The organism is Candidatus Chlorobium masyuteum (assembly GCF_011601315.1).
Taxonomy (GTDB): domain Bacteria; phylum Bacteroidota; class Chlorobiia; order Chlorobiales; family Chlorobiaceae; genus Chlorobium; species Chlorobium masyuteum.
In genome coordinates this window covers 115,344-173,014 of record NZ_JAAORA010000002.1, presented here as the reverse complement: position 1 = coordinate 173,014, position 57,671 = coordinate 115,344, and the positions used below count along the sequence as shown (strand labels likewise).

50 protein-coding genes, 5 tRNA genes, 1 pseudogene and 1 riboswitch (2 of these 57 cut by a window edge) are annotated in these 57,671 nt (G+C 50.7%); of the genes and pseudogenes, 13 read left to right on the top strand and 43 right to left on the bottom strand.

The genetic code is table 11. The features are described 5' to 3' along the window. Positions 1-498, bottom strand: partial view of an alanine--tRNA ligase gene (gene alaS / locus G9409_RS04390; protein WP_166807609.1) — the 5' end (the start) only. The gene continues 2,166 nt to the left of window position 1, outside the view; 498 of the gene's 2,664 nt are visible here — the first part of the coding sequence; it begins with the start codon at positions 496-498; its stop codon lies off the left edge, out of view. A 462-nt stretch (positions 499-960) separates the two neighbouring features. Here alaS and G9409_RS04385 point away from each other — a divergent pair, with 462 nt between their 5' ends. The 3 genes from G9409_RS04385 (at position 961) to G9409_RS04375 (ending at position 4,340) form a co-directional block, all read left to right on the top strand. Then, the gene (locus G9409_RS04385; protein WP_166807608.1) at positions 961-1,221 is read left to right on the top strand and encodes a hypothetical protein; all 261 of its coding nucleotides are present in this window, start codon (positions 961-963) and stop codon (positions 1,219-1,221) included. A gap of 201 nt (positions 1,222-1,422) precedes the next feature. After that, a complete protein-coding gene (locus G9409_RS04380) occupies positions 1,423-3,303 on the top strand; it encodes a 2-oxoacid:acceptor oxidoreductase subunit alpha (protein ID WP_166807607.1) in 1,881 nt (626 codons plus the stop codon). A gap of 2 nt (positions 3,304-3,305) precedes the next feature. Beyond that, positions 3,306-4,340: a 2-oxoacid:ferredoxin oxidoreductase subunit beta gene (locus tag G9409_RS04375; RefSeq protein WP_166807606.1), complete on the top strand. Its 1,035-nt coding sequence runs from the start codon at positions 3,306-3,308 to the stop codon at positions 4,338-4,340. Between the two features lie 118 nt (positions 4,341-4,458). On the opposite strand, the gene G9409_RS04370 is transcribed toward G9409_RS04375, so the two are convergent. Further along, positions 4,459-5,463 (bottom strand): acetyl-CoA carboxylase carboxyltransferase subunit alpha, encoded by a 1,005-nt coding sequence (locus G9409_RS04370; protein WP_166807605.1) that lies wholly within the window; start codon positions 5,461-5,463, stop codon positions 4,459-4,461. Positions 5,464-5,550: 87 nt separating this feature from the next. Then, positions 5,551-5,826, bottom strand: coding sequence for an HU family DNA-binding protein (locus G9409_RS04365; RefSeq protein ID WP_166807604.1), 276 nt, complete (start codon positions 5,824-5,826; stop codon positions 5,551-5,553). A 212-nt stretch (positions 5,827-6,038) separates the two neighbouring features. Here G9409_RS04365 and efp point away from each other — a divergent pair, with 212 nt between their 5' ends. The 3 genes from efp to accC are packed head-to-tail and all read left to right on the top strand — an operon-like array spanning position 6,039 to position 8,492. Continuing rightward, the gene (gene efp, locus G9409_RS04360; RefSeq protein WP_006366133.1) at positions 6,039-6,605 is read left to right on the top strand and encodes an elongation factor P; all 567 of its coding nucleotides are present in this window, start codon (positions 6,039-6,041) and stop codon (positions 6,603-6,605) included. Positions 6,606-6,658: 53 nt separating this feature from the next. Then, positions 6,659-7,129 carry an acetyl-CoA carboxylase biotin carboxyl carrier protein gene (gene accB / locus G9409_RS04355; protein ID WP_166807603.1) on the top strand — a complete coding sequence of 157 codons (471 nt, stop codon included), beginning with the start codon at positions 6,659-6,661 and terminating at the stop codon, positions 7,127-7,129. A 19-nt stretch (positions 7,130-7,148) separates the two neighbouring features. Then, positions 7,149-8,492 (top strand): acetyl-CoA carboxylase biotin carboxylase subunit, encoded by a 1,344-nt coding sequence (accC, locus tag G9409_RS04350; RefSeq protein WP_166807602.1) that lies wholly within the window; start codon positions 7,149-7,151, stop codon positions 8,490-8,492. Between the two features lie 81 nt (positions 8,493-8,573). Here the strand turns inward: accC and rpoC are convergent, their stop codons facing one another. From rpoC to eno, 16 genes are all read right to left on the bottom strand, one after another. Beyond that, entirely contained in the window at positions 8,574-13,061 is a 4,488-nt protein-coding gene (gene rpoC / locus G9409_RS04345; protein WP_166807601.1) for a DNA-directed RNA polymerase subunit beta', read from the bottom strand. Positions 13,062-13,131: 70 nt separating this feature from the next. Next, positions 13,132-17,034, bottom strand: coding sequence for a DNA-directed RNA polymerase subunit beta (gene rpoB / locus G9409_RS04340; protein ID WP_166808026.1), 3,903 nt, complete (start codon positions 17,032-17,034; stop codon positions 13,132-13,134). 213 nt (positions 17,035-17,247) lie between these two features. Beyond that, on the bottom strand, positions 17,248-17,622 hold the full coding sequence (rplL, locus tag G9409_RS04335) for a 50S ribosomal protein L7/L12 (RefSeq protein ID WP_006366138.1): 375 nt from the start codon (positions 17,620-17,622) through the stop codon (positions 17,248-17,250). 67 nt (positions 17,623-17,689) lie between these two features. Further along, positions 17,690-18,208, bottom strand: a complete 519-nt coding sequence (gene rplJ, locus G9409_RS04330) for a 50S ribosomal protein L10 (protein WP_166807600.1) — start codon at positions 18,206-18,208, stop codon at positions 17,690-17,692. Between the two features lie 18 nt (positions 18,209-18,226). After that, on the bottom strand, positions 18,227-18,916 hold the full coding sequence (gene rplA / locus G9409_RS04325; RefSeq protein ID WP_166807599.1) for a 50S ribosomal protein L1: 690 nt from the start codon (positions 18,914-18,916) through the stop codon (positions 18,227-18,229). A gap of 71 nt (positions 18,917-18,987) precedes the next feature. Then, positions 18,988-19,413, bottom strand: coding sequence for a 50S ribosomal protein L11 (gene rplK, locus G9409_RS04320; protein ID WP_166807598.1), 426 nt, complete (start codon positions 19,411-19,413; stop codon positions 18,988-18,990). Positions 19,414-19,453: 40 nt separating this feature from the next. Beyond that, the gene (gene nusG, locus G9409_RS04315) at positions 19,454-20,029 is read right to left on the bottom strand and encodes a transcription termination/antitermination protein NusG (RefSeq protein WP_166807597.1); all 576 of its coding nucleotides are present in this window, start codon (positions 20,027-20,029) and stop codon (positions 19,454-19,456) included. Between the two features lie 22 nt (positions 20,030-20,051). Continuing rightward, positions 20,052-20,243: a preprotein translocase subunit SecE gene (gene secE, locus G9409_RS04310; protein ID WP_006367345.1), complete on the bottom strand. Its 192-nt coding sequence runs from the start codon at positions 20,241-20,243 to the stop codon at positions 20,052-20,054. Between the two features lie 45 nt (positions 20,244-20,288). Continuing rightward, a tRNA-Trp gene (locus tag G9409_RS04305) sits at positions 20,289-20,361 on the bottom strand. 24 nt (positions 20,362-20,385) lie between these two features. After that, a tRNA-Thr gene (locus G9409_RS04300) sits at positions 20,386-20,458 on the bottom strand. 21 nt (positions 20,459-20,479) lie between these two features. Continuing rightward, positions 20,480-20,561, bottom strand: a tRNA-Tyr gene (locus tag G9409_RS04295). A gap of 10 nt (positions 20,562-20,571) precedes the next feature. Next, positions 20,572-20,644, bottom strand: a tRNA-Thr gene (locus tag G9409_RS04290). Positions 20,645-20,713: 69 nt separating this feature from the next. Then, entirely contained in the window at positions 20,714-21,535 is an 822-nt protein-coding gene (locus tag G9409_RS04285; RefSeq protein WP_166807596.1) for an SDR family NAD(P)-dependent oxidoreductase, read from the bottom strand. Positions 21,536-21,544: 9 nt separating this feature from the next. Beyond that, a complete protein-coding gene (gene ispG, locus G9409_RS04280; protein ID WP_166807595.1) occupies positions 21,545-23,584 on the bottom strand; it encodes a (E)-4-hydroxy-3-methylbut-2-enyl-diphosphate synthase in 2,040 nt (679 codons plus the stop codon). 27 nt (positions 23,585-23,611) lie between these two features. Continuing rightward, the gene (locus G9409_RS04275) at positions 23,612-23,920 is read right to left on the bottom strand and encodes an FtsB family cell division protein (protein ID WP_235923233.1); all 309 of its coding nucleotides are present in this window, start codon (positions 23,918-23,920) and stop codon (positions 23,612-23,614) included. Between the two features lie 102 nt (positions 23,921-24,022). Beyond that, positions 24,023-25,336: a phosphopyruvate hydratase gene (gene eno, locus G9409_RS04270; RefSeq protein ID WP_166807594.1), complete on the bottom strand. Its 1,314-nt coding sequence runs from the start codon at positions 25,334-25,336 to the stop codon at positions 24,023-24,025. Positions 25,337-25,583: 247 nt separating this feature from the next. Here eno and G9409_RS04265 point away from each other — a divergent pair, with 247 nt between their 5' ends. Continuing rightward, positions 25,584-27,656: an elongation factor G gene (locus G9409_RS04265; protein WP_166807593.1), complete on the top strand. Its 2,073-nt coding sequence runs from the start codon at positions 25,584-25,586 to the stop codon at positions 27,654-27,656. A 214-nt stretch (positions 27,657-27,870) separates the two neighbouring features. On the opposite strand, the gene G9409_RS04260 is transcribed toward G9409_RS04265, so the two are convergent. From G9409_RS04260 to G9409_RS04250, 3 genes are all read right to left on the bottom strand, one after another. After that, positions 27,871-28,659, bottom strand: a complete 789-nt coding sequence (locus G9409_RS04260; protein WP_166807592.1) for a polyprenol monophosphomannose synthase — start codon at positions 28,657-28,659, stop codon at positions 27,871-27,873. 93 nt (positions 28,660-28,752) lie between these two features. Beyond that, on the bottom strand, positions 28,753-29,505 hold the full coding sequence (locus tag G9409_RS04255) for an indolepyruvate ferredoxin oxidoreductase subunit alpha (RefSeq protein WP_166807591.1): 753 nt from the start codon (positions 29,503-29,505) through the stop codon (positions 28,753-28,755). A gap of 89 nt (positions 29,506-29,594) precedes the next feature. Further along, a complete protein-coding gene (locus G9409_RS04250; RefSeq protein WP_166807590.1) occupies positions 29,595-31,790 on the bottom strand; it encodes a photosystem I reaction center subunit IX in 2,196 nt (731 codons plus the stop codon). A 395-nt stretch (positions 31,791-32,185) separates the two neighbouring features. On the opposite strand from G9409_RS04250, the gene dapF reads away from it, so the two are divergent. Continuing rightward, entirely contained in the window at positions 32,186-32,986 is an 801-nt protein-coding gene (gene dapF, locus G9409_RS04245) for a diaminopimelate epimerase (protein WP_166807589.1), read from the top strand. Position 32,987: 1 nt separating this feature from the next. Further along, entirely contained in the window at positions 32,988-34,247 is a 1,260-nt protein-coding gene (locus tag G9409_RS04240; protein WP_235923232.1) for a Glu/Leu/Phe/Val family dehydrogenase, read from the top strand. Positions 34,248-34,419: 172 nt separating this feature from the next. On the opposite strand, the gene G9409_RS04235 is transcribed toward G9409_RS04240, so the two are convergent. The 7 genes and pseudogenes from G9409_RS04235 to ribB all read right to left on the bottom strand — a co-directional run bounded on the left by G9409_RS04235 (position 34,420) and on the right by ribB (position 37,368). After that, entirely contained in the window at positions 34,420-34,725 is a 306-nt protein-coding gene (locus G9409_RS04235) for an addiction module antidote protein (RefSeq protein ID WP_166807588.1), read from the bottom strand. Between the two features lie 9 nt (positions 34,726-34,734). Then, positions 34,735-35,004: pseudogene (locus tag G9409_RS12185) on the bottom strand (type II toxin-antitoxin system RelE/ParE family toxin). 371 nt (positions 35,005-35,375) lie between these two features. Further along, complete coding sequence (locus tag G9409_RS04225; protein ID WP_166807587.1) at positions 35,376-35,615, bottom strand: CopG family transcriptional regulator; 240 nt, start codon at positions 35,613-35,615, stop codon at positions 35,376-35,378. A 42-nt stretch (positions 35,616-35,657) separates the two neighbouring features. Continuing rightward, positions 35,658-36,053 (bottom strand): hypothetical protein, encoded by a 396-nt coding sequence (locus G9409_RS04220; RefSeq protein WP_166807586.1) that lies wholly within the window; start codon positions 36,051-36,053, stop codon positions 35,658-35,660. Positions 36,054-36,076: 23 nt separating this feature from the next. Further along, positions 36,077-36,373, bottom strand: coding sequence for a type II toxin-antitoxin system RelE/ParE family toxin (locus tag G9409_RS04215; RefSeq protein ID WP_166807585.1), 297 nt, complete (start codon positions 36,371-36,373; stop codon positions 36,077-36,079). Then, positions 36,370-36,600, bottom strand: coding sequence for an addiction module protein (locus G9409_RS04210; protein ID WP_166807584.1), 231 nt, complete (start codon positions 36,598-36,600; stop codon positions 36,370-36,372). Before G9409_RS04210 ends, G9409_RS04215 begins: the two co-directional genes overlap by 4 nt. Before the next feature lie 108 nt (positions 36,601-36,708). Further along, positions 36,709-37,368: a 3,4-dihydroxy-2-butanone-4-phosphate synthase gene (ribB, locus tag G9409_RS04205; RefSeq protein ID WP_166807583.1), complete on the bottom strand. Its 660-nt coding sequence runs from the start codon at positions 37,366-37,368 to the stop codon at positions 36,709-36,711. A gap of 180 nt (positions 37,369-37,548) precedes the next feature. After that, a riboswitch (FMN riboswitch) is annotated at positions 37,549-37,700 on the bottom strand. Positions 37,701-37,986: 286 nt separating this feature from the next. Here ribB and rd point away from each other — a divergent pair. Beyond that, complete coding sequence (gene rd / locus G9409_RS04200) at positions 37,987-38,163, top strand: rubredoxin (RefSeq protein ID WP_166807582.1); 177 nt, start codon at positions 37,987-37,989, stop codon at positions 38,161-38,163. Positions 38,164-38,250: 87 nt separating this feature from the next. On the opposite strand, the gene mtgA is transcribed toward rd, so the two are convergent. The 7 genes from mtgA to atpA all read right to left on the bottom strand — a co-directional run bounded on the left by mtgA (position 38,251) and on the right by atpA (position 47,985). Further along, positions 38,251-39,147 carry a monofunctional biosynthetic peptidoglycan transglycosylase gene (gene mtgA / locus G9409_RS04195; RefSeq protein WP_166807581.1) on the bottom strand — a complete coding sequence of 299 codons (897 nt, stop codon included), beginning with the start codon at positions 39,145-39,147 and terminating at the stop codon, positions 38,251-38,253. A gap of 221 nt (positions 39,148-39,368) precedes the next feature. Next, a tRNA-Arg gene (locus tag G9409_RS04190) sits at positions 39,369-39,441 on the bottom strand. Positions 39,442-39,487: 46 nt separating this feature from the next. Next, entirely contained in the window at positions 39,488-41,368 is a 1,881-nt protein-coding gene (gene mutL, locus G9409_RS04185; protein ID WP_166807580.1) for a DNA mismatch repair endonuclease MutL, read from the bottom strand. 208 nt (positions 41,369-41,576) lie between these two features. Continuing rightward, positions 41,577-42,833 (bottom strand): CinA family nicotinamide mononucleotide deamidase-related protein, encoded by a 1,257-nt coding sequence (locus tag G9409_RS04180; RefSeq protein WP_166807579.1) that lies wholly within the window; start codon positions 42,831-42,833, stop codon positions 41,577-41,579. A gap of 11 nt (positions 42,834-42,844) precedes the next feature. Continuing rightward, positions 42,845-45,307, bottom strand: coding sequence for a bifunctional aspartate kinase/homoserine dehydrogenase I (thrA, locus tag G9409_RS04175; RefSeq protein ID WP_166808023.1), 2,463 nt, complete (start codon positions 45,305-45,307; stop codon positions 42,845-42,847). Positions 45,308-45,481: 174 nt separating this feature from the next. After that, positions 45,482-46,357, bottom strand: coding sequence for a F0F1 ATP synthase subunit gamma (locus G9409_RS04170; RefSeq protein ID WP_166807578.1), 876 nt, complete (start codon positions 46,355-46,357; stop codon positions 45,482-45,484). 47 nt (positions 46,358-46,404) lie between these two features. Next, complete coding sequence (gene atpA / locus G9409_RS04165) at positions 46,405-47,985, bottom strand: F0F1 ATP synthase subunit alpha (protein ID WP_166807577.1); 1,581 nt, start codon at positions 47,983-47,985, stop codon at positions 46,405-46,407. A 219-nt stretch (positions 47,986-48,204) separates the two neighbouring features. Here atpA and G9409_RS04160 point away from each other — a divergent pair, with 219 nt between their 5' ends. The 3 genes from G9409_RS04160 to G9409_RS04150 are packed head-to-tail and all read left to right on the top strand — an operon-like array spanning position 48,205 to position 51,240. After that, positions 48,205-49,167, top strand: coding sequence for a homoserine kinase (locus tag G9409_RS04160; protein ID WP_166807576.1), 963 nt, complete (start codon positions 48,205-48,207; stop codon positions 49,165-49,167). 27 nt (positions 49,168-49,194) lie between these two features. Beyond that, positions 49,195-50,511, top strand: a complete 1,317-nt coding sequence (thrC, locus tag G9409_RS04155) for a threonine synthase (RefSeq protein ID WP_166807575.1) — start codon at positions 49,195-49,197, stop codon at positions 50,509-50,511. Positions 50,512-50,529: 18 nt separating this feature from the next. Next, positions 50,530-51,240 carry a lysophospholipid acyltransferase family protein gene (locus tag G9409_RS04150; RefSeq protein WP_166807574.1) on the top strand — a complete coding sequence of 237 codons (711 nt, stop codon included), beginning with the start codon at positions 50,530-50,532 and terminating at the stop codon, positions 51,238-51,240. A 123-nt stretch (positions 51,241-51,363) separates the two neighbouring features. Here the strand turns inward: G9409_RS04150 and ribH are convergent, their stop codons facing one another. The 7 genes from ribH to G9409_RS04115 all read right to left on the bottom strand — a co-directional run. Beyond that, the gene (ribH, locus tag G9409_RS04145; protein ID WP_166807573.1) at positions 51,364-51,831 is read right to left on the bottom strand and encodes a 6,7-dimethyl-8-ribityllumazine synthase; all 468 of its coding nucleotides are present in this window, start codon (positions 51,829-51,831) and stop codon (positions 51,364-51,366) included. A 31-nt stretch (positions 51,832-51,862) separates the two neighbouring features. Beyond that, a complete protein-coding gene (locus G9409_RS04140) occupies positions 51,863-52,498 on the bottom strand; it encodes a D-sedoheptulose-7-phosphate isomerase (protein WP_166807572.1) in 636 nt (211 codons plus the stop codon). A gap of 150 nt (positions 52,499-52,648) precedes the next feature. After that, positions 52,649-53,701 carry a uroporphyrinogen decarboxylase gene (gene hemE, locus G9409_RS04135; RefSeq protein WP_166807571.1) on the bottom strand — a complete coding sequence of 351 codons (1,053 nt, stop codon included), beginning with the start codon at positions 53,699-53,701 and terminating at the stop codon, positions 52,649-52,651. Positions 53,702-53,879: 178 nt separating this feature from the next. Beyond that, positions 53,880-54,728: a CoB--CoM heterodisulfide reductase iron-sulfur subunit B family protein gene (locus G9409_RS04130; RefSeq protein ID WP_166807570.1), complete on the bottom strand. Its 849-nt coding sequence runs from the start codon at positions 54,726-54,728 to the stop codon at positions 53,880-53,882. 16 nt (positions 54,729-54,744) lie between these two features. After that, positions 54,745-55,779: a succinate dehydrogenase/fumarate reductase iron-sulfur subunit gene (locus G9409_RS04125; RefSeq protein WP_166807569.1), complete on the bottom strand. Its 1,035-nt coding sequence runs from the start codon at positions 55,777-55,779 to the stop codon at positions 54,745-54,747. 11 nt (positions 55,780-55,790) lie between these two features. Then, positions 55,791-57,494 (bottom strand): FAD-dependent oxidoreductase, encoded by a 1,704-nt coding sequence (locus G9409_RS04120; protein ID WP_166807568.1) that lies wholly within the window; start codon positions 57,492-57,494, stop codon positions 55,791-55,793. 136 nt (positions 57,495-57,630) lie between these two features. Further along, positions 57,631-57,671: the 3' end of a CBS domain-containing protein gene (locus G9409_RS04115; protein WP_166807567.1), read on the bottom strand. 406 nt of this gene lie beyond the right edge of the window; the window shows 41 of its 447 coding nt (coding positions 407-447); its start codon lies beyond the right edge, outside the window; the stop codon is at positions 57,631-57,633.

Below are 57,671 nucleotides of genomic sequence, written 5' to 3'. Positions count from 1 at the left end.
ACCGGTTTCACCCATCTCCCAGAAGTTATCCTTGTCGCCGAAGCGGAGAATATGTTCAGGGGAGATGGAGGTATGCTCCTTCCAGATCTGGAAGCTCTCGTCGTCATCCTGATAGACCGTAGCATAGAGTCGGTCAGCCGGAAGTTTCCACACGCCGGTCATCAGCTCCCATGCCCAGGTTATAGCCTCTTTCTTGTAATAGTCACCAAACGACCAGTTGCCGAGCATCTCGAAAAAGGTGTGGTGGTAGGTGTCGCGACCGACATCCTCAAGATCGTTGTGCTTGCCGGAAGCCCTGATACACTTCTGGGTATCGGCGGCCCGGTTGTAGGGGCGGGTTCCTTTATCGAGAAAGACATCCTTGAACTGGTTCATACCTGCATTGGTAAAAAGCAGTGTCGGATCATCTGCCGGAATAACCGGTGCTGAACGAACGATAGTATGACCTTTTTGAGCAAAAAAATCCAAAAAAGATTGCCTGATTTCCCTGGAATTCATAGAAAATTTAATCTTGTTGCAATACCTGCCGTCCTGCTCCGGATGCAGAACGGTTGCCGCTTACGGCCCCAAAGTTACTCTTTTTTGGGGCTTGATGCCAACATATTTTAGGGGACCTCTATAAATTTGTTACGAACCATCTTTGTCATCCCGAACTGAAAGGAGGGATCTCTCTTTCTCGTTAACCAGATCCCTCACGTGCGTTCGGGATGACATCGGGGAAAGCGGTCGGGATGACACGGGATCGGTCTACCAATGTCACGCCCCTCCGGGGCTTAAAGAAAAATTATTCTGCCTGTCATCCCGAACTGACAAGAGGGAGAGCAGTGCGTGGCTCAAAAATCACCCTCTTCAGCCGGACGAACAATCGCTCTTCTTTTCAAAAAAGATTTATATTAAACCATTGTTAATTTCGGGAATCAACAGCCCGGTAATTCCTGCCAGTAACAACAAGGAGTGCTTATGAGTTGGGGAGTTGAAAACGAACAGAAGCGCAAGGATATCAAGGAGCTCCTGGATGTTTCGGAGAGGATAATGCGGGCCAATCCGAACCATGTCAATGAGGTCGCCAAAAGTGACAGTGGTTGCTGGATGGAGCAGATCTACGGCATGCAGCGCCATGATTTCTGTGATCTGGCACCCGATTGTCCGATCCGCCGGGAGCAGGAGTGGCAGAACTATCTGAAAGAGAATAACATCGTGATAGAAAAAAAACCTGATTAAAACACCCGAACTCTTGTTTTAACCCGCCCTGTCACGTATATTTTTTATTGCAGAAGACTGTAGTGGGAATTTTTTGTCTTCTTTTTACCCTCCGGGATACATTTCACCAAAGATAACAACTCAATGAGCTCCCTCTCGCGATGCTCATTGGTGCGGGTTTTTTTGCTATTTACCAACTTCGAAAAGTAATTAACAGGGCCCATGACTGATTCAAAAACTACAACAAAAACGGTCAATGTGACCTCCAAAGCAAGTGTTTCCGTGCTTTTTGCAGGAGACTCCGGCGACGGAATGCAGTTGACCGGTACCCAGTTCGCCAACACAGTGGCTGTTCGCGGGTCGGAATTGAACACCTTTCCGAACTTCCCCTCCGAAATCAGGGCCCCTGCCGGCACCATCTCCGGCGTATCAGGCTTCCAGCTCCAGTTCGGCAGCAAGCCTGTCTATACTCCGGGTGCGCTTTTTGACGTCATGATTGCCATGAACTCGGCTGCTCTGAAAGCAAACCTGAAAAACCTTCACCAGGGAGGTATTATCATTGCAGGCACTGACGGTTTTGATGAAAAAAACCTGAAGCTTGCCGGCTATCCGGAAGGAGTAAACCCTCTTGAGGATGGCTCCCTCTCCAACTACACCGTTTTTCCTGTTCCCGTTCAGCAGCTTACCCGTGAAGCCCTGAAAGATAGCGGCCTCTCCAGCAGGGAGGTTGATCGCTGTAAAAACATGTTTATTCTCGGTCTGCTCTACTGGCTCTACAATCTCCCCTACGAAGGAACGGTTGAGATGCTGCAGAGCAAGTTCAGCAAAAAGCCGTTGATTGCCGATGCCAACATCAAGGCGGTCAAGGCAGGCTACTACTTCGGTGATGAGACCGAAATCTTTGCAAACATCGGCCGCTTCGATATTCCCCCGGAAAAAGAGCATGGCACCTACCGCCGTGTAACCGGCAATGAAGCCGCAGCCATCGCCCTTGCTGCAGCCGCCAAAAAGTCCGGACTTGAGCTCTTCCTCGGCTCATACCCGATCACACCGGCAACGGAGATTCTGCAGAACCTTGCCAAAATGAAAAAGTGGGGAGCAAAAACCTTCCAGGCAGAGGATGAAATTGCCGGCATCTGCAGCAGCATCGGTGCCGCTTTCGGTGGTGCGCTTGCCGCAACCAACACCTCTGGTCCCGGTCTTGCATTGAAAACCGAAGCCCTCGGACTTGCCGTCATCATGGAGATTCCGCTTGTTGTCATCAACGTACAGCGCGGAGGCCCGTCAACCGGTCTTCCGACCAAGCCGGAACAGTCCGACCTCTTCATGGCCATGTACGGCCGTCACGGTGAGGCTCCGCTGCCGGTTGTTGCAGCCTCTTCGCCGGTTGACTGCTTCTATACCACCTATGAAGCCGCAAGACTTGCCGTTGAGCATATGACTCCGGTGATCTGCCTTACCGACGGCTATCTTGCCCTGAGCTCGGAGCCATGGGCAGTTGAGTCCCCCGATAATCTCGCCGAGATCAAACCACGCATCCACGCGGCAAGAAAACCTGAAGATCCTCCCTACCTGCCCTACAAGCGTGATGAGAATCTGGTACGTTCATGGGCAATCCCCGGCACAAAGGGACTTGAGCACCGCATCGGCGGTCTTGAAAAACAGAATGAGACCGGCAACGTCTCTCATGACCCGGACAACCATGAGCTGATGACCAAACTCCGTGCCGAGAAGATAGCCCGTATTGCCGACACCATTCCCCTTCAGACGCTCGACAACGGAGCTGAAAAAGGAGACCTGCTTGTGCTTGGATGGGGTTCATCCTACGGAGCTATCAAAACTGCGGTCGATCAGGCAATCGAGAAGGGATACAGCGTTGCTCATGCTCACCTTCGCTATATCAATCCGTTCCCGAAAAACCTCAGGCAGATCCTCGGCAACTACAAACAGGTGCTGATACCAGAGAACAACAACGGACAGCTGGTCCACATTATCCGTGACACCTTCCTGATTGAGCCTGTCGGCTTCAGCAAAGTGAAGGGACTGCCGTTCAATGAGATGGAAATTCTGGCTAAAATCACCGATCTTATAAAGGAGCTTTAATAATGACCGATATCAATCCAACAACAGCGCTTACAGCAAAGGATTTCGCATCGAACCAGGAACCGAAGTGGTGTCCAGGTTGCGGTGATCATGCGGTGCTTCAGCAGATCAAGAGTGTGCTGCCTGAACTGGGTGTTGCATCTGAAAACATCGCCTTTGTCTCGGGTATCGGATGCTCATCCCGTCTGCCCTACTATATGGCAACCTACGGTATCCATGGTATTCACGGAAGGGCCCTGCCGATGGCAACCGGCCTGAAGGCTGCCCGACCCGACCTGAGTGTCTGGGTGGCAACCGGGGATGGTGATGCTCTCTCGATCGGCGGCAACCACTTCATCCATACCCTGAGAAGAAATCCCGACCTGAACATCGTCCTCTTCAACAACGAGATCTACGGTCTGACGAAAGGACAGTACTCTCCGACGTCAAAACTCGGGCTGAGAACCGTCACCTCCCCGGCAGGCGTGATTGATCACCCCTTCAACCCGGCGTCCCTTGCCATCGGTTCCGGCGGAACCTTCTTTGCCAGAGCGTTTGACAAGGACGGGAAATTCCTCCGCTCGATTCTGTTACGTGCAGCACAGCACAGGGGCACGTCACTGGTGGAGATCTACCAGAACTGTCCGATTTTCAACAATGCCGCCTGGGATGCCTTTGCCAATGCCGACATCAAGGCTGAGAACACCATCTACCTTGAGCAGCAGAAACCGCTGCTTTTCGGCAAGGACCAGAAGAAGGGTATCCGTCTTGACGGCTTTAAGCCGATTGTGGTTGATCTGGAAAAGAGTGGAGTTTCAACCGCCGACCTCTGGATTCACGACGAAACGGATATCAACAAGGCATCCATTCTTGCCCGCTTTGCTGATACCGATCCGGATTCAGAAGGTGCTCTTCCACGGCCAATCGGTGTACTCTATGCCGAGGATCGCGTAACCTATGAAGATGCTCTCACCGAGCAGGTGCGTGACGCCCAGAAAAACGGAGCAGGCACACTTGCAGAACTGCTCAAGGGTGATAACTCCTACGTTATCAAGTAACCCTTTCGACAACACAACAACAGAAAAGCCGGCAACCGCCGGCTTTTCTCATTTCCCCCGACTTCATCGGGGGCTACCAATATTGCGCCCCTCCGGGGCTCAAGCATGAATCTCGTCCTCACTCTTCATTCCATTCACCCATAGCACCAAATTTGTCTATACGGTCGTTGACAAGTTCTGCTGGCTCCTTCTTCAATAGGAGTGTCAGCTCCTCAATCAGCATCCCCTTAAGGGTTGCGGCCATCGCTTCCGGATCGGTATGGGCGCCTCCTACCGGTTCGGGAATAATGCGGTCGATGATTCCCTGTGCCAGAAGATCGGGTGCGGTAAGCTGCAGCGCTTCAGCCGCCTGCTCCTTGTAGTTCCAGCTTCTCCAGAGAATGGAGGAGCAGCTTTCGGGTGAGATTACCGAGTACCAGCTGTTCTCAGCCATGAGAATCCGGTTGCCTACACCAAGGCCTATTGCGCCTCCGCTGGCTCCTTCACCGATAATAACGCAGATAACCGGTACGGTCAGCTTCGCCATTTCAAACAGGTTGCGGGCAATTGCCTCAGCCTGCCCCCGCTCCTCGGCCTCGATGCCGGGAAAGGCGCCGGGTGTATCGATAAGGGTAATGACCGGTTTGCGGAACTTCTCGGCAAGCTTCATGAGCCGGAGTGCCTTTCGGTACCCTTCAGGCTGGGCCATACCGAAATTCCTGTAGACGTTGCTCTTGGTATCACGACCTTTCTGATGGCCGATAATCATGACCGGCTGGGAAAAACCTGTTGAAGGCTCTTCAATACGGGCAAAACCGCCGACGATTGCCTTGTCATCACTGAAATGACGATCCCCCGCCAACTCTACAAACCCATTGGTCATCATGTAGATATAGTCGAGCGTGTAGGGCCTTTCCGGATGGCGGGCAAGCTGCACCTTCTGCCAGCGTGTCAGATTTTTATAGATGGAACGGCGAAGCGCTTCAACTTTCAGTTCAAGAGCCTCAATCTCATGAGTGAGTACTCCGGTTTCTGACGGCGCCTGCTCCCTCGCACTGCTTCTGAGACACTCACGCATTTCGTTGAGTTTGGTTTCAAGCTCAACGACAGGTTTTTCAAAATCAAGGACAACTTTAGTAGCCATGGGGCAGTGTAATAGTGATAAAAAAAGCCCATCAAGCAGAGGCTCATGATGGGCTTTAAAAGATAGCAGAAATCAAAACCTTCAGAATCAACCGCCGACCTCTTCCTTCAAAGCTTTACCCGGCTTGAATTTTACAACTTTTTTTGCGGCAATGGTAATGGCTGCACCTGTCTGGGGATTGCGGCCCTGACGTTCAGCCCGGTCACCGGTTGTGAATGTTCCGAACCCGACAAGAGTGACATCATCACCCTGCTTCAAGGATCCTGTTACAACATTGATAAAAGCATTGACGGCACGCTCGGCATCGACTTTGGTCAGATTGGCCTGCTCGGCAATTTTCTCGACTAACTCAGCTTTTGACATAGGAGATATTTATTATTGTTAGGGTAATAATCAGCTTTTTTATCAACGTTACCAATTACGTGAATTTAAACAGTACCTTACAAACTTGCAATGGCTTTTTAGCTTTATCAGCCATTGCTTTGCAGGCGGTTTGTATTCGTCACGCGCTGTGTTATATTTAAGCTCTTTTGATTAAAAAAACCTAACCAAGCAAGACCTATTTTATCCGTCTTATGATTTCAATCAGTAACGTATCAAAAGGCTCCATAATCCGTTTCAAGGGTGAACCGCACAGCATAGAGAGTCTTGTCCACCGTACACCGGGAAACCTGCGTGCGTTTTACCAGGCAAACATGCGAAACCTGAAAACAGGACGCAACGTTGAATTCCGCTTCAGTGCAAGTGAATCCGTAGATGTGATCGTAACTGAACGCAAACAGTATCAGTACCTCTATCAGGATGGCACTGATTATGTCATGATGGACAACAACACCTTTGACCAGATCAATGTTCCGGAGCTCACCATCGGCTCCGGATCCCGTTTTTTGAAAGATGGCATCACGGTAACGATTGTGTTTTCCGATGATGGCGCGATTCTGAGTGTGGAACTTCCCACATTTGTTGAAGTGGAGGTGACGGAAACCAGCCCCGCATCAAAAGATGACCGGGCCACAAGCGGAACCAAACCGGCAATTGTGGAGACAGGAGCAGAGGTCAACGTGCCCATGTTCATCCAGATCGGCAGCGTGATTCGCGTCGACACCCGCACCGGCGAGTATATTGAAAGAGTAAAAAAATAACGGACTTTAATCGATTTAACAGGAAAAGCGTTTAATCCTTAAGTAGCATCATCATGAACCTTAACGAAATCAGGCAGCTTATTGAGATCGTCAATAGCTCGGATCTTCAGGAAACCATTATTGAGGAGGGGGATTTTAAAGTTACCCTCAGACGTTTTTCCTCAGCAGTAGTGCAACCCTCTGCTCCGGCAGTCGCAGCACCCTCAGCACCGGCTCCGTCAACCGCGGCTCCTCTTCAGACGGCAGCTCCGGCACCGGCAGCAGTGACAACTGAACCGATCTCCGGCCTTGTCGATGTCTGCTCACCGATAGTCGGCACCTACTATAAATCTCCTTCTCCCGATTCACCGGCATTTATTGCGGTTAACGACACTATTAAAAAAGGAGATGTTCTCTGCATTATTGAAGCCATGAAGCTGATGAACGAAATTGAGGCGGAAGTTTCCGGCACCATTGTTGAAATTCTTGTTGAAAACGGACAGGCTGTAGAGTACAACCAGCCCCTGTTCCGGGTTAAACCATAATCTTTGATCAAAAACAGCCTTGTTCAAGAAAATACTTGTAGCAAATCGCGGCGAAATTGCATTGCGTATTATGCAGACCTGTCGCGAAATGGGGATCAGTACGGTTGCTGTTTACTCAACAGTTGATGCTGAATCAATCCATGTCAAATACGCTGATGAAGCGGTCTGTATCGGACCGGCACTCTCCAGGGAGAGCTATCTGAACATACCCCGGATCATTGCAGCGGCTGAGGTGACCAATGCCGATGCCATTCATCCCGGTTACGGCTTCCTTGCTGAAAATGCTGATTTTGCCGAGGTGTGTGCTTCTGCAAACATCAAGTTTATCGGCCCGACGGCCAAAATGATCAACCAGATGGGTGACAAAAATACGGCCAAATCAACCATGATTGCCGCCGGAGTCCCCGTTGTTCCCGGAAGCCCCGGTCTGGTCACCGATCTGAAACAGGCAATAGAGACCGCTAAAAAAACCGGCTATCCGGTCATTATCAAGCCTACTGCCGGTGGCGGCGGAAAGGGCATGAGGGTTGTGACCGAGGAGAGCCAGCTTGAAAAAGCGCTCAACACCGCACGCAGTGAAGCCGAGCAGGCGTTCGGTAACAGCGGTGTCTATATCGAGAAGTATCTTGAAAATCCCCGCCACGTCGAGATCCAGATTCTCTCCGACCAACACGGCCACACCATCCATCTCGGTGAGCGCGACTGTACCGTTCAGCGCCGTCACCAGAAGCTTATTGAGGAGACCCCTTCACCGGCGGTTGACGATGCACTGAGAAAAAAAATGGGTGATGCCGCTGTAGCTGCAGCAAGGGCAATCAACTATGAGGGTGCCGGTACCATCGAGTTTCTGCTCGACAAACACCGCGACTTCTACTTCATGGAGATGAACACCCGTATCCAGGTCGAGCATCCGGTTACCGAAGAGCGCTACGATGTCGATATTGTCCGCGAGCAGATCGAAATTGCTGCCGGAGAGTCGATCGAGAACAGAAAATTCACTCCGAAAGGTCACTCCATTGAGTGCCGCATCAATGCCGAGGATCCGGAGCACATGTTCCGTCCATCTCCCGGTCAGCTTCAGGTCTTTCATACTCCCGGAGGACACGGCGTACGGGTCGATTCACACGCCTATGCAAGCTATGTTGTCCCCTCCAACTACGACTCCATGATCGCCAAGCTGATCGTGACCGCTCACACCCGTGATGAAGCCATCGCAAGGATGTCCCGAGCGCTTGACGAATTTATTGTTGTCGGAGTGAAAACCACCATACCGTTCCACAAGCAGGTAATGCACTCTCCGGTCTTCCAGAGCGGTGACTTTGATACCAGCTTTCTGGACACCTTCCGCTTCGAAAAAAAGTAGGAGAGCACGAAAAATGGACAATAAAAAAGGGAGACTCGCATCTCCCTTTTTTATTACTCATCTTTTGGCAACGCTTCCGAACTACACGTCAGAAGGCTCCGTTACCGCTTCACCCTCAGCACCCGGCGCTACTGCTACGGTATCCTGACCATCTCCGGTCAGCTTGATAGCCTTGTACTTTTTCAGTCCGGTACCGGCAGGGATCAGCTTGCCGACAATGACGTTCTCTTTGAGTCCGGCAAGGAAATCAACCTTACCTGCAACCGCTGCATCGGTCAGAACCTTGGTGGTCTCCTGGAACGATGCGGCCGAAATAACACTCTCGGTCTGCAATGCTGCACTGGTAATACCAAGCAGAACCGGATGAGAGGTCGCCTGAAGGGCCGGCTCAAAAGCGATCATGGTTTTGGTGTTCTTGCGCAGCTCACGGTTAAGCTTGGCGATGTCACGCATCTTGTGGAGCTGGGTATCCTGAATTCTGGCCGGAGCATCACCTTTCTCGGTAATGCGTACCTTCTCGGAAACACCCTCGTTGGCATCCATAAAGGCACTCCGGTCAATCAGGTCACCGGGGAGCAGCTCGGTATCACCGGGCTCTTCAACCCGAACCTTCTGAAGCATCTGGCGCACAATAACCTCAAGATGCTTGTCATTGATCTCAACACCGGCATTGATCTGGTAGACCTTCTGGATCTCGTTGACGAGATACTGCTGTACGGCATTGGGACCCTGAATCCTCAGAATGTCCTGCGGTGATACCGCTCCATCGGTCAGCGGATCGCCGGCCTTGACCTCATCACCCTCATTGGCAAGCACATGCTTGCCAACCTGTACATAGTATACCTTCTCTTCACCAAAGTCGTTCTTGACCTTGATCTCCTTGCTGCTTCTGCGCTGGGAACCGAAGCTGACATAACCGTCAATTTCAGTAACAATGGCAGGATCGGTAGGAATTCGGGCCTCAAACAGCTCGGTAACCTTCGGCAGACCGGCGGTAATATCGCCACCGACACGATCAAGATTTCTCGGAACCTTGGCCATGATATCACCCGGAACGATCTTCTGGCCATCCTCAACATAGAGGTTGGACTTGATCGGCACAGGGTAGGTCTTTTTAACTTCACCGTTACCGTCCACAATCAGGAGGCGTGGCTCCCTGGTTTCGGTCGCTCTCAATTTTGAACGCCAGTTGATAATGGTGTGCTGGGCAAAACCGGTCTGGGGATCAACCTCTTCCTTGTAGGTGACACCCTTCTCGATATCGGCAAATTTTATAAATCCCGGCTGTTCGGCAATAATCTGCGTACTGTTCGGTTCGCTGCTGAAGAGCACCTGGTCTTTTTTGACCAGTGAACCGTTTTCACAGTTGAGATGCGCGCCATGCGGAACCTGGTAGCGCTTGAGAATTTTGCCGGTTTCAGGATCGGCAATATTGATCTTGCCGTTTTTCTGAATAACAATCGAGCGGATATCCTCAACACCGTCTTCGTTGATTGCGCTGTGCTGGACACTTTTGATATCCTCGAACTGAACCTGGCCTTCATAGAATGCCTTGGTCTCGGTTTCGGAGATACCGCCCTGCGCCGTACCGCCCTGGTGGAAGGTACGAAGCGTAAGCTGTGTTCCAGGTTCACCGATCGACTGCGCGGCAATAACGCCGACAGCCTCTCCGATCTCAACAATTTCGTGTACCGAAAGGTTTGTGCCGTAGCACTTGGAGCAGATACCGATCTTGGCCTCACAGGTGAGAACCGAACGGATCTCCGCCTCTTCGACACCGGCGGTCTCCTGTATCAGCTCGGCAAGCTCTTCAGTAATAATCTCTCCGGAGCGGACAACCACCGTATTGTTCAGGGTATCGACAATATCGCGGGCGGCTACTCGTCCCTTGATCTTCTCACGGAACTTGATCTGACCGCTGGTCTCCTCCTCAATATTGCGGTGGACATAGAGACCACGGGTGGTTCCGCAATCCTCCATGGTAACAATAACATCCTGTGCCACATCGTGCAGCCTTCTGGTCAGATAACCGGCATCGGCTGTTTTCAGCGATGTATCGGAAAGACCCTTACGGGCACCGTGCGTGGAGATGAAGTACTCAAGAACCGTAAGACCCTCCTTGAGGTTCGAGATAATCGGATTTTCAATGATCTCACCCGGCTGACCCGACATCGACTTCTGGGGACGGGCAATAAGACCTCTCATACCGGTCAGCTGACGTACCTGCTCCCTGGAACCTCGGGCTCCGGAATCAAGCATCATATAGAGCGGATTGAAACCTTCGCGATCCTTCTTCAGCTTCTGGTAGGACTCCTCTGCAACGATATTGGAGGTTTTCTGCCAGACGTCAACAATCTGGTTGTAGCGCTCGTTATCCGTCAGGGTTCCACGGTTGTACTCCTTGACAACCTTGGTGCTGTCACGCTGGGCACTCTTGATATGCCTGGCCTTGGTATCCGGCACAATAGCATCGGAAAGGCCGACAGAGAGACCGCCCTTCATGGCATAGTGGAAACCGACCTCCTTGATATTGTCAAGGAATTTGGCGGTCTCAACGTTACCGACTTCGCTGCTCAGCCTTCCGATCAGCTCCTTGGCAACCTTTTTATCGATAACGCGGTTGATAAAGCCGATCTCTTCTGGTACATGACGGTTGAAGATAACCCTGCCGACGGTAGTCAGCAGCACGGCCTTCTTTTCAATCTGTGCCTTAAGCCAGATATTCTTTTCCGTCTTCGGTTCAACAAGGGTATCAAGCACCCGGATCGGATCGAACTTCTGATCGATCTGGCCGGAGTACTGGACAAAGATCTGGGCATGCAGCCCGACGCGCTCTTCATTGTGTGCAATCAGCACATCTTCAGCACTGTAGAATATCTGCCCCTCGCCGAAATCTCCGGGGCGGGACTTGGTCAGATAGTACATACCGAGTACCATGTCCTGTGAAGGAACGGTAACCGGTTTTCCTGACTGCGGCAGAATAAGGTTATGTGACGAAAGCATGAGCAGTGATGCCTCAAGCTGCGCCTCCTGCGAAAGCGGAATATGCACAGCCATCTGGTCACCGTCAAAGTCAGCGTTGAATGCCGTACAGACGAGCGGATGGATCTGGATAGCCTTGCCTTCAATCAGCACCGGCTGGAAGGCCTGAATACCGAGACGGTGAAGGGTAGGTGCCCTGTTGAGCAGCACCGGACGACCGTCAATGACCTTTTCAAGCACATCCCAGACAATAGGATCCTTTTTATCGATCAGCTTCTTGGCTGATTTGACCGATTTGGCAATACCGCGGTCAACAAGACGGCGGATAACAAAAGGCTGGAAGAGCTCGATTGCCATACTTTTCGGCAGACCGCACTCATGCAGCTTCAACTCCGGACCGACAACGATAACCGAACGACCGGAGTAGTCAACACGTTTTCCAAGCAGGTTCTGGCGGAAGCGGCCCTGCTTGCCCTTCAGGGCATCGGAGAGCGACTTCAGCGGCCTGTTGGACTCACCGGTTTTTACGGCGTTGGCCTTGCGGGAGTTGTCAAAGAGTGCATCAACCGCTTCCTGGAGCATTCTCTTTTCATTACGGAGAATAACCTCGGGAGCGCGGATATCGATCAGCTTCTTCAGGCGGTTGTTCCGGATGATAACCCGGCGGTAGAGATCGTTGAGATCTGACGTAGCAAACCGTCCACCCTCAAGCGGAACGAGCGGACGAAGTTCCGGCGGGATAACCGGTACAACCTCCATCACCATATATTCCGGTTTGTTACCCTCATAGACATAGGGTTCCGGCAACTCGTCTTCAGGAAAAAGCCCCTGCGGTTTTTTGCGGCTCTTCTTGTGCGGTTCGTAACTTTTTCTGAACGCCTCGACAACTTTAAGACGCTTGAGCGCATCGGCCCGCTTCTGCTCGGAGCTGCTCTCCTTGAGCACTTTGCGCAGATGCACCGCAGTGGTGTCGAGATCAATATTTCTGAGGAGGAGATGAATTGCCTCTCCGCCCATCTTGGCAACAAACTTGTCAGGATCGCTATCATCAAGATCCTGATTATCTTCATATTCGGTGATAATCTGGAAATACTGCTCTTCGGTCAGACGATCAAGCTTCTTGATCCCCTGTTTCTCTCCGGGCTCGCCGGGATTGATCACCACATAGACCTCATAGTAGATGATCCTCTCAAGCTCCTTGGTAGAGAGATCGAGCAGTGCGCCGATCTTGCTCGGAACCGAACGGAAAAACCAGGTATGCACAACAGGCACCGCAAGGGAGATATGACCCATGCGCTCCCTGCGGACACTTTTGGTGGTGACTTCAACGCCGCAGCGATCACAGATGATCCCTTTATAGCGAACGCGCTTGTATTTGCCGCAGTAGCACTCCCAATCCTTGGTAGGTCCGAAAATCTTCTCGCACATCAGGCCGTCACGTTCCGGCTTGAAGGTACGGTAGTTGATTGTTTCCGGCTTGAGTACCTCACCCCTTGAGTGTGCAAGAATGCTCTCGGGTGATGCGATACTGAACTTTATCCTTGAAAAATCACCTTTAAGCGGCGATGCTCCCTGTGAAAAAATCATAGTCTATATTCCTTGTTAAACGACTCTTTTTAACGTCCATTAATGATGTACACGCCAAATAAACACATTACTAAGGAACCCTGTCGTCAATACGAATCTCAAGACCAAGTCCCTGCAGCTCCCTGATAAGAACGTTGAATGATTCAGGGATACCCGGCTCTGGCAGGTTCTGGCCTTTAACAATTGCCTCATAGGTTTTGTTACGGCCGATCACATCATCGGATTTGACCGTAAGCATCTCCCTGAGAATATTGGCTGCACCGTATGCCTCAAGAGCCCAGACCTCCATTTCACCGAACCGCTGACCACCGAACTGCGCCTTTCCTCCGAGCGGCTGCTGGGTAATGAGCGAGTATGGACCGGTTGAACGGGCATGGATCTTGTCATCGACAAGATGGCTCAGTTTAAGCATATAGATGTAGCCCACCGTCACTTCATCATCAAAGCGCTCGCCGGTACGGCCGTCAAACAGACTCACTTTTCCGTGAGCCGGAAGACCGGCTTTTTCCAGCTGCTGCTGTACCTCTTCGTAGGTGGCACCATTGAAAATCGGTGTCTTGAACTTGACGCCGAGCTTTTTGGCGGCCCATCCGAGCGAGGTTTCATAGAGCTGACCGATATTCATACGACTCGGTACACCAAGCGGGTTGAGCACAATGTCAACCGGGGTACCGTCAGCCATGAACGGCATATCCTCAATCGGCAGAATTTTACCGACAACGCCCTTGTTTCCGTGGCGTCCGGCCATCTTGTCACCAACCTGGATCTTTCTTTTCTGGGCGATATAGACCTTTGCAAGCTCTTCGATTCCAGGAGGAAGTTCGTCGCCCACATTGATCTTGTATTTTTCGTTTTCGCGCTCGTCACTCAGATCCTTAAGCTTGAAGCGGAACTCCTTGACAAGACGGAGAACATTTTCGTTGACTTTTTCAGACGCGGTCAGCCCCTTGGTAAAGTCAATCGACTCGAGGAACGGCATGCTGCTGAATTTTGCAAGCAGCGCATCGTCAAACGCGGAGCCCTCGGCAATAAGAACCTTGCCCTTGTCGCTGTTGACGGCAATTGATACCGCGCCCTCAAGGTGCTGCTTCAGCCATTTGGCAAAGCGCTTGCGCAGATCAAACTCCCTGCTGTCAAATCGTTTGTCAACCGCCTCAAGCTTCTCCTTGACATCCATGCCGACCTTTTTCTTGCGGCTGAAGAGCTTGGTCTTGATGACAATACCCTTCATACCTGCAGGCACATGCATGGATGCATCCTTGACATCACTGGATTTGTCGCCGAAAATAGCCCGGAGGAGCTTCTCTTCCGGCGTCGGATCGCTCTCGCCTTTCGGGGTGATCTTGCCGACCAGGATATCCCGCTCCTTGACCTCTGCGCCGAGACGGACAATACCGTTCTCGTCAAGATTACGGAGCGCATCCTCACTGACATTATAGATGTCACGGGTAAACTGCTCTTCACCGCGCTTGGTATCGCGAACGTTGGCTTCAAATTCATGAACATGAATCGAGGTAAAGACATCGTCATAGACAAGCCTTTCACTCAGAATGATAGCATCCTCAAAGTTGTAGCCACGCCATGGCATGAAGGCTACCAGAACATTTTTGCCGAGAGCCAGCTCACCGTGATCGGTTGAGGAACTGTCGGCAAGAACCGACCCTTTTTCAACCCGGTTGCCGATATGCACCATCGGCTTCTGGGAGATACAGGTATCCTGGTTCGAGCGCTTGAACTTGATCAGCTTGTAGGTTTTAAGGCCTTCATCAGGATCAAGAAGCGACAGACGGACATCATTTTCAACACTGATATCGTAGCGTACCTGTACATATTCAGCCGTAACATCTTCAACAACACCGGTTCCCTCGGCAACAATAACCGAGCGGGAGTCGCGTGCAACCTTGCCCTCCATGCCGGTTCCAACAACCGGAGCTTCGGAGGTGAGGAGCGGAACCGCCTGGCGCTGCATGTTTGCACCCATCAGTGCACGGTTACCGTCATCATGCTCAAGGAAGGGAATAAGTGCCGCTGCCGCACTGACAATCTGAACCGGAGAGACGTCCATATAGTTGACATCCTCGGCTGCAACAACGGGATAGTCACCCTTTGTCCTGGCCTGAACCGTCTCAAGAGCGATTCTGTTATTGGCGTCGAGCGGAACACTGACCGGAACGGTGATCTTGTTCTCCTCATCTTCAGCCGAAAGCATCAGCACGGTGCCGGTTACCTGACCCTTCTCGACAACGCGGTAGGGGGTCTGGATAAAGCCTTTGTCATTGATCTCCGCATAGACCGAGAGCGACGAGATCAGACCGATATTGGGACCTTCCGGTGTTTCAATCGGGCAGAGCCTTCCGTAGTGGGTGTAGTGAACGTCACGAACCTCGAAACCTGCACGCTCTCTGGTAAGACCGCCCGGTCCAAGTGCTGAAACCCTTCTCTTGTTGGTCATTTCAGCCAGAGGATTGGTCTGGTCCATAAACTGGGAGAGCTGACTGGTCGCAAAGAAGCTTGATACAACGCTTGATACGGTTCTTGCGTTGATCAGGTCTGCCGGAGCGATCTTGTCGGAGTCACGTGAATTGAGCTTTTCACGGACATTCTTGCCCATGCGGGCAAGTCCGATGACAAACTGGGCGGCAAGCTGCTCACCGACCGAACGAACACGACGGTTCGCAAGGTGATCGACATCATCAACTTCGGCCAGGCCGTTGACAAGATTGATGAGGTAGTAGATAACCGAGATAATATCATAATGCGTGAGAACCAGAATATCCTCACCGACAGGTTCATCGGAAAAGGATTGAATGGTCTGCAGAATTTTATCGTAGATGGTATCCGAAAGCTTCTTCAGCTCGGGTTTGCCCGCCAGATAGGTGTCAAGCTCTTCAAACTCACGACCGAGCTTTTTCTTGATCCTGTAACGGCCGACATCACCCAGATCATACTTTTTCTGGTTGAAGAAGGTGCGCTCAAGGAAGCTTCTGGCTGCATCAATATCGGGAGCCTCATTGGCCCTGAGCTCTTCGTAGACAATTTCAAGTGCCTCTTCCTCAGTCGCGGAGCTGTCATTGAGGATGGTATTGATGATGATCGACTTGTCCTTGCCTTTGTCACCGCCGGCAAAGCTCTTCATCACCTTGACGCTCTTGTAGCCTGCGGCAAGAATCTGCTCGAAGATCTCCTCCGTGATCGCGGTTCGTGCACTGACAACCTCGCCGGTCTGCATATCGACGATATCGGAAGCCAGATACTGACCGACAAGCTGCTCCTTTTTGCCTGCTTTCAGAGGCACCTCTTCAACGAGGTCAAAGAGACCGAGTATATCCTCGTCCCTTGTAAAGCCTATGGCGCGCAGAAGTGCACTGACCAGAAAGTTCTTTTTCTGGTCGATATAGACGAAAATCTGATTATTGATATCGGTCTGGAACTCGATCCAGGAGCCTCTGGTCGGCACAATCTTGGCCGAATACATTTTTTTACCGTTCGGATGAACCGCCTCACTGAATACCACACCCGGAGAGCGGTGAAGCTGGGCAACGACTACACGCTCGGCGCCATTGACAATAAAGGTACCCCGCTCGGTCATAAAGGGGATTCTGCCGAGGTATACCTCCTGCTGAATCGTCTCCTTCCAGTCGGTCTCATCCGGCTCGTCCTTGTAGGAGAGCTTGAGTTTGACTTTCAGCGATACATCATAGGTCAGACCCCGTTCAATACAATCCTCAACGGTGTATTTGGGTTTGTCAAAGCTGTATGAGATATACTCAAGCAGATAGAGCCCTCTGGTATCGGTAATAGGAAAAGCGCTGCGTAGAACCCGTTCAAGGCCCTGATCCTTTCTCTTTGCGAGCGGAACGCTATCCTGGAGGAAATTATGAAATGAATCTAACTGAACTTTTAATAAGTCGGGCGGCTCTATTATACTTTGGATTTTGGAAAAGTCAATACAGGGTGTTGTCGCATCAGCCACTTTCACATGCACCTCGCTTTTATCAATTGCATGAATTACTTACAGATTAAGTCAGAACAAAGCTCCACAGAAACTCTGCCGGTCGCATAAACAGCCGGTTTATCTTAATCGTATCATCACAGGAACTATCATCTCAACAGAACTTATACAAACGGACAAAGCTCCGTTTCAGATCGAAACGGAGCTTGCTGTAGTAATGACTCTTTTCAAAGATTACTTCAACTCAACAGATGCGCCGGCGTCTTTCAACTCTTTGGCGATTTTTTCAGCTTCATCTTTCGATACAGCTTCCTTAACCGTCTTCGGTGCACCGTCAACAAGATCCTTGGCCTCTTTCAGTCCAAGACCGGTGATAGCACGGACAACCTTGATAACATTGATCTTGCTTTCGCCTGCTGCGGTCAGCACAACGTCAAACTCGGTCTGCTCTTCTTTTGCCGGAGCGTCAGAAGGAGCGGCAGCAGCAACACCAGCCACAGCGACAGGAGCTGCACTTACGCCGAACTTTGTTTCCAGAGCCTTAACCAGTTCAGAAGCCTCTGTAAGCGTCAACTTACCAATTTCCTCTACAAGTGTTTCGATAGACATTATTCCCCTCTCTTGTTTAATTTACAATTATGATAATTTCTGAGTGCGTAATAGTTTGGTTGTACCGTTACTGCTTCTGCTTGGCTACCTGGTCAAGAACCGACACCAGATTCCTTGCAATCGCATTAACAACGATCGGCACAGAACTGACAACATTGTTGATCAATCCGGCTGCACGACCGACATTTTCCGTCTTGGTCAGCATTTCAGAGAGCGCTGGCAGCGAATCCGCGCCAAAAACAACTCCATCGATTGCCGCCATCTTGAACTTCAGCATTTCGTTGGTTTTGCTGAACTTTCTGATGACTTTGGCGGGAGCAAGCGGATCATCATATCCAAATGCAACAGCTGTTGTGCTTTTCAGACCGGCGGCAAGCTTGTCAGCTCCCTCCAGATCCTTCAGCGCTTTCTTAATGAGTGTGTTCTTGACAACACGGTACTCAACACCGACTTTTCTGAACTCACCGCGAAGCTCCGCCATTTTCGCCACGCTCAATCCCTGGAATTCCGTCAGATATATACCCTGTGAGCGGTTGACCTTCACAGTTACATCCTGAACGATCTGCTCTTTTCTATCTCGCTTCATTCGTATAAACCGTTTTTATTAGGCGACAAATTTTTCCTTTTTAACCTTCACGCTCGGGGACATGGTGCTTGAAAGCGCTATTCCCTGGACATACTGACCCTTGGCTGCCGATGGCTTCAGGCGAACAATCTCCCGGAGGAAACTGTTGATATTGACTACCAGCTCATCAGAACCGAAAGAGACCTTTCCGACCGGAGCATGAACATTTCCGGCTTTATCAACCCTGAATTCGATTTTACCAGCCTTGACATCCTTGACCGCCTTGGCCACATCCATGGTGACGGTTCCGGACTTGGGATTCGGCATCAAACCGCGTGGTCCGAGAATTTTTGCAACCTTGCCAAGCTGGCCCATAACGTCGGGAGTGGCAATAATAACATCAACACCTGTCCATCCTTCCTGGATTTTCTCGATATACTCCTCAAACCCGACCATGTCAGCACCGGCCTCTTTTGCCTCCTCAACCTTGGCCTCTTTACAGACAACCAGAACAGAAACCGTTTTGCCGGTTCCGTGCGGAAGCATAACCGTACCACGAACAACCTGATCAGCATGACGAGGGTCAACGCCGAGCTTTACCGCGATATCGATAGTCGCATTGAACTTCGAATCGGTAATCTCCTTTACCTTCTCCACAGCATCACCGAGATCGTACTCAAGGAGACGATCAACCTTCAACGCTGCATTTCTGTATTTTTTTCCAGCCATTGTTTATCTCTTGAAAAGTGGTAAAAAAAGCGGCCTTTGAGGGCCTCCCACAACCTTGAACCTAAAAAATATCAACCCTCGACAACGATCCCCATACTTCTTGCTGTACCGGCAATCATCTCCTCGGCACCTCTGAGATCAACCGCATTGAGATCGGGCATCTTCAGCTCGGCTATTCTGCGAACCTGCTCACGCGATACCGTTCCAACCTTGTTGCGGTTCGGCTCGCCGGAACCCTTTTTCAGCTGTGCCTCTTTAAGAAGCAGAACAGCAGCCGGAGGGGTTTTGGTGATAAACGTGAACGACTTGTCAGAATACACCGTAATCACCACAGGAATGATCATTCCCGATTCAGACTGGGTCTTTGCATTGAACTGCTTGCAAAACTCCATGATATTGACACCCTTCTGACCGAGAGCGGGACCTACAGGAGGAGCGGGATTTGCTGCACCAGCGGGGATCTGAAGCTTGATAAAGCCGATTACCTTTTTTGCCATAATCTATTTCTATTCAGAAGCTTAAATTACTTAAGCCCTATTATTGGGAAACTGACTTAACCTGTGAAAAATCAAGCTCTGTGGGCGTGCTGCGACCAAAGAAACTTATCATAACCTTAACCTTCATCCTCTCGGTGCATACCTCATGGACAACCCCGGTAAGCGAACTGAACGGACCGTCTATAACCTTGACAGAATCGCCAACCTTGAACGGCGACTCAATAATCGAGCGGTGCTCAATCGTGTTCTCCGGCTCCAGAATCTTCTCGACCTCATCAGGACGGAGCGGGATCGGATTATCATCCACACCCAGAAAACCCATCACGGAAGGAATATCGAGAATCAGATTTCTTGTCTGCTTGTCAAGCACAGCTTCGATAAGCACATATCCCGGAAAGGCGTTCTTGGTAAGACTTCTTTTTTTACCGTTCTTGACCTCCACAAAGCGCTCATAGGGAACATAGACCTGCAGAATCTTGTCGGCAAGATTACAACGAGCCACCTCAGCATCTATACCCTCTTTCACCTTGCGCTCATGGCCAGAATAAATCCTGAGTGCATACCAGCGTGCAACCGGAACACCCTGAATATCGACTTCCTTTTTTCTTGCGCTCATCAATTCACCTTAACTCTGTTTCTTACAATAACTTTCCCATAACGAAATTTATGACCCAGTCGACAAGAAACGTAAACAAGGCAAGTATACCTGAAACCGTCAGCACGACAATCGTCAAATCCTTTATCTCTTCCTTGCCCGGCCAGACAACCTTCCGCATCTCATTGATCACATCGCGATAATACTGGCCCGCTTTACCGATATAATTACTCATGAATAAGAATCCGGAATAAACTACAGTGATATACCTCTCTTCATGCACGTCAGGAGGGAATCGAACCCCCAACCTGCGGTTTTGGAGACCGCTGCTCTACCAATTAAGCTACTGACGTATCCAACAAAACCCCAAGAACCTGAGCTGATGATCGGACTTGAACCGATGACCTCTTCCTTACCAAGGAAGTGCTCTACCGACTGAGCTACATCAGCATAACACACGAAAAAAGAGTGTGGGTAGGGGAGGATTCGAACCTCCGAAGACATAGTCGACAGATTTACAGTCTGTTGCGTTTAACCACTTCGCTACCTACCCGATAATCCAGAGCTGGTGATGGGACTCGAACCCGCAACCTGCTGATTACAAATCAGCTGCTCTACCAATTGAGCTACACCAGCAGCTCTTTCAAAAAACAGGGCAGGTAATATACTGAGCGATTTCAATTATACAAAGAAAAAAGGAATAATTTATCTATCACTCCTTATCCCTGCAAAAAAACCAGCAAGCCCTATTGCCATCCCTCTGGAAGCGACCCTCTGGGAGTAGACCAGAAACCTGTCAAGCAGGGTGGGATAGACAAGCATCCTGTTTTTCATCAAGCCTTTAATTGCCGCTTCAACAACAACTTCCGGCTTGCAAACCGGCAGACGTATCTGCGTCCGGTTATGACCGGAATGTTCAAAAATAGCGGTATCAGTGAAGCCCGGACAAACCGCGGTAACACTGATTCCACTCTTTTTCAGCTCAGCATGAAGTGCTTCGGAGAGGGTTATAATAAATGACTTCGTCGCAGAATAGAGTCCGAGACCCGGAACGCCCTGAAATCCGGCCAGTGAGGCAATATTCATAATTGCGCCCTGTTTTCTCTGCACCATATCGGGCAGAAAGAGCCTGGTGAGTTTCGCCAGCGTCAGCATATTGACCATTACGATCTCATCCAGCTTTTCCTCCGGGATGTCACTGAAATCACCGGCACGCGAAAGCCCGGCACAGTTAATGAGCAGATCGACCTCGGTATGGCGGAGGTGGCAAAACTCAAGGATTCGTTCGGGGCTCCCGGGGTCACGCAGATCGGCAGGAAAGACCTCAACCCTGATACCGCAGCTCCGGCGAAGTTCTTCAGCCAGCATATGCATGGCGTCGGCTGAACGGGCGACAAGCACAAGATTTCGGCCTCTTTTGGCAAATTCACGGGCAAAGAGCGCTCCTATACCCATGGATGCACCGGTAATCAGCACATAACGCAGGGAACAATCCGCAGCAAAGGGATTATAGGGCGGCATAGCCATGGCGCTCCGTTATACCGGATCAACCCATTTTCCTCGTTCTTTGACCAGCTCAATGAGACGGTCAACAGCAACCTGCTCCGAAATATTTTCATCGACACACTCTCTTCCTACATAGAGATTGATGCGGTTTTTTCCGGCTCCGACATATCCGAAATCAGCATCGGCCATCTCTCCGGGGCCATTGACAATACAACCCATGATGCCGATCTTCAACCCCTTGAGATGGGCCATTCTCTTTTTTATGGCGGCCGTTGCCTGTTCAAGCTCAAAGTAGGTTCTGCCGCAGCCGGGACAGGAGATGAATTCGGTTTTGGACATCCTGACTCTTGCACCCTGAAGTATATTGAAGGCAAGATTGACCTCGTCATCCACAGAGAGCCCGGTTTGGAGTGCGAGCATATCACCGATACCGTCACAAAAGAGCGTCCCGGTTTGAACGGAAGTGCTGATCAGCGAGTCAAGCCGTTCAGCAGCACTCTCCCTGTAACGAACAATGAGCGGATAGTCCAGTGAACGGCTGTTGAATGCCTGAACAAGACGACGGGTAGCAAAGAGCGCATCGTTTGACTGCACGGAAAAAAAGAGCCGTTCACACCCCTGCTGGTGCAGTTGTTCAGCAAGATGCAGAAGAACTCCGGCGGGGGCTGAGGCTGTCGCCTGTTCATGAAGAAAACAGAGCTCGACAGCGGCAAGGCGCTCACCCTTAAGATGGCTGAGAAGCTCTTTATCAAGCCGTTCACCCTCCACAATATCAAACCTTGCCTTTGAGACTTTATCAAGCAGACGAACAAAAAGGGAGATATCTCCCGTTGAAGCTGCAACAAAACGGGCATGATCCCCGAGTCTTGCCTGAAGCTGTTCAAGATGGTCAAGATCCTCACTGCTCTCTACCCGTACAGAGACCAGCTCCGAACGGATTGCATCCTGCGGTTTTTCGGGTGCAAGCCTTTTGAGCGCCTCCGCATAAACCCCATCCATATTAGCGAGAGGGGTGTGGAGCTCTGTTTCAACTCGCACCGTCTCATCACCCCCAACCCTCATCCCTGCAAGTTCAACCTTGCGGGAGAGACGACGCTGATAGCTGAATGGAGAGAACGGAGGCTTTTCCCGGGAAGGGTTATGCCGATTACGGTTTTCAACCACCTGACCTATGGGAATATGCCCCCTGTCGCCCTTGACAAGCTGGAAATCGTTATACTTTTTCACGATCGCAAATCCGACAGGAACTTCGTTAACCGGATCCTCAGTCAACGAGACCCGGATGGTATCACCAAGACCATCCTCAAGAAGCGCTCCGATACCCATAGCCGACTTGACCCGGCCCTCATCACCATCCCCGGCTTCGGTGACTCCGAGATGAAGCGGATAGGCATGTTTAAGCTCCCCGTCCGCCTTCTCAACCAGAAGCCGGTAAGCCTGAATCATCACCCGGACGTTTGAGGCTTTCATCGAAAAGAGGATATCGTAATAGCCGAGCTCTTCACAGATCCTTGCAAACTCAAGTGCCGCCTCAACCATCCCTTCCGGCGAGTTCCCGAACCGGCTGACAATACGGTCGGACAACGACCCGTGATTGGTACCGATTCTCATTGACACACCGAATTGACGGGCTTTTTCCACAAGAGGCGTAAACTCGGTACGGACATGCTCAATCTCCCGGAGGTACTCCTCTTCCGAATACTCATCGCTTGAGAACTTCGGTCGGGCAGCATAGTTGCCTGGATTGACGCGAATATTTTCCACAAATTCAACCGCTTTGAGCGCTGCTTTCGGTGAAAAGTGAATATCGGCAACAAGCGGCGTAGCAATACCGTCACGACGGAGTTGATCTCGTATGTTCCTGAGATTTTCAGCATCCTTTTCGGTCGGAACGGTAAGACGGATAATCTCGCACCCGGCTTCATAAAGCCTTCGGCACTGGGCAACAGTTGCCTCGGTATCCATGGTATGCATATTGGTCATGGACTCTACCCTGACAGGCTGATAGCCTCCCAGTACCAGGGCTCCAAAAGGGACTTCCCTGGTTAAACGGCGACGATACTGATACATTGAATGGTAGAACGCTTGGATGAAGAACTATTTATCGGTGATGATAAAGAGGGTTTCACCCGGTTTACGGAAATTATATTTCTCCCTTGCCGCTTTTTCGATACTGTCAGGATCATGAGCATGCTGGATGCGAAGCTCATTGGCAATAATTTTCTTCTGCTCAACTTTCAGGCGTTCAATAAGCAGACGATGCTCGGCTTCCATGCGGACTCTTTTAACAAGACCGAAGTCATCAAAAAGAAACCAGATAACGAAAAAAGCAAACACCAACCTGAAAAAATACTTTTTCGGGTTCAGTCGGATTTGCTCCCATATAGTGTTGATAATCTTCTTCAAGTCACAAAACGCTATGGTTGGCCGGGTAGTGCAGAGGTAAAAAAACGGACACCGGTATAAATGCAGGGAACCCTTTCAGCAAAAGGGTTCCCTGCACACTATTCAGACTCTGAAGGCTCTCTTTCCCGGATAGCGGGCCTGATCACCAAGCTCCTCTTCAATACGGAGCAGTTCATTGTACTTTGCCATACGATCAGAACGTGACATGCTGCCGGTCTTGATCTGTCCGGCATTTGTCGCTACAGCAATCTGGGCAATCGTGCTGTCCTCGGTTTCACCGCTGCGATGACTGATGACTGAGGTGTAACCATTGGATTTTGCAAGATCAATAGCCTGAAGGGTCTCGGTAAGTGTCCCGATCTGGTTGACCTTGATCAGGATGGAGTTGGCTACGCCGCGCTCAATGCCATCAGCAAGCCGTTTGCTGTTGGTCACAAAGAGATCGTCACCGACAAGCTGTACGCGTGAACCGATCTTGTCGGTCAGCATCTTCCAACCCTCCCAGTCATCCTCGGCCATACCATCCTCAATGGAGATAATCGGATAGTCACTGGCCCACTTCTCCCAGTACTCCGCCATCTCCTGTGAGGTCAGCTCCCGTTTGGATGATTTCTTGAACACATAGCGCTTCTTGGCGGAATCATAAAATTCGGAACTCGCAGGGTCAAGGGCAATCATAACCTGCGCTTCGCCGAGCCCGCCCTTGTCGGTCGGAGAACCTGCCTTATAACCGGCTTTGCCGATAGCCTCGATGACCAGTTCAATAGCCTCTTCATTTGAGCGAAGGTTCGGAGCAAAACCGCCCTCATCACCGACAGCGGTACTCAACCCCTTGCTTTTCAGTAGAGCCTTGAGCGCGTGAAATATTTCCGCACCGCAACGCAGCGCGTCAGAGAAGGTGTCGAAGCCGGCCGGCATAATCATGAACTCCTGAAAATCAACCGTATTATCAGCATGTGCTCCGCCGTTCAGCACATTCATCATCGGCACAGGAAGCGTGTTGGCAAGGGTTCCTCCGATATAACGGAAAAGCGGCAGACCGGTGTACTCTGCACCGGCACGGGCACAGGCAAGCGAAACACCAAGCAGGGCATTGGCTCCAAGTTTCGCCTTGTTCGGCGTACCGTCAAGAGCAAGCAACGCTTGATCAATCTCCTCCTGCTCGGTCACAAGCATTCCCTGAAGAGCATCATTGATAACGGTATTGACATTGTTAACCGCCTTGAGTACCCCTTTTCCAAGATAGATGCCCGCATCGCCATCCCGGAGTTCGACCGCTTCATGGATACCGGTAGAAGCTCCGCTGGGTACCGCGGCCCGGCCGAATGAGGTTTCGGTATAGACATCAACTTCAACCGTTGGATTTCCCCTTGAATCAAGGATCTGACGAGCAAGAATCTTCCTGATAATTGGCATAACGAAATATATTTATTGTTGTTATGAGCGTACTGCATAGGCCGGAGCTGAACGGTGATTATCGTTCAGCCATGAATTGAAAATATATCCTTTTTTCTCAACCATTTCATTGTTCACCCGGCAGCAAATAGTACTTTTTTTTGTTAATTACTTCTCGGGCGGTTTTCCTTTCACAGAATGTTTCCGCACCGCATTTATCGAACACCGACCGGAGAGGTCATCATTAATTCAACAAAGGAGTTCTGCCATGCATGCAGTACAGCCGGATCAATTGAGAAACATTGTTATTACAGGTCATACCGGAAGCGGCAAGACCATGCTTTGCGAATCACTTGCTCTCTCCATGGGAGTAATAAATCGCCTCGGAAGTATTGAAGACGGAAACACGCTCTCGGATTACTCAAATGATGAAATCGAGCGCCAACACAGTCTGAACACCTCCCTCATTCACGGTTTCTGGAACGAACAGAAAATAAACATTATCGATACACCCGGCCTGCTTGACTTTCACGGCGATGTCAAGTCCGCCATGCGGGTTGCCGATACCGTACTCATGACCGTCAATGCCGCAACCGGCGTTGAAGTCGGCACAGATATCATCTGGGATTATACCGGTGAGTACTATAAACCGGTCATGTTCATCCTGACAAAACTCGATGCCGAAAGAACCAGCTTCAACAATACGGTGCAGGAGCTTCGGGATCATTTCGGCCACCTTGTCACGCCCATTCAATTTCCGGCCGAAGAGGGCCTCGGACATCATACCCTTATCGATGTCCTGATGATGAAGCAGATAGAGTTCAGCCCGGATAAACCCGGCAGCATGACTATCTCCGAGATTCCGGACCTCTATCTGAAGCGTGCCGAAGAGATGCATCAGGAGCTTGTTGAAGCGGTTGCGGAAACCGATGAAGAGCTGATGAACAGGTTTTTCGAAGTCGGAAACCTTACCGAGGAGGAGCTCCGCTCAGGAATCAAATCGGCGCTGCTGACCAGAACCTTTTTCCCTGTTTTCTGCACCTCACCCCTCCATCTTATCGGTTCAGAGCGCCTCCTGAACGCAATCGTCAACCTCTGCCCCTCACCGATTGAACGCGGACCTGAACACACCATATGTACGGTCGATGAGAAAGAGAACCTTCTGCAGCCGGACCCGAACGGCCCCACCGTTGCATTTATTTTCAAAACCATGTCGGAACCCCGTATCGGAGAGATCTCCTTTCTGCGTGTATATTCGGGCCATCTTGAAACCGGACATGAACTGATTGATGTTCAGACCGGACAGATTGAAAAACCGGGGCAGGTATACACCATGCTCGGCCAGAAAAAAATCCCCGTTGACAAGCTCCTCGCCGGAGATATCGGTATGGTTGTCAAGCTCAAGGATGCCCACACCAATGATACCCTTGCCGACAAAGGGACGCTCTGCAGGGTCAGTCCGATCAAGTTTCCGGTACCGGTACTTGCCACGGCCATCATCCCTCTCACCCAGGGTGATGAAGACAAAATCTCTTCCGGCCTGCACCATCTGCATGAGGAGGATCCGAGTTTTGCCATTGATCATGATGTTGAGTTTAACCAGACCATACTGAAAACCCTTGGTGAAACCCACCTTGAAACCATCATCAGCCGCCTTCAGGCAAAATTCAATGTCAAGGTTGATATCTCCCCCATCAAGATCCCTTACCGTGAGACCATTCGTGTGCCCTCCTCAGCCCAGGGGAAGTATAAAAAGCAGTCCGGCGGCAGAGGGCAGTATGGTGATGTCTGGGTTCGTCTGGAACCGGTAGCTCGTGACTCGGGATTCAGCTTTGCAAGCGAAGTGGTCGGTGGTGTTGTGCCGACACGCTACCTCCCTGCTGTTGAAAAGGGACTTCATGAAGCCATTGAGCACGGTATACTTGCCGGCTATCCGGTGGTTGATCTCAAAGCAGTAGCCTATGACGGATCATTTCACCCGGTAGACAGTTCAGAGTTTGCCTTTAAAATTGCAGCAAGTATGGCATTCAAGGCCTCTTTCGAAAAGGCCAAACCGTTCCTGCTTGAACCGCTCTACTCCCTGACCGTCTATGCGCCGGATCAGTACACCGGTGAAATTGTCGGTGATATTTCCAGCAAGCGGGGTAAAATACTGGGTATGGAGGCTGATGTCAGAATGCAGATCATCCGGGCTCTTATTCCCCAGGCAGCACTGACACCGTTCCATCATGCGCTTACACGCCTGACGCAAAGCCGGGCAAGATATACCTACAGCTTCAGCCATTATGAGGAGGCGCCGCCCGATATCGCCCAGAAGATTATCGCCGATAAAGGGGCATAACTGCTTTCGTGTCATTTCGAATCCTCCCGACCCGTCGGGAGGGTGAGAAATCTTTTCACCGAACCTGGCAATCAATCAGATCCCTCCCTTCGGTTCGGGATGACATGCAGGGAACCTCGGAATGAGATTTCGGAAAGATCGCGATGGATCTTCTTTCTGTCATTTCGAATCCTGCGCAGCAGGTGAGAAATCCCGCTAACACGCAGGTCAGCCCCTACAGGAGGCCGAATATTGACTTTATCTTCAACAGCCAGACTATACGGATTGCCTCCCGGATATTCTGCCTGGTCATTTTTGATTTCCCTACGGTTCGGTCAACAAAGACAATAGGTACCTCCCGTATAGTGAACCCTTTTTTCCATACTCTGAAATTCATCTCGATCTGAAAAGAGTAGCCCTGGGAATTTATCCGGTCAAGATCAAGCGAACGCAATACTGCTGCAGAGAAACATTTGAATCCGCTGGTCGGATCAGCGACCGGTAATCCTGTTACCATGCGCGTATAGATACTGGCAAGTTTTGAAAGGATGAGGCGGCCAAGCGGCCAGTTGACAACATTGACCGTATTATTCATGTAGCGGGAACCGATAACCAGATCAGCACCCGTCATTGCTTCAAGCAGTTCACGGATCATCACCGGATCGTGTGAGTAATCTGCATCCATTTCAACAACATACCGGTAGTTGTGCTCAAGGGCGTAACGGAAACCGTTAAGGTAAGCTGTACCAAGCCCCAGCTTTCGTTCCCGTGTAATCATGTGCAGACGAGGAATAACTGTCTGCAGTGATCGCACAATATCCCTTGTTCCGTCAGGAGAGTTGTCATCAATCACCAGCATCTCAACAGTTGATGGGTAAAGCTGTTCCAGATCGTTCAGCAGCCTGCCGATATTTTCAGCCTCATTGTAGGTTGGAATGATGACCAGTACACTGTTTTGCGTTACAGCATCGTCCGTATGTAAGCTTCCGGATTGTTCCGGCTGTAAGGAATAAGTATCCTGCATGAGAGAAGGTGATATTCGAAAAAAAAAGCATTGCTCCGGTGAAGCAATGCTTTTATAAAACTACGCTGTGAAGAGAACAAGTTCACTACTCTTCTAACTCGACTCCCTGTGAAAACGGTGAAGGAAGCGCAGATCGAAATCAAGTCGCTCCGGAGGGGTGAATTTATAGTCAAGAACTTCACCGTCAGGAAGCACCTCTATCAATGCCGCAGCAGGGCATTCATCAGAAGAGAAACAGGCAGAGCAGGAGATACAGGCATCCTGGTCAATATAGGCCCTGAAACCTCCTTCCTGAACATCCCCGTAAAACTTGTACCCGATAGCCTGAACTTTTGGTGGACACTTGTCAAGGCAGAGACCGCAACCGACACAGAGGTTCTCGATAATAAAATAATGGGATTTCGCCCTTGGTGCAGCTTTGGCTGCCGGAGCTGCAGGTGCTGCGGGTTTGGCTCCCGGTGCTGAAGGAGCACCTTTAGCTGCAGGTGCAGCAGGTTTTGCTCCAGGAACCGGCTTGGCTCCAGGTACGGCCGGTGCCCCTTTTGCGGCAGGGGCTGCCGGTTTTGCGCCCGGAGCACCTTTTGCTGCCGGAGCTGCAGGTGCTGCGCCCGGAGCCGGTTTCGCTGCTGCCTTCTTTATCGGCTGAAGAGATTCCGAAGCAATACCGGTTCTTCCAAGATTGACATTAAGCGGTTCAAGCCTTGGCTTTCCAACCTGCTTCGGCGCAGGTGCTTTTGGTTTTGCCTCAGCCTGTTTTGCTGCCGGAGCTGCCGCCTTCGGCGGAGCTGGCTTGGCCTTTGAGGCTGGCACTGACGATATATCTGGCTGTTGTACAGGATCGGCCATAAAAACCCTCCTCTTAAATTACAGAATAGACTTTAGTAGCAATAATCAAAGCCTGAACGGTATTGCATACCGCCCAGGCTCTGGGAGTTTCAGGCGACCAGCTTCATCAGATAGTCAACAACCTGTGTAAGAAGAACCTGACCTGATACCGCTGCATCACCAACCTGCGGAGGCAGAGGGGAGTCAGTCTGATAGAATCCGTTTCCGATAAACAGGAAGACAAGGATAAATACACCGCCGAAATAAAGGAATGTACCTGCCATCTTCGAGTCTGAAATCGTCAGTACCGGGAAGCGGAACGCAACATCACGGTTGAGAAACTTCTTTCCAAGCCAGCGGATAGTTCTGGTCTGGATATCAGCACCTTCAAGACGGGAACCGCGATCTTCAAACCATACGGCAAAGCTGATAAACCAGATCAGATGACCGATCATCAGAATCGTCGAAAGATGCGAGCTTGAGAAGATGTTGACCGTCTCTGTCCAGAAGTAGTAGAAGATACCAGCTGAATAGTGATGGGCAAGTCCGGCAACAGAGTCCCATGCTTTTGCATCGGCCGCAGGAACACCATACATCATTGATGCAATCCATGCACCATCGATATACCAGCAGACTGCAGAAAGACCCTTGATTCCCCACAACATTGCAAACCAGAGCTGATCCTGGATCGATACACCGCATGTACCGCCATAGACCGGGCCAAGACAGGGGAAGGAGTAGGAGTTCTTCTTGAGACCAAGATCATCCCACAGTGGTGATGTGTGCGAGAAAAATGCAATACGAACAAGCGCGATCAATGAGAAAAGCGAACCTGCAACAATAACGTGAACCATAACCCAGTCATTGATACTTGGATCAGTGAACATCCACTGGAAAATCGGAAGTGGTTTCAGCCAGTAGAACGACATCAGAATGTTCGTACCGAACATATTCAGTTCACAGATGGTGTTCCAGACGATAACAGCATAAACGGAGAGCATGGTTGAAAAACAGAGTGCCATGACTGTTCCGAGAATCTTGACCTGGACCTCCTGATCACGACCCTTGGCGACAAAGACAGACTTGATCTGGCTGTAGAGGCCGTTAAGCTGGATTTTAAGGAGATACTGGCCACCATGATAAACACCGGCAAAGACATAGAGCACACCGCAGATAATATGGTTGAAGGTGATCAGGTTGATCACGGTTCTTGCCATACCGAAAGTAGATCCATTCTTCGGAAGAATTGCAAAAGCAGGAAAATCAACAAACTCTTTCGAGCCGGAGATGATTCTGCCGCCCTCCTGAACAAAGTTGTAGCTCACCCTGTTGAATGGCTCTCCATAAATATAGAAAGCAAGTGTGTCAAGGTGTTTGTAGTATGCGGCAAATGATGGCTGCTGGAAAGCAACGAAGGCGATACAACCAAGAGCAATGTTGATATAGCCGATTGCTGTAAGGTGTACCGAGAATGCGGCCTTCATATCATCATTGAGATGGGTGGCTGCATTCGGAGGGTTGTTCCACCAGTAGATACCAAGAGAGAAAAAGATTACCGCAAAGATGAACGACATAAAGGTCTCGGCATTGATCGTCTGAAAATCAGGAATCGGAGCAAAGCCAAGGATAAACCACATCACAAGACCCCAGCCGAGGAAGAGCAGCGACATGTAAACCGCATGAGGTCCGAGCGCATCCTTGTAGGATTTGGCGCTTGTTCCGCTGAAAACCACATCGCCGAACTTGCCGAGAAAGCGGAAGTCGCGGAAGTTACCGGCACGACCGGTAAACGGATTGGTGAGGTTGTGGGTCCAGTGACGCCATCCGCCGAAAATCAGAACGGAACCGGCCAGCAGGTGATACCCTGCCCAGGCGAGCAGATTCTGTCCGGCAAACGCAAGATCGTCGGTTTTGGTGCTGTAGGTATCAATACCGAGAGAGACCATTCTCGGCTTGATGGTAAGATAGAACCAGCTGTCATGAAATCCCGGTGCACCCCATGGAAAAACCTGAATGCCGGAAATGTAGTAGATGGCCATGAGAAAACCCAGAACTCCAAGCAGGGCAAGGTGAGCACCCACTACCTGCTCATCATCAACCTTGTCGGTATCAAAAATCTGATACCACTTGGTGCTACGAGTCTCTGTTCGCTGGAACAGAAATCTTCTCATTTTTGAAGCATCCTGCTCCTTGATAACGGATGGAGCGCCTGGAGCGCCGTTCCCCTTTGGAGAAGGAGCATTCCCCTTGGGAGGTGGGACTGTGCCCTTTGGCTTGACTCCGGCCGGATTCACTTGTTCAGCCATTGTATTCTCTCCTTTGTTTGGACATATTCAGGTTGAAGAAACCGAAAGAAAACTCTTGCGATACTGTCAGACTAATGCCATTTGGCCCTTGAGAGCTCAGCTGAACCATCCGGCTTTCTGCATGTATCGTAACGCTCTGCACGTAAAATCTATATCAGACTTCTGGAAATATCCATGTTAATACCTGCAACAGAGAGGGGATTCACCAAATAATTCACCTCACGTTTTAGCAAATAAAATAAGAAAAAATTTTTAATAATAAATTTTTTGGCGGCGCAATAAGGCGCTATTGTTTTATTATACAGCATGAAAGCTCTTCCTGGAGCCCTTTTTTTGGCCTTGAAACTATCTGAATGAGGCCGGAAGAAGAGCTCGGGGGAACATTAAACTGAATCATGGAAATCACCTTCAGCAAACTCTCGGGAGCAGGCAATGACTTTATTGTTATCGACAACCGCTCTCTTTCGATACATCTTGCTACCCGTCAGATAAGGGATCTCTGTACCAGGAGAACCGGTATTGGTGCCGACGGGCTTATTCTCATTGAGCCTTCAGAGCGCTATGACTTCAGCATGAACTATTACAATTCCGACGGCCTGTTGGGCTCAATGTGCGGCAACGGCGGGCGGTGCGCGGTCTGGTTCGCCCACACCATCGGCGTACACTTTTCATCTGCTAACGGTTGCACCTTTGAAGCCAACGGAAATCGCTATGTCGCCGTTGTGACCGGGCCGGAAACCGTTCAGCTCCGCATGCTCGCACCCGAAAACTTCAGAACCGGTATTGCTCTTGAAGGGCTCACCTGCCACTCGGTCAATACCGGCTCTCCGCATATTATTATATATACTTCAGACCTCGAAAGCGCCAGTGTCACAGGAACAGGCCGAACCATCAGGCACAGAACCGACGAGTTCCCCGGAGGCACCAATGTCAATTTTATCGAGATTACCTCTCCCGACTCTCTTTCGATTCGCACCTTTGAGCGCGGGGTTGAGGATGAAACCCTCGCCTGCGGAACCGGAGCAGTAGCCGCAGCACTCATGAGCCGAAAACTGGGCAAGGTGGAGAGCTGCAACATCAGGGTAACGGTAAAAAGCGGCGACATCCTTGAAGTCCGTTTCGACGAAGCGATGCAGGAGGTCTACCTTACCGGTCCGGCAAAGATTGTCTACAGAGGCACCATCACGATTGCATAACATGTCTATTCGCGTCCCAATGCCCGACCCGTTTAAAACCGCTCAAAATCAGCTTGATGAAGCCGCGGCAATAATAAGGCTTGATCCGGCTGCGCACGAACTTCTCCGCTGCCCGATGCGGGAACTGCATGTCACCATGCCGGTCAAAATGGACAACGGCACTACAAAAGTGTTTCGTGGCTTCCGGGTGCAGCACAACGATGCGAGGGGGCCAAACAAGGGAGGTATCCGCTTTCATCCCGATGAGACCATCAATACCGTCCGGGCACTCGCAACCTGGATGACCTGGAAAACAGCACTCCTCGACATTCCGCTCGGTGGAGGCAAGGGCGGAGTGATCTGCGATCCGAAAACCATGTCGGCGGGTGAACTTGAACGGTTGTCACGCGCCTATATCCGCCAGGTTGGTCGGATTCTTGGCCCGGAGAAAGATATACCTGCTCCCGATGTTTACACAACACCGCAAATCATGGCATGGATGGCTGATGAGTACGCCTTCATGCAGGGGAACAACGAATTCGGAGTAATCACCGGAAAACCGATCGCACTTGGAGGCTCTGCCGGACGGGGTGACGCAACGGCACGGGGCGGTATCTACTGTGTCCGTGAAGCCGCTACAGCGCTTGGCATCAACCTCACAGGAGCGGCAGCCGCTATACTGGGATATGGCAATGCCGGCTCCTCTGCACATAAACTGGCCGTTGAGTTGCTCGGCATGATGGTAATTGCTGTTTCAGACTCGAAAGGATGCATTTACAATGCTGAAGGTCTTGACTATAACGCAGTCAAAACACATAAAGAGAAAACTGGCACAGTCACCGGCTTTCCCGGATCCTCCGCAATCTCCAATGAAGAGCTGCTTGCGCTTGATGTGACGGTGCTCTTTCCCGCCGCACTCGAATCGGTAATTACCGAAACCAATACTTCGAATATCCGTGCGAAAATCATCGCGGAACTGGCAAACGGCCCGACAACTCCGGAGGCCGACCCTATATTATATAATAAAGGGATTCACATCATCCCGGATCTGCTCTGCAACGCCGGAGGAGTCACCGTCTCATACTTCGAAATGGTTCAGAACGCCTACGGCTACTACTGGGAAGAGGATGAGGTGCATTTACGCCTCGAAAAAAAGATGAAAGCCGCCTTCCAGAGCGTGCACAAAACAGCACAGCAATACAAGGTACACAACCGCCTTGCTGCATATATCGTCGCCGTCGAACGGGTTGCGGAGGCGATGAAGCTGAGAGGATGGTATTAGGAGGGGCCGGGCTATAAATCTGTTGCGCGATCCAATTGCTTCGTTGGGCGGTGCTCAAAATCCTTTCCCAGCCCCGATTGCATAGGGACCGCGCTACCGATATTTCGCCCCTCTGGGGCTTGACATCTATTGAGGGTGCGTAGTGAGCGGCTGAATTGCTTTTTTTGGGAGGTTAATTTATTGCAGATGCGGCTTCTGCATGCAATTTCAATCCGAGGGCACGTATTACTTTAAGAATGGTATCAAATCCCGGACTGCGTTCACCTGAAAGGGCCTTGTAGAGACTCTCCCGAGACAAACCCGCATCCCGCGCTACCTGTGTCATACCTTTTGCTCTTGCAATATCCCCCAATGCCTTCGCAATAAACGCTGTATCACCATTTGCCTCTTCCATGCACATCTCCAGATAAGCAGCCATCTCCTCCGGAGTACGAAGGTGCTCCGATACATCATATTTTGTCGTCACAGTTTTCGCCATGTGTAACTCCTATAAATTTTGTGCCAAGTCGCGTGCAGTTTTTATATCTCTGGCTTGCGTGCTTTTATCACCTCCAGCCAGCAAAATGATCACTGATCGGCCTTGCTGTATATAATAAACCCGATAACCGGGGCCATAATCAATTCACATCTCCGAAATCCCTTCACCGACAGGCTTGACATCCCCGGGATTACCCAAAGCAAGTCTCTCAATTCTTGCCTGAATGCGTGCACGTGCCCGAATATCTTGCAGGCAGTCGATCCTTTGTGATTTAGACAAATACTTCTGCAATCGTGTTAATCCCTGGCCGGCAAGATCATCGACCTTGAACTGGTGCCGCGACTCCTCTTCTTCAGCAAGCTCGAATAGTCGGATTTCAACTAACGCGCAGAGACCGACCACGATTAGAAGCGCTCGATTGCTTAGCCCAATTCCAAAATGCGTAACGTTGTCAACGCAGGAATTATCCTTTCTGAACGCTTCAATCTTCGCTGATATGTCATCAATCTCATACTTGTAAGCATTCAACTCGTGCCAATAAATGTCCATATTTATTCCCTGCCTGACATTGTAAATACGAATCCGCCATTGAATCATACTGCCAATCCATCCAAACTCAACTGGTCGAGGGTTATATAGAGAGGGGCGGATTATGCGCTTTTGGTGTTCTGGACTGCGTACCAGTCTACGAGTTCTCTTATCATACCATGATAGGAGGTATGGTGTTTCTTTGCTTCACTCTTGAAGAAGTCCACACTTGATTTTTTCAGTGCTATCGTAATCTTGACGTTCTCCTCCTTCAGGATCAATTGCTCAGGTGAAGGCAGAAAGTCTTTAACCACCTTTAATTCACCAATCGGCTCATCTGTATATTTAATACTACTCTTCATATATCCTCCTCCCTTTTCTAAAAACAAACCATTCAGCACCATCTACTCAATCAACCCACGCGCCCGTGCAGTCATGGCGGGAGTGATGAACATGAAGAGCACGCCGAAAACCATCAGCCCGCCCTGGGGGATGTTGTAATCGGCGAGGATACGCTCGAAGGTATAGCCGAAAAAGTAGCCGAGTGTGAATTCGAAGATGAGGGTCAGCACTACCCAGAGCGCTCCGACCTGAAGCTGCTCCCGGTGCGAACCGGGACCGAACCAGCGGATAGTGAGCCATGCGATAGTAAAGATAATGGCAGATCCGACCACCACCCCGATCTGATGAGAGAGCAGCTCTCCAACCCGTGGCACAAGAAAAAGCCGCCGCAGAGTACCATGAACCGACTCCGCCACAGCAATCAGAAACCAGACCGCAAATACTCTTTTCCAGTTCATCGAGCCCTCCTTACAATCAAACATCACGACAATCTGCTAACCCAATAGGAAGGATGCCGTTTCAAGTGCATTACAGCAAGAATCAGCAACTCATCAGGTAGTATCTTGTGCAAAAGAGCAAAAGGAAACCGGCGAACAAGGCATCTCCGCACTCTATTTCTGGTTTCAGGATATGCTTCCGGATTTTTTTCTATACGGGCAGCAGCTTCATTTATGCAAACTGCAAAATCGAAACCAAGACCATCTGCTTGACGTTCATAATAAAACATTGCATCAAACAGCTCATTTTCTGCGGGTTTAAGAAGGCGGACTTTTTTCACCTTAGTTTTTCTTTAGCCTCCCGAAGTACATCAGCAAAGGGTCGCGCCGTAATCTCTCCTTTCAAATAGGCCTGATAGCGCTCCTCTGCCTCATCAATCCATATATCCTCAATTTCCTGACCATCAGCTTCATCCAGACTTGCAAGCAGTTGCTCGGCAAGCTCTGCTCGGGCTTTCATTGGCAGAGCAAGAACTTTGCGTCTGATATCCGTCAATTCTGCATTCATGAATGATCCTCCATCTCTTATTTGTACAAATATATCACAGCAGCACTGGAGAAGCAACTGTTCATTACACTCCAGTCGCCGCTGAACTTTGCAAATAAACAGGACTCGTCAGGCAACCTGCTCCTTAAGCTCCATCCGTTCCCTGTAGGCAATAACATCCTCAATGGTGAGCACCGGATAGCCGTGTTTTTCGGCGAAAACAATAGTCTCCTCCATGTTGGCCATGGTGCCGTCGGGGTTGGTGAGTTCGCAGAGAACTCCGCAGGGGTTGAGCCCGGCGAGGCGCATGAGGTCAACCGTGCCTTCAGTGTGACCGGGGCGCTCAAGCACGCCGCCCGCCCTTGCCCTGAGAGGGAAGATATGACCCGGTCGGCGAAGATCGGAGGGAAGGGCATTCAGCGCAGAGGCCGCTTTTACCGTATGGACCCGGTCGGCAGCGGAAACCCCCGTTGTAACACCTTCCGCCGCTTCGATGGAGACGGTGAAGGCGGTCTGAAAACCACTGGTGTTGTTGGCCACCATCATGGGCAGCTCAAGCGAGCGCACTTTCTCGTCCGTCATGCAGAGGCAGACAATGCCGCTGCACTCCCTTATGAGCAGTGCCATCTGGGATACGGTAAGGTATTCGGTAGAATAAATAAGATCGGCTTCGTTTTCACGATCCGGAGAGTCGGCAACAAGCACCCCCTTACCTTCACGAAGGGCAGTTAGAGCACGCTCAACACGCTCAAAAGAGTCTCCATACTTACGGGCAAGAATCTGATTCATGGTATCATATTTTATTGATGGCAATTACGTACCATACCACAAAAGCATCTCAAAAAAACATGCTGCAAGCGGCAGCCAAAAGACTATGAAGAGTCCGGTGGCCGACAGCGCAGGAACAACATATTTCTGAGAGGTGCCCATGAATCAGGGCGAAGGAATGCAGGAGTATTTCCTGGGCATCGCTATCCTCTTTCATCCGGACTGTAACCGTCGGCTTTGGAGTTTCACCAAATCTGCTGACCTTTCGAAACAATCGAAAGCGCTCGCGGGCTTTCCGGATTAACAGCCGGTATACCGCCGGTGGGGATTTTCACCCCGCCCTGAGAACAGGTTAATGATATGTTACAACAACAGTAAAAAGATACATAAGGCAGGCGAAAGTTCAAAACGGGTGCCCGCGATTAATTTTGGCGAAATTGAGTAAGCCGTCGAAATTTGCAGAATCCCTGAAACGCACGTCGAAGAGCAAACAACACTTTTCAGGGGAAAAAAGGCGAACTTTTTAGCCGCCCGCGGACTTAATGTTAGCTGAATGAGAGGGTCGGATGACTCAACATATCCGGTGATCTCTCATTGAATTTGCCATAACGAAAACGAATAATTAAAACGGAGTTTTTTATGGAAAAGTGGGTCTGTATACCATGCGGCTACATCTATGATCCTGAAGTTGGTGATCCCGACAGCGGCATTGAACCTGGAACATCCTTTGAAAACATACCTGATGACTGGGTCTGCCCGGTTTGCGGTGTGGATAAAACACTCTTCGAACCGCTGAGCGAACAGCGGGGCAGGTAGATCGGGTAGTGCTCACGACAATTTATTACGATACCCGGATAACAGAAAACGCTCCATAACCGGAGCGTTTTCTCTTTCAAATCATCTTCAGGGAGTTTTCGGCTTGCCGCTATTTTCAGCAGGGGGTACACCTGAAGTGCCTTCTCCCGATCCCCCGTCAGCACCACCTTGATCGGTTGCGCTGCTATCCGCCGACAGCACATCATTAATAAGACTTTCGGGAATACCGACTACAACAGAATCAACCGCAGTGGTATCCGCAGGAAGCGACATAACCTCCTGATAGCCGGGAACTATAATGCCCCTCCGCTGCATGATGGCATAGATGATTCTGGAACGGGCACGAACGTATGGCGATGACCCCACCGGGGAGTACCTGATCGGGTTCGGCAGTACCGAGGCAAGCTTTGCTGCCTGCTGTCCCGATAACCCGGAGGGAGCCACGCCGTAGTAGTGACGGGAGGCTTCGCCGATGCCGAAAATACCGTCACCCCATTCGGCAACATTGACGTAGAGCTCCAGAATCCTCCGTTTGGAGAGTGTTTTTTCGATTCTCCAGGTAAGAATGGCCTCCTTGATCTTGCGTACCGGATTTTTTGATGCCGAGAGATAGAGATTCTTGGCCAGCTGCTGACTTATGGTACTGCCGCCCATCTTGAATTTTTTGGCCAGAATGTTTTTTTCGATAGCCCGCTCGATTGCCTGGTAATCAAACCCTCCATGCTGCCAGAACTTGTCGTCTTCGGCAATCAGCACCGCCTTGACAAGATTCGGCGAGATTTTTTTCAGGGGAACCCACCTCTGGCGGATCTTTTTATCTAACAGTCCCTCCTGAAGCCACTCGGCTTCCCGATCCTCCATAAAAGCGGTTTTCGCCGGGTTCTCATCAACCAGTCTGCCGACATCGGGATAGACAAAGTAACGGGCAATATCGGCAACGAACATCACCAGAAAAATGATGATGATTGCTCTGATAAATCTCATTTGTGCAGGTAGTTAATGCTGCCGGAAATAATGGTCCCTCTCGTACAATCAATTTTTTCAGAGGGCCCTGTAACTATGGATGTAAAATACCAAATAAGCGGGAGATACAACGGCAGGTGAGCAAATTTCTTTGCCCCTGCAATCGACAAAATGCAGCGCATGCATCAAATGCAGTACATAAATGGTGAACGGGTGAGCAGAAAAGGGGGGAATAAGAAAAGTGCCCTCGGGCAGACTCGAACCGCCGACCTACAGTTTAGGAAACTGTTGCTCTATCCACTGAGCTACAAGGGCATAGGGGGGAATTTAGTACTTTTGCAGAAACTTGCAACAACCCCGCTTATTTTCTTCCGAACATCCGGTCGAGCTGGTCAAGCGAGAGCTTGATGATAACCGGTCTGCCGTGCGGGCAGGAGTAGGGGTCACGGGTTGCAAAAAGGTTGTCAATCAGGGTACGCATCTCTTCGAGATTGAGCTTCTGTCCGGTCATGATGGCATTGCGGCAGGAGTAGGACTTGGCCAGATTGTCACGCTTGTCGAGCTTGAGCCGTGAAGCATTGTCCTGATATTCGGCAATCATCTCCTGAAGGATGGTCACCTCGGTGCCCGGTTTGACATCCTGTGGAACCCCCTCGATCATGATGGTCTTGTTGCCGAAGAGGCGCAGATTGAAGCCGAGACGGTAGAGATCATCACGGATCTCCTCAAAAACCTCGTACTCCCATGGCCGGAACTCTACTTTCTGGGGAAAGAGCAGCTGCTGGGAGTTGGGGACATTCTGGGTCATCACATCAACCGCACGTTCGTACAGAACCCGCTCATGCGCCACATGCTGATCGATCATCATAAGGCCGGTCTTGATCTGGCAGATGAGATACTTGTTATGCAGTTGCCAGATTTTCGGTTCAGCCTCTTTCGGGTTCGGCTGCCCCTCATCTCCAGGCAGCGGAGAGAGGAGGGCAAAAGAGAGTCCGTCATCACCTTCACGAAGCTCAGACTGAGGCTTCGGTGCCGGGGAGCCGGAACGGCCGGTAAAAAGTTCGCTCTGGAGCAGGGTTGACGATCTCGTTTCCGGAGCACTCTGAAATGCGCCTTCACGATAATTACGGTAGAGATCTCCCGTCGTCATGGATCTGTCCGGAATATCCTGGAAGGAGAGCTTCCGCCAGGCCGATTCCTTACGGGGCGCGCCAAAAGCATCATCACTCGCTGTGGCCGCAAGATCGGGAGAGAAATCATGGAGCTGGATAGCCCGCTTGATAACCGGATAGAACATATTGCGCACACTGCGTTCATCATCAAAGCGGACTTCAAGCTTGGCCGGATGAACATTCACATCGATACGCGACGGATCGATTTCGAGAAAAAGCAGCACAAACGGGGCCTGGCGCTCCACGAGCAGTTCACCATAAGCCTGCTGGACCGCCTGGGAGAGCATCCTGTTCTGGATAACCCGACGATTGATAAAGAAATACTGGTCGAGCTTCTTGCGCTTCTGCATGGCCGGCTTGCCGAGAAATCCTCGAATGGAGAGGTAATCGTTCTCCTCTGAAAGCTCAATCAGACTGTCGGAAAAATCACTGCCGTAAAAAAAGTTGAGCCGTTCGGCCATTTCCGGCGTCCTGAAATGGAAAAGCTCCTCGTCATCGTTGTACATCCTCCACTCGATCTCCGGATAGGCGAGTGCAAATGACTTGATAACTTCGAATATATGCTGAAACTCGGTGGCATTGGATTTCAGAAACTTCCGGCGGGCAGGAACATTGTAAAAGAGGTTTCTGACACTCATGGTTGTTCCCTGCTCTCCCTGAACACCCGACTCCTCGGCAAGAACTCCCCCTTCGTAGCGGAATCGCAACCCGAGCGTCTCTTTGGCTGTCCGTGTTTTCAGCTCGAAATGCGAGACCGAAGAGATACTTGCCAGTGCTTCGCCCCTGAATCCGAGCGTTTTCAGAGAGTCGAGATCCTCGACTCCGATAATCTTGCTTGTTGCGAAACGCTCAACACAGAGCAGCGCATCGTCGCGCAGCATCCCCGCGCCATTATCAACTATACGTATAAGCTCCTTTCCGGCATCCTTAATAGAGAGCGTTATTTTATCGGCTCCGGCATCAATGGAATTCTCCAGAAGTTCCTTGACAACCGATGCCGGACGCTGAACAACTTCGCCAGCAGAAATCTTGTTAGCAATACTATCCGGTAATCTTGCAATTCTTGCCATACGCTGTCATGAGAACATTTTTCTTTTCGCCAAAGCCGTTGCCGATAATTTACGAGCAGAACAAGTTATTGATAAAAGAGCTTCTTTTTTTACAAAATGACAATTTAATTTTGAGAGGGTGAGCGCTTTTCAGTCTTACGCTTGCAGGTGCTGAATGCATGAGAAAAAATAGTCAGCGGTTCGCTTGCGGAACAGAATATCCAGGCGTTCAGGAGGCGCGAAGATACTCCCAGAGTTCACGAAGAACAGCTTCACTGAAGCGGATTTTGTTCAGCTCGCGATCTCCATGCATGAAGAGTGTGCGCGACTGCACGGCTCCTGAGGATTTAACCGCCAGTGCGAGGCAGAGCATACCGACCGGTTTTTCAGCCGAGCCGCCCGCAGGCCCGGCAATACCTGTTGTTGCAAGCGCAAAATCAGCCCCGCTTTTTTCAAGACACCCTCTTGCCATAGCACAGGCAACCTCTTCGCTCACGGCTCCGAACTCTTCAACACGCTCCTTCGGCACCCCCAGCGTCTCCTCTTTGGCTTTGTTGGTGTAAACCACAAAACCCTGGAGAAAATAGGCCGATGAACCGGCAACATCAGTCAGGCGGCTTGCAACAAGACCGCCGGTACATGATTCAGCCACAGCAACCGTGAGCCCCCGGCGGGAAAGCAGTTCGCCGATCGTCTCTTCAAGTGTACTCTCTCCGGTAGCATAGATAAACCTCTTCGCCCGCTTGATGATGGCATCAACAACCCCCTTGTTATCCTCCTCCACTCGCTCCCGGTCACTGCCGACCGTGCTTATCATCAGCGATACACCTGCGGCATGGGGAAGATAGGCCAGGGTTGTTCCCTTCGGAAGCGAATCCTCAACCTCAACAATCATCTCCGCCAGCATCGATTCACCGATACCAAGCGTTTTAACCGGCGTATGGCGGATAAATGAGGAGGAGAGTGCCGAAAAATAGGGGAGCACCGTAAGCTCCATCATAGCCTTCATTTCAGAAGGAACTCCCGGCATCAGAACCAGATAGTGGTTCCTGAACGGATCGCCGCATCCGATAATCATGCCCGCCGCCGACCCTTTGGTATTCAGAATAACATGCGACCCTTCAATCACCATCGCCTGGTCACGAAGAGCATCACTCATGGTACGGCCACGCTGTTTCATCAGCGCAGCAAGATTCTGATAGGCATCCTCACTCAGCTCTACTCCTCTCTGGAGAAGCTGCTGAACTGCACTGCGGGTCCGGTCATCGCGTGTAGGTCCGAGCCCTCCGGTAACCAGCACCACCTCGGATCGTTCAAGTGATTCGGCCAATACGGCGGCAATTTCCGGCTCAACGTCAGCGCAGGCAACTATCCGGTTCACCGCAATGCCGATACCGGCAAGAGCACCGGCCATAAACGACGCATTGGTGTTTACCCGCTGCCCTTTGAGCAACTCATCACCGATTGAAACAATATCTGCACGCATATGGCTCTCTGTTAAACCAGATAACTTGCTATCCGGAGAATATCGGCAAAAACACCCCCTGCGGTAACCTCTCCGCCTGCACCGGGGCCACGGACAACAAGAGGAGTTGCATGGTAGCGATCCGTAGTAAAGACCACCATATTTTCCGATCCGCTGAGTCCGGCAATAGGACTTGAAAGCGGAACCCGTTTGACTCCTATCGATGCCTTTCCGTCCTTTATTCCACCGGCATAGGCTATGGTCATCCCGTCCGCTGCGGCTTTTTCGCTCTCTTCTGCATACCAGCTGTCCACACTCTCCAGTCGGTCAAGAAACTCCCCGACCGGCATCTCACCGCGATACTCCTCCGGTACGAGACTCTCGACAAGCACATCACTGAATTCGAGGGTAAAGCCGAGTTCACGGCCGAGAATGAGAAACTTCCGGGCAAAATCAGCACCCGAGAGATCGTCCCTCGGATCGGGCTCGGTATAGCCCGCCTCTTTGGCTCGCCGGACAATTTCGCTGAACCGCCCTCCCTTGCGCAGTTCGTTGAAAATAAAGCTCAATGTTCCGGAGAGAACTCCGTCGATACTGATAATCTTGTCTCCGCTGTTTTTAAGGTCGTTCAGCGTGTTGATGATCGGCAGCCCGGCGCCGACATTGGTTTCATAGAGAAAACGGGCGTTGCTTTTGCGCTGGGCATCCCTGATGCTCCTGTAGAGCGGCCAGCTGCCCGCCATGCCAAGTTTGTTGGCGGTGACAACGGAAATATTGGCCAGCAGGAGATCGGGATAGATTGCCGCAACATCTTTGCTTGCCGTACAATCGACAAAAATGGTATTGTGCAGGTTTTTCTCCCGGATAATCTCCATATACCCTTCAATACCCCTCTTCCCGCTTCTCGGCTGAAGAGCCTGCTGCCAGGAATCAAGATCAATACCCTCATCATTGAGTGCAATAGTGCCGGTATTTGCCATCCCGCAAACAACCACATCAAGGTCATTCTCCTCCTGCAGATTTCGCCGATGGGCACGGATCTGCCCGATGAGGCTTTTTGCAATCGTACCGGTCCCGGCAATAAAGAGATGCACCTTGCGCTGCGAGAGAAAGAATGATTCATGAATACAGTTCAGGGCCTTGTCCTCATCATTGCTGTCAATGACAAGGGAGATGTTCATCTCATTTGCGCCCTGGGCCACCGCAATGACATTGACCCCGTTTTTGCCGAGTGTTTCAAACAACTGGGCGGATACACCCGCATGGCCGGACATGTTATTGCCTACTACGGCAATCATGGCAAGATTTTTGCGGATTGCAAGCGGATCAATCTGACGGGACTCAATTTCAGCCCGAAACTCCTCTTCAAGTATTTTTTTTGCGTTCGGAGCCTGGGCCGGGTTGATGGCCAGCGTGATCGACTGTTCGGAAGAGGCCTGGGATATGAATATGATGTTGATGCGGTGACGGGCAAGACAGCTGAAAAGTCGTGAGGCAATCCCCGGAACGCCAACCATTCCGCTACCGGACATGTTCAACAGTACAATATTATTAATGGATGTAAGCCCTGTAACGGGGAGCGTACGGTTTCTCTCCGGAGAGAATGGCGCTCCATCAATTCGTGTTCCTTCAGCCGATGGATTGAAACTGTTTTTGATCAGGATCGGAATGCCCGCCTTCATGGCCGGCTGAACAGCAAGCGGATGCAGCACCTTTGCTCCGGCATGGGAGAGCTCCATGGCTTCAGCATAACTGATAAACGGCAGAATCCGGGCATCCCGGACCCGTTTTGGATCAGCACTGAAAAAACCGTCCACATCGGTCCATATACAAATTTCGGCTGCACCAAGTGCTGCGCCAAGAATTGATGCCGTATAATCAGAGCCTCCCCGCCCGAGGGTCGTTGCCGAACCATCCGGCGCGGCCGCGATAAAACCGGTCACCACCGGAACACCGGCAAAAGAGGCGAACTGTTTTCGGATCTGCAGTTCGGATGCATGAGCGTCAACCCTCGCATCGGCATAATTGGCATCGGTAACAATCAGCTTTCGGGCATCAAGATAGTATGCTTCAATCCGTCGCTGTTGAAGATAACTGCTGACCATCAGTGCCGAGAGTCGCTCACCGAATCCAAGCACAAGCGCCAGACTTTTATCAGAAAGCTCCCTGAGCAGAAAGACACCGTGCAGAATATCCTTGAGTTCGGAAAAATCAGTGGTGAATGCCGATGAAAAGGTATCGGGGACATTTCCGGAAAAGAGTTCCTGAGACATTTGGAGATGGCGCTGCTCAAGCTCTTCGAGGGTGCGGCGATATCCGCTCTCTCCGATCCCGGCCCTGGTGGCAGAGTCAAGCAGAAGATCAGTTACACCCTGAACTGCCGAAACCACAACAATAAGGTTATCATCAGCCAATGCTCCGGCAATGATATCGACCACGTTGTTCATCCGCCCGGCCGACCCCAGAGAGCTCCCCCCAAACTTGTATATCTTCATGCTCACGCCCACGCCTTGATTGAATATGAAATGAGATTGATGGTGAATCATTACCCGTTAAAATATAAATCATTTCCGGTTCAGCCGCATCTCCGGCAGCGCTCTTGAACAATTTCACAAAAAAAAAGCGCCCACTGGGGGGCGCTTTTAATCATACATTCGTCATGCTGTAGGTCAACTGCTCAATGCGTCAGCGCCCGCAACAATTTCACTCAGCTCGGTAGTAATCGCAGCCTGGCGTGCACGGTTATAGCTGATGTTGAGAGAGCGGAGAAGATCCTTGGCATTCTCTGTCGCCGAATCCATCGCAGCCATACGGGCAGCATGCTCGGCAGCATTGGATTCAAGCAGCATTCTCCATACCTGGGTATTGAGATGGCGGGGAACCAGCACATCAATAATGGCGGAGGGAGAGGGCTCGTAAATATAATCACTGCTGCTCTCCTTGACGGCACTAACGGGCGCAATAGGAAGAAGCTCCTCAGCTTTCAGGTTCGGCGCAAGCACCGACTTGAACTCATTGTAGACAACGATCACCCGGTCAGCCTCTCCACGCAGATACATACCGGAGGCGGTATCGGCAATCTCCTTGGCAATGCTGAAATCAAGATTCTGGAAAACCGCCGGGTACCCCTTGAGAATGTTGTAATCCCGCTTGCGGAAGAACTCAAGTCCTCTGGTGCCCGCACAGATCATACTTACGCCACCCTTGCGGTGAACATCGGCGTAATCTTCATGAATGGTCTTGTATGCGAGCTTGATGATATTGGTATTGAACGCACCGCATAGACCCCTGTCGGAAGTAACAAGAATCACAAGCACCTTATTAACCTCCGGACGTCCCGAAAGCAGAGGGTTACGCGAAGTATCTACCTTTGCAGAAAGAGAGCCGAGCATCTCCTTCAGCTTTCCGGCATAGGGTCGAGCCATGACGGCCCGATCCTGTGCTCTTCTGAGCTTTGCTGCAGCTACCATCTTCATCGCCTTGGTAACCTGCTGTGTAGACTTCACCCCTTTGATTCGTACACGTATATCCTTTAATGTAGCCATGAATTACGGGACTGTTATTAATTGCTTAAAATCTGCTGATCCTGATATTACGCCTTGTTTTTTGCCTTGAAGGTCTCAACAAACTTCAACGCGAACTCCTTGAGCTTGTTGGCTGTATCGCTTTCAAGAGCACCGCTCGTTGCAATAGCGCTAAGAATGTCACTCTGCTTGATTTCAAGCGCAGAGAGGAACTCCTCTTCAAACTTGCGGATAAAGCGCAGATCAACCGTATCGAGCAAGCCCTGGGTTCCGAGGAAGATGATCGCAACCTGCTTTTCAACCGGCATCGGGATATACTGACCCTGCTTGAGGATTTCAACAAGCCTCGCACCACGATCAAGCTGTGCTTTTGTTGTTTTGTCAAGATCAGAACCGAATTTCGAGAAGGCCTCGAGTTCACGGAACTGGGCAAGATCAAGACGAAGGGTACCGGCAACCTTTTTCATGGCCTTGATCTGGGCTGCACCACCAACACGGGAAACCGAGATACCGACGTTGATAGCAGGCCTCTGACCGGAGTTGAAGAGGTTCGACTCAAGGAAGATCTGTCCATCAGTGATGGAGATCACGTTGGTCGGAATATAGGCTGAAACGTCACCTGCCTGTGTTTCAATAACCGGAAGCGCGGTAAGACTTCCGCCACCTTTCACGATAGACTTGAGTGCATCGGGAAGATCGTTCATCTTGCGTGCAACTTCAATATCGTCAGTTATTTTCGCAGCTCTTTCAAGCAGACGGGAGTGCAGATAAAAAACGTCGCCAGGATAGGCTTCGCGTCCAGGTGGACGGCGAAGAAGGAGGGAGAGCTGACGATAGGCAACGGCCTGTTTTGAAAGATCATCATATACAACAAGTGCATGACGGCCGGTATCGCGGAAGAACTCACCAAGAGTAGCTCCGGCAAACGGGGCAATAAACTGAAGCGGTGCAGGATCCGAAGCCGTAGCGGAAATAACGGTGGTGTACTCCATTGCACCATATTTTTCCAGCGTATTGACAACCTGGGCAACCGTTGAACCTTTCAGGCCGATGGCAACATAGATACAGAAAACGCCTTTGCCTTTCTGGTTGATGATAGTGTCAATTGCAACCGCTGTTTTTCCGGTCTGACGGTCACCGATAATAAGTTCGCGCTGTCCGCGACCGATCGGAATCATGGAGTCGATAGCCTTGAGACCCGTCTGCAAAGGCTCGTGAACTGATTTACGATAGATAACACCGGGAGCCCTGCGTTCGAGAGGAAGACGAAGCTCGGTTTCGATGGAGCCTTTTCCGTCGATCGGCTCGCCAAGCGGATTGATAACCCTGCCGAGCATAGCCTCGCCAACGGGGATTGAAGCAAGAATGCTGGTTCTTTTAACCGTATCACCCTCTTTTACCAATGTTGATTCACCAAACAACACAGCACCGACGTTATCCTCCTCAAGGTTCAACGCCATACCCATGACGTTATTGGGAAACTCAAGAAGCTCACCTGCTGCTGCCTTTGACAAACCATACACTCGAGCAATACCGTCACCAACCTGCAGCACTGTTCCTACGTCATAAACTTCTGCTTCGGACTCAAAACCGGCAAGCTGCTTGCGAAGTATGGATGAAACCTCATCAGGCCTGACTGTTGTAGACATATCTTATTCCGCTTGGTTATTTGTTAAGAAAAGAGAAAGATTCTGTTTACCTTCTTTTGAAGTTTAAATCGGGCGGCTGCCTGTCCAAAAGATTAAAACCTAAATTTAACGAAAAGCTTTTAGTTATTCAAATTCTCTCTCTCATTTGATTGAAGCTTCGTTTTATTTGATGTCTATCCTACACCCAAACATACAGGAATTTTGTCTGCAGAAAACGGTATGAAAACTATCAGGGGATTCGCTTCTGCAACCGTCGGCAATGTCGCCTGCGGTTTTGACGTTCTCGGCTTTGCCATAACCGAGCCGGGTGATGAAGTCATCCTGACACTCGATGAAGAAAAACATACCGGCTCTCCGGTCTCCATTTCATCTATATCCGGAGATGGCGGCGCGTTGCCGCTTGACCCGAAAAAAAACACATCGAGCTTTGTTGTTCTCAAGTTCCTTGAATATATCCGGACCCATAAGCAGATTGACTTTAGCGGTCATATTTCACTTGAACTAAAAAAACACCTGCCGCTCAGCAGCGGTATGGGAAGCAGTGCCGCCAGCGCTGCTGCAGCCCTTGTTGCAGCCAACGAGCTGCTGGGAAATCCATGTACAAAAATGGAGCTGGTACATTTCGCTATTGAGGGTGAACGGGTTGCCTGCGGATCAGCTCATGCCGACAATGCCGCTCCGGCTATTCTCGGTAATTTTGTGCTGATAAGAAGCTATACACCCCTTGACCTCATCACGATACCTTCGCCTGAACACCTCTACTGCTCCCTTGTGCACCCGCATACCGAACTGCGCACCTCCTATGCCCGTTCGGTACTGCCGACCGAGATACCGCTCAAACAGGCGATCCAGCAGTGGGGTAATGTCGGCGCACTTGTCAGCGGTCTGTTGACCTCAGACTATGAACTTATCGGACGCGCTCTGGTTGACGTTGTCGCGGAACCGAAACGCGCACCGCTCATACCGGGATTTTTTGATGTCAAACAGGCGGCAATTGATTCCGGAGCCCTCGGATGCAGCATTGCCGGCTCAGGCCCCTCAATTTTTGCCTTCTCTTCATCCGAAAAAACAGCTCTGGCTGTCGGTTTGGCCATGAAAGAGGCATTTCTGCACTCCAAAGCCCGCCTTGAGTCCGATATGTGGGTATCACCCATATGCAAGCAGGGCGCAAGAATACTGTAATAAAACAATAGAAGCGTAACCTTAGTCATGATCTACTTCAGCACCAATAAATCCTCCATACCGGTCTCCATCAAGAAAGCCACACTTGAAGGCCTTGCTCCCGATGGAGGGCTTTATGTCCCTTCGGAAATCCCGCATTTCTCACCCGGCGAGATCGCCCTGCTTGAAGGCGCCAGCTTTAACAATATCGCATTTGCCATTGCTAAAAAGTTTATCGGTGGTGAGATCCCCCTGGACCTTCTCGGCGATATGATTGAGAGCTGCTATACATTCGAGACTCCGCTTGTCGAGTTGAACAGCGATACCTTTATTGAAGAGCTGTTTTGCGGACCCACACTGGCTTTCAAGGATTACGGCGCACGCTTTCTTGCTCGTCTGACCGGCTATTTTGCCGCCGAAGATGACCGGCTTATCACCGTGCTTGTTGCAACATCGGGAGATACCGGAAGCGCTGTAGCTTACGGATTTCAGGGTATTGCAAACACAAGGGTGGTGCTGCTCTATCCTTCCGGAAAGGTGAGCCGCCTGCAGGAACAGCAGTTAACTACAGCGGGAGGCAATGTACACGCTCTTGAAGTCAACGGCGATTTCGATGACTGCCAGCGAATGGTAAAACAGGCCTTTGTCGATCCCGCCCTCAGCAAAAAACTGACCCTCACATCGGCCAACTCTATCAACATATCGCGCCTGATTCCGCAGTCATTCTATTACGCCTGGGCAACCCAGCAGCTCAGGGAGCGTTTCGGCAATATTGAGCCTCTTTTTGCGGTACCGAGCGGCAATTATGGCAACCTGACTGCCGGCATACTGGCAAAAAAAATGGGCTTTCCCATCGGCCATTTTATTGCCGCGTCAAATGCCAATGACAGCGTAACCCGCTATCTTGATGACGGGCGCTACGACCCTCATCCAACCGTCACCACCCGTTCAACAGCAATGGACGTCGGCAATCCAAGCAATTTTGCACGGCTGCGGTATCTCTATAACAACGATCATACCGCTATGGGCCGTGATATCACGGGTATCTCCGTCTCGGATAAAGAGACCCTTGCAACGATCCGCTCGGTTTATGAACGCTTCGGCTACACTGCCGACCCTCATACCGCAGTCGCTTTCCGTGCGCTTGAGCTGTACAGAAGTTCCGGACAGAGTGCCGGAAAACCGGGAGTTGTTCTGTCAACCGCCCATCCGGCAAAATTCCTCGAAGTTATCAGTGATGCGCTTGACCGGGAGGTTGAGATCCCTGAACGCCTTAAAGAGGTTCTCAACAAAAAGAAAATGGCTGTAACAATCAGTTCGGACTACAACGAGCTCGCAATGTACCTCAACAGGCTTGACTGTTAACCATTGAAAAAAGGGCCAATGAACTTCAGAACCCTGATTTTTTTTCTCATCCTGGTGCCGATCATGTTTATCGGGATGACCATCTACCTCTTTGTCAACCTCATTGACAGGAGCGGTGACAGTTTTTACCGGCTGGCTGCATGGTGGGGGCGTTTCAGTGCAAAACTCTTCGGAATTTCAGTCGAGGTTATCGGCCGGGAAAACTACAGCTCCGATCAGAACTATCTGCTTGTCAGCAATCATGCGGGGATGGCTGATATTCCACTCATCCTCGGCAACATTGCTATCAACCTCCGCTTTCTGGCAAAAGAGGAGCTTGGCAAAATTCCGATCTTTGGATGGACGCTCAAGCTGGCAGGTTATGTCATGATTAAACGGGGGCAGAACAGGGATGCTCTGAAAAGCCTTCTTGCGGCATCAAACGTCCTCAAAAAAGGGCGCTCCGTCCATATCTTCCCCGAAGGTACCCGCTCATTCGACGGCAAACTGCTCCCCTTCAAACGGGGAGCTTTTCTTGTTGCTGAAAAGGGTGGGGCTCCGGTTCTGCCGGTCACGATTATCGGCAGCCATCTGATTACACCGAAAAAAAGCCTTAAAATCAACAAGGGAAAAATCAGAATCATCATCGCCCCGCCAATTCCGCCATCACAGTTCCAGAGCGTTGAAGAGCTCAAAAACACCTGTGCCGGTATCATCGGAAGCAATCTCGAGAAGTACAGCTATAACTAACCGCGATAAATTGTCGTGAGCGGTTTGAGTGCAAGGCGGATGGAGCGCAGAAACCGGAATGTACACGTCGTACATGAGGATTTCGAGCACCACCCAACAAAGCAATCAAATCGCGGAACAAATTTATATGTTGCGATAGAGGTTCACCATTTCGATCGCCGTCATGGCTGCATCAAACCCCTTGTTGCCGGCTTTCGTACCAGCCCGCTCAATTGCCTGCTCAAGGTTTTCCGTAGTCAGAACACCGAATGCAATCGGAACCCCTGTCTCAAGAGAGGCCTGGGCAATCCCCTTGGTCGCTTCAGCGGCAATAACATCAAAATGGGGAGTAGAGCCTCTGATTATGGCCCCAAGGGCGATAATGGCGTCATAGTTACCCGTCACCGCAACCTTTTTGGCAACCATCGGCAGCTCAAAAGCGCCGGGACAGCGGTAGATGGTGATGTTCTCCTCCGATCCTCCGTGGCGGCGAATGCAGTCCAGAGCACCCTCAACAAGCTTCTGACCAATAAAATCGTTAAAGCGGGAAACAACTACTGCGAACCGTGAATCCTTTGCACTCAGTGCACCTTCAACCTGTTTAATCTGCATAGCTCAATTCTTTTTTTTTATGAGGCTGATTCTATGAACGGCAGTATCCAAGCAGCCGTTCCACAAGATCGATAATAACATGACCGATGGCGATATGAGACTCCTGCACCCGGTCGGCACTGCCTGAATGGGGAACAATAACCTCAAGATCGGCCATCCCTTTCAACACTCCTCCGTCTCCGCCAAGCAGGGCAAGGGTCTTCATCCCGTTCTTGTTTGCATAGTCAAGTGCATTGACAACACTTCTGCTGTTGCCGCTGGTTGAGAGTCCCAGGAGAATATCCCCTTCTCGCCCGTAGGCTTCAACAAGCCGGGCAAACACCGCATCGTAACCAAGGTCATTGGCACCTGCCGTCAGGGCTGAGCTATCGGTAGTCAGCGAGATGGCCGGAAGTGCCGGTCGCTCAACGCTGCTGCGGTAGCGTATGGTGAGTTCTGTCGCAAGATGCTGGGCATCGGCCGCGCTGCCGCCGTTGCCGCACAGCAGTACCTTGCCCCCCTCCTCAAACGTTCCGGCAATCATACGCGCCATGGCAACAATAACCGCACTGTTCTGGCGCGCAACACTCTCCATCAGGCGCGCACTGTAGAGCATGGTGTCAAGCACCACCTCATCGTAGCGGGTTCGATCACACATCCCGTCGGAACACCTGCAGTCACTCGGCATACAATCGGGTTAAAAAAACGTGAACTGACAATATTTCGAGAATATAATGAAAAAACCGGAGGCTTGCTCTACATGGCAGTGAGCAAAAAAAACTCCGCCTCATGCACAGGCACAGGGCGGAGTCGGAAACAATGATGAAAAAGGCGGCGCTTAGTGGTACTGGGCGCTCTCTTCCTTGACAAATTCAACCAGAAGCTTCAGGTTTTCAGGATCCATATCAGGCAGAATACCGTGGCCGAGGTTGAAAACATGGCCGGAGTGCTCGGTATGCTGACCGAAAGATTTGAGAATCTTGGAGGCCTCTGCCTTGATCAATGCCTGCGTGCCATAGAGTACAGTCGGATCAAGGTTACCCTGCAGAGCCACGCGATCGTTCAGCTCGGCACGTGCCTTGCCGATATCCATCCCCCATCCGAGACCCATCGCATCACAGCCGGTGTCAGCAATTTCGGAAAGAATGGTGTTGCAATCCTTTGAGAAGACAATAACCGGAGTATCAGGATGTTTGGCCTTGATCGCCTGCACGGTCTCCTTGATGTAAGGAAGGGCGTATACACGGTAGTCATCCTCGGAAAGTGCGCTTGCCCATGAGTCAAAGATCTGGATAGCATCGGCTCCGGCCTCGATCTGCTTGAGAACATAAGCGGTGATAACACTCGAAATCTTGCGAAGAAGCGCATGAGCCATTGCCGGTTCACGGTACATCATCTTTTTGGCATAGGCGTAATTCTTGGATCCGCCGCCTTCTACTGCATAGGTAAAGAGGGTCCATGCCGCACCGGTAAAGCCGATGAGGGGAACACGGTTGTCGAGCTCTCTTTTGGTCATTCTGAGCGCATCCATCACATAGCCAAGCTTTTCATCGATATCAGGAACAATCAACTTGTCGATATCGGCCTGGGAGCGAATAGGATTAAGCTTGATCCCTTTGGATTCGATAATCTCGACATTCATGCCCATCGCTTCATTGATGACAAGAATATCAGAGAAAATAATCGCAGCATCAACACCCATCAACTCAACAGGCTGAATGGTCACCTCGGTAGCAAGTTCCGGGGTCTTACAAAGGGTTAAAAAATCGGTTTTCTCTCTGACTGCACGGTATTCCGGTAAATAACGACCGGCCTGACGCATTACCCAGATTGGCGTCCTGGAACATGGCTGACGCTTTAATGCCCGAAGAAAAAGATCATTTTTGAGCATGCAATGCAATAATTTGATGGGTTAACAAAACAAGCTGCCCGTCAGAGAATCCGGTAGTCGACACCCCCGGCTGAGAGCAATGTAAAAGTGCAAAGGTACGTTTTTTTACCCTTTTATTAAAACTTTCCGACAGATCGTGACTCCACCGGCACGATCCCCGAAGAGAAAAGAGTCTCAATCAGCTTACAATGTGTCGTTTGATGCCCAGCTGTTTTGCGTTGTAACCGAGAGCAAGACCGACCATTTCAGAGAGATGGAATACGGGAATAGAGCTCTTGATGCCAGCCTGCTTGAGCGCTTTTGCCTGATAGCCGTCAAGAACTGTATGGCAAAGCGGGCACGGGGTTACAATAAAATCGGCTTTCAACTCCAATGCCTCTTCAAGCGCCTCTCCGGCAACATTGAGTGACTCCTGTTCGGCAACCAGCAGGGTATGAAATCCGCAGCAGCGGTTTTTATGCTCATAGGGAATGGTCTCTCCGCCAAGAGCCTCAATCAACTGGTCAAGAGAGCTCGGATCAAGAGGATTGTCCTTGCCGAGCACCGAAGAGGGCCGGAGAATGTGGCAGCCGTAAAACGGTGCAATCCGGTAATCCTTGAGAGGAACCTTCACTTTCTGGCGGATGGTCTCCAGGCCGACATCGTCAATGAGAACCCAGAGAAGATGACGGACCTCGGCAGTGCCACGATATTCAAGCCCCTCTTTTTTCAGCAGCTCATTGACCTCCTGCTTCAGCTCCGGTGATTCATCCAGTTTTTTCTTGGCCGTCCGGATCGTCATAAGGCAGGTATTGCAGGAGACAACAAGGTCAAGACCCATTTTTTCGGCATAGGCAATATTGCGGGCATTGACCAGCGCGAAGTGTTTCGGACTGACATAGTCAAGATTGCTCCCGCCGCAACAGGTACTCTCGTGCAGTTTAACCAGTTCGATTCCAAGATCCTTCTGCCAGAGATCAATCGAGCGGTCAACCTCTTTCGTCATCGACTCATTGATGCAGCTCAGATAGTATGCGTATCGCTTCATCCGGAAGTTCCCCCGATTATTTTTTATGAGATTTATGATCCTGCTTCACATGCTCGCTCATCTCTCTGAACTCGCTCCTGAAAGCCTTTATTCCTTTGGATGGTTTGACCATCGGAGGAGGTGGCGGGGTACGCCGTTTCAGGATCATTTTAACAGCCATAGGAAGAAGGTTCTGCATCGTCCAGAGCACACCATTGGTCCGGAACGGCAGGGTAGCTTCAACCAGTTTGCCTTTCTTTTCAATATCCGACATAAAGGCTTCAGCATGCTTGGCTCCGCTGGTATCCTTCATACCCCTGCTCTCAAGCGCATCTTCGCGTATGCCGTGGATGGCATCCATGATCGGAATGCTTTTCACACAGGACTCCTGACAGCGGTAACAGTGGGTACAGTCCCATACACCGTGATCCTTGACCAGTTCGGCAAGACGGAGATCATGCATGGAATCCCTGGTATCAACATTCATCCGGTAGGATTTCAGCAGTACGGCCGGGGAGACATACTCCTTGTTGGCCCTAAGGATACTGCACTCGGAAACACATGATGCACAGAGAATGCAGTCGGTTGCCTTGTCATATTTCAGAAACTCCTCTTCGGAAACAAGAAACTCCTTTTTACCCATCTCACTCTCGGGCATGGTGGAGTCCACCCAGTTTGAGTAGTGCTTCATCTTGTCGACAAGAGGATCCATATCGACAATCAGATCCTTGATGAGGGGCAGGTTGCGTAACGGTTCAACCCTTATTACACCTTCCTCCTTCGACTTGGCGAGCATATCCCATACCTGGGTAGTGCAGGCCAGCATTGAAATTCCGTTCACGCGCATACCGCACGATCCACAAATACCTGCCTGACAGAATGCCCGGAAACTGACCGAGGCATCGACATGCTCCTTGATGTAGTTCAATGCACGAAGGACTGTAATACCTCTTTCGACAGGAATGGTATAATCGTCAAAATAGGATTTGCTGTCAACCTGCGGGTTAAATCGGAAAACCCGGAAGGTTACATCTCTTTTTCCCTCTTTATGCTGATCTGTAGACACCGTCATAAGCGAAATAGTTAATAGGTTCTTTCCTGGAGTTCATAGCGACCCATAGTGACCGGTTTTTCACCGAGTTTAACGTGACCGTCTATCAGGGTTGCCATGGTGTGCTTGTGCCATTTTTCATCATCCCTCGTCGGAAAATCTGTCCGGGTATGTGAACCCCGACTCTCTTCGCGGGCAAAGGCACCGGCAGCAACGGTTTCAGCCAGATCGAGCATATTTTTCAGCTCCAGCACCTGCAAAAGATTGGTATTGAACACATCACTGCTGTCAGAAACCCTCACTTTTTTGAACCGCTCTTTCAGTTCCGCAACCTCCGCTATCCCCTTCTTCAAAAGGGAAGATTCACGGTAGATGCCGACATTGGCCGCCATGGTCTGACCAAGCTCTTCACGCAGTTCGCCATACCGCTCATAGTGACCGGATGGCTGCATGCTGCTCCGGAGCTCTGCGAGCTGATCCTTGACCTCATCTTCCGATATCGCTGCCGGCTCGAATTTTCTTGCTTCCAGCGCTGCACTATGACCGGCAATACGGCCGAAGACAAGGATATCAAGCAGTGAGTTCCCTCCAAGCCGGTTTGCACCGTGAACTGAAACACAGGCTGACTCACCGGCGGCGTAAACACCTTCCATCACCGTGCGTCCGTAATTATCAGTATCAATCCCGCCCATGGAGTAGTGGGCGGTCGGGCGGACAGGAATCGGCTCCAGAATGGGATCAACTCCCTCAAAATTCATAGCCATCTCACGTATCTGGGGAAGCCTTGACTTGATCAGATCAGCACCGAGATGGGTAAGATCGAGATGGATATATTTTCCTGCGGGGCTGTCAAAACCTCTGCCCTGGAGAATTTCCGTTTCAAGTGAGCGGGATACAAGGTCCCGGGGGCCAAGCTCCATCTTTTCGGGTGCATATCGTGACATAAAACGCTCACCATCCTTGTTGAGCAGATAGCCGCCCTCACCTCTGGCGCCTTCGGTAACAAGCAGGCCGCTCTTTCTCAGACCGGTGGGATGGAACTGGACAAACTCCATATCTTTCAGCGGAATACCTGCCCGGTAGGCGATAGCCTGGCCGTCACCGGTATTACCAGCAGCATTGCTCGACCGGTTCCAGTACATCTTGGCATAGCCGCCTGTTGCAAAAATCACGGTTCTTGCAGGAAAAGCCTCAACCGCACCGGTCTTCATGTTCATAGCGATCAACCCCTTTGAACGACTTCCGTTGACGGAGAGGTTGAGAGCAAAATATTCATTGAAAAATATCACCCCTTTTTTCAGGCACTGTTCGTAAAGGGTCTGGAGAATGGTATGGCCTGTCTTGTCTGCGCAGTAGCAGCATCTCGGACGCCCGGCACCACCGAATGGCCTCTGGGCAATGGTATTGTCATCGAGCCTTGACCATGGAGTCCCGATATTTTCAAGTTCCCGGATAATTTTGGGCGCTTCACTGCAGAGCACCTCTACAGCATCCTGATCAGCAAGATAATCGCTACCCTTGATGGTATCGAAAATATGCATTTCTACCGTATCGTCCTTTGCCTTGTTGGCAAGAGCCGCATTGGCGCCACCCTGTGCCGCAGAGGTATGCGAACGGTTGGGATAGACCTTGGAAAGCACGGCGATATTCAGTGCGGGATTGGTTTTCATTGCCTCCATAGCGGCATAAAGACCGGCACCACCGCCTCCGACAATAACGATATCAAATGGTTTCATTCGCTCAAATCTCCTTATGAAGCTGTCAGGCAAGCCCCACTGATTAAATGAACGGGCACAGCCGCAGCCGAAAGCCCGTTCATTGAAATGTTCTTTATGGTAAAACCGAAGAAAGCAGTTTCAGAGAACCTGACTGCTACAGGGCGACATGATCGTCATGGACCGGAAGTTCCTCAA

Excerpts from the sequence above, each read along its gene's own strand:
- G9409_RS04385 (WP_166807608.1), top strand. The coding sequence starts at position 961 with ATGAGTTGGGGAGTTGAAAACGAACAGAAGCGCAAGGATATCAAGGAG.
- G9409_RS04380 (WP_166807607.1), top strand. The coding sequence starts at position 1,423 with ATGACTGATTCAAAAACTACAACAAAAACGGTCAATGTGACCTCCAAA.
- G9409_RS04375 (WP_166807606.1), top strand. The coding sequence starts at position 3,306 with ATGACCGATATCAATCCAACAACAGCGCTTACAGCAAAGGATTTCGCA.
- G9409_RS04370 (WP_166807605.1), bottom strand. The coding sequence starts at position 5,463 with ATGGCTACTAAAGTTGTCCTTGATTTTGAAAAACCTGTCGTTGAGCTT.
- G9409_RS04365 (WP_166807604.1), bottom strand. The coding sequence starts at position 5,826 with ATGTCAAAAGCTGAGTTAGTCGAGAAAATTGCCGAGCAGGCCAATCTG.
- efp (WP_006366133.1), top strand. The coding sequence starts at position 6,039 with ATGATTTCAATCAGTAACGTATCAAAAGGCTCCATAATCCGTTTCAAG.
- accB (WP_166807603.1), top strand. The coding sequence starts at position 6,659 with ATGAACCTTAACGAAATCAGGCAGCTTATTGAGATCGTCAATAGCTCG.
- rpoC (WP_166807601.1), bottom strand. The coding sequence starts at position 13,061 with ATGATTTTTTCACAGGGAGCATCGCCGCTTAAAGGTGATTTTTCAAGG.
- rplL (WP_006366138.1), bottom strand. The coding sequence starts at position 17,622 with ATGTCTATCGAAACACTTGTAGAGGAAATTGGTAAGTTGACGCTTACA.
- rplJ (WP_166807600.1), bottom strand. The coding sequence starts at position 18,208 with ATGAAGCGAGATAGAAAAGAGCAGATCGTTCAGGATGTAACTGTGAAG.
- rplA (WP_166807599.1), bottom strand. The coding sequence starts at position 18,916 with ATGGCTGGAAAAAAATACAGAAATGCAGCGTTGAAGGTTGATCGTCTC.
- rplK (WP_166807598.1), bottom strand. The coding sequence starts at position 19,413 with ATGGCAAAAAAGGTAATCGGCTTTATCAAGCTTCAGATCCCCGCTGGT.
- nusG (WP_166807597.1), bottom strand. The coding sequence starts at position 20,029 with ATGAGCGCAAGAAAAAAGGAAGTCGATATTCAGGGTGTTCCGGTTGCA.
- secE (WP_006367345.1), bottom strand. The coding sequence starts at position 20,243 with ATGAGTAATTATATCGGTAAAGCGGGCCAGTATTATCGCGATGTGATC.
- G9409_RS04285 (WP_166807596.1), bottom strand. The coding sequence starts at position 21,535 with ATGGCTATGCCGCCCTATAATCCCTTTGCTGCGGATTGTTCCCTGCGT.
- ispG (WP_166807595.1), bottom strand. The coding sequence starts at position 23,584 with ATGTATCAGTATCGTCGCCGTTTAACCAGGGAAGTCCCTTTTGGAGCC.
- eno (WP_166807594.1), bottom strand. The coding sequence starts at position 25,336 with ATGCCAATTATCAGGAAGATTCTTGCTCGTCAGATCCTTGATTCAAGG.
- G9409_RS04265 (WP_166807593.1), top strand. The coding sequence starts at position 25,584 with ATGCATGCAGTACAGCCGGATCAATTGAGAAACATTGTTATTACAGGT.
- G9409_RS04260 (WP_166807592.1), bottom strand. The coding sequence starts at position 28,659 with ATGCAGGATACTTATTCCTTACAGCCGGAACAATCCGGAAGCTTACAT.
- G9409_RS04255 (WP_166807591.1), bottom strand. The coding sequence starts at position 29,505 with ATGGCCGATCCTGTACAACAGCCAGATATATCGTCAGTGCCAGCCTCA.
- G9409_RS04250 (WP_166807590.1), bottom strand. The coding sequence starts at position 31,790 with ATGGCTGAACAAGTGAATCCGGCCGGAGTCAAGCCAAAGGGCACAGTC.
- dapF (WP_166807589.1), top strand. The coding sequence starts at position 32,186 with ATGGAAATCACCTTCAGCAAACTCTCGGGAGCAGGCAATGACTTTATT.
- G9409_RS04240 (WP_235923232.1), top strand. The coding sequence starts at position 32,988 with ATGTCTATTCGCGTCCCAATGCCCGACCCGTTTAAAACCGCTCAAAAT.
- G9409_RS04235 (WP_166807588.1), bottom strand. The coding sequence starts at position 34,725 with ATGGCGAAAACTGTGACGACAAAATATGATGTATCGGAGCACCTTCGT.
- G9409_RS04225 (WP_166807587.1), bottom strand. The coding sequence starts at position 35,615 with ATGAAGAGTAGTATTAAATATACAGATGAGCCGATTGGTGAATTAAAG.
- G9409_RS04220 (WP_166807586.1), bottom strand. The coding sequence starts at position 36,053 with ATGAACTGGAAAAGAGTATTTGCGGTCTGGTTTCTGATTGCTGTGGCG.
- G9409_RS04210 (WP_166807584.1), bottom strand. The coding sequence starts at position 36,600 with ATGAATGCAGAATTGACGGATATCAGACGCAAAGTTCTTGCTCTGCCA.
- ribB (WP_166807583.1), bottom strand. The coding sequence starts at position 37,368 with ATGAATCAGATTCTTGCCCGTAAGTATGGAGACTCTTTTGAGCGTGTT.
- rd (WP_166807582.1), top strand. The coding sequence starts at position 37,987 with ATGGAAAAGTGGGTCTGTATACCATGCGGCTACATCTATGATCCTGAA.
- mtgA (WP_166807581.1), bottom strand. The coding sequence starts at position 39,147 with ATGAGATTTATCAGAGCAATCATCATCATTTTTCTGGTGATGTTCGTT.
- mutL (WP_166807580.1), bottom strand. The coding sequence starts at position 41,368 with ATGGCAAGAATTGCAAGATTACCGGATAGTATTGCTAACAAGATTTCT.
- G9409_RS04180 (WP_166807579.1), bottom strand. The coding sequence starts at position 42,833 with ATGCGTGCAGATATTGTTTCAATCGGTGATGAGTTGCTCAAAGGGCAG.
- thrA (WP_166808023.1), bottom strand. The coding sequence starts at position 45,307 with ATGAAGATATACAAGTTTGGGGGGAGCTCTCTGGGGTCGGCCGGGCGG.
- G9409_RS04170 (WP_166807578.1), bottom strand. The coding sequence starts at position 46,357 with ATGGCTACATTAAAGGATATACGTGTACGAATCAAAGGGGTGAAGTCT.
- atpA (WP_166807577.1), bottom strand. The coding sequence starts at position 47,985 with ATGTCTACAACAGTCAGGCCTGATGAGGTTTCATCCATACTTCGCAAG.
- G9409_RS04160 (WP_166807576.1), top strand. The coding sequence starts at position 48,205 with ATGAAAACTATCAGGGGATTCGCTTCTGCAACCGTCGGCAATGTCGCC.
- thrC (WP_166807575.1), top strand. The coding sequence starts at position 49,195 with ATGATCTACTTCAGCACCAATAAATCCTCCATACCGGTCTCCATCAAG.
- G9409_RS04150 (WP_166807574.1), top strand. The coding sequence starts at position 50,530 with ATGAACTTCAGAACCCTGATTTTTTTTCTCATCCTGGTGCCGATCATG.
- ribH (WP_166807573.1), bottom strand. The coding sequence starts at position 51,831 with ATGCAGATTAAACAGGTTGAAGGTGCACTGAGTGCAAAGGATTCACGG.
- G9409_RS04140 (WP_166807572.1), bottom strand. The coding sequence starts at position 52,498 with ATGCCGAGTGACTGCAGGTGTTCCGACGGGATGTGTGATCGAACCCGC.
- hemE (WP_166807571.1), bottom strand. The coding sequence starts at position 53,701 with ATGCTCAAAAATGATCTTTTTCTTCGGGCATTAAAGCGTCAGCCATGT.
- G9409_RS04130 (WP_166807570.1), bottom strand. The coding sequence starts at position 54,728 with ATGAAGCGATACGCATACTATCTGAGCTGCATCAATGAGTCGATGACG.
- G9409_RS04125 (WP_166807569.1), bottom strand. The coding sequence starts at position 55,779 with ATGACGGTGTCTACAGATCAGCATAAAGAGGGAAAAAGAGATGTAACC.
- G9409_RS04120 (WP_166807568.1), bottom strand. The coding sequence starts at position 57,494 with ATGAAACCATTTGATATCGTTATTGTCGGAGGCGGTGGTGCCGGTCTT.